The organism is Sphingomonas abaci, assembly GCF_014199625.1.
GTDB classification, from domain to species: Bacteria; Pseudomonadota; Alphaproteobacteria; order Sphingomonadales; family Sphingomonadaceae; genus Sphingomonas; species Sphingomonas abaci.
Map to the genome: position 1 here is coordinate 1 of NZ_JACHNY010000014.1, position 47,507 is coordinate 47,507.

At 64.0% G+C, this 47,507-nt stretch carries 49 protein-coding genes; 25 read left to right on the forward strand and 24 right to left on the reverse strand.

Going from position 1 to position 47,507, the window contains the following annotated elements:
- Positions 1 to 10: 10 nt before the first annotated feature.
- From GGQ96_RS21555 to GGQ96_RS19045, 5 genes are read right to left on the reverse strand one after another with little or no spacing between them, the layout of a single operon-like run.
- A complete protein-coding gene (locus GGQ96_RS21555; protein ID WP_246360734.1) occupies positions 11 to 1,999 on the reverse strand; it encodes a hypothetical protein in 1,989 nt (662 codons plus the stop codon).
- Positions 1,948 to 3,516, reverse strand: a complete 1,569-nt coding sequence (locus GGQ96_RS21560) for a DEAD/DEAH box helicase (protein ID WP_246360735.1) — start codon at positions 3,514 to 3,516, stop codon at positions 1,948 to 1,950. The genes GGQ96_RS21555 and GGQ96_RS21560 overlap by 52 nt, the downstream gene beginning before the upstream one ends.
- Positions 3,517 to 3,520: 4 nt before the next feature.
- A complete protein-coding gene (locus GGQ96_RS19035) occupies positions 3,521 to 4,474 on the reverse strand; it encodes a hypothetical protein (protein WP_043061473.1) in 954 nt (317 codons plus the stop codon).
- Between the two features lie 8 nt (positions 4,475 to 4,482).
- Complete coding sequence (locus tag GGQ96_RS19040) at positions 4,483 to 4,872, reverse strand: type II toxin-antitoxin system VapC family toxin (protein WP_043061472.1); 390 nt, start codon at positions 4,870 to 4,872, stop codon at positions 4,483 to 4,485.
- Positions 4,869 to 5,111, reverse strand: coding sequence for an AbrB/MazE/SpoVT family DNA-binding domain-containing protein (locus GGQ96_RS19045; RefSeq protein ID WP_043061471.1), 243 nt, complete (start codon positions 5,109 to 5,111; stop codon positions 4,869 to 4,871). The genes GGQ96_RS19040 and GGQ96_RS19045 overlap by 4 nt, the downstream gene beginning before the upstream one ends.
- A gap of 179 nt (positions 5,112 to 5,290) precedes the next feature.
- On the opposite strand from GGQ96_RS19045, the gene GGQ96_RS19050 reads away from it, so the two are divergent.
- From GGQ96_RS19050 to GGQ96_RS19060, 3 genes are all read left to right on the forward strand, one after another.
- Entirely contained in the window at positions 5,291 to 6,541 is a 1,251-nt protein-coding gene (locus GGQ96_RS19050; RefSeq protein ID WP_133178092.1) for a hypothetical protein, read from the forward strand.
- Positions 6,538 to 7,584: a site-specific integrase gene (locus tag GGQ96_RS19055; RefSeq protein ID WP_043061468.1), complete on the forward strand. Its 1,047-nt coding sequence runs from the start codon at positions 6,538 to 6,540 to the stop codon at positions 7,582 to 7,584. Before GGQ96_RS19050 ends, GGQ96_RS19055 begins: the two co-directional genes overlap by 4 nt.
- A 70-nt stretch (positions 7,585 to 7,654) precedes the next feature.
- On the forward strand, positions 7,655 to 9,670 hold the full coding sequence (locus tag GGQ96_RS19060) for a hypothetical protein (protein ID WP_184116962.1): 2,016 nt from the start codon (positions 7,655 to 7,657) through the stop codon (positions 9,668 to 9,670).
- 49 nt (positions 9,671 to 9,719) lie between these two features.
- On the opposite strand, the gene GGQ96_RS19065 is transcribed toward GGQ96_RS19060, so the two are convergent.
- The 4 genes from GGQ96_RS19065 to GGQ96_RS19080 all read right to left on the reverse strand — a co-directional run bounded on the left by GGQ96_RS19065 (position 9,720) and on the right by GGQ96_RS19080 (position 11,686).
- Positions 9,720 to 10,220, reverse strand: a complete 501-nt coding sequence (locus tag GGQ96_RS19065; RefSeq protein WP_061780449.1) for a hypothetical protein — start codon at positions 10,218 to 10,220, stop codon at positions 9,720 to 9,722.
- The gene (locus GGQ96_RS19070) at positions 10,213 to 11,031 is read right to left on the reverse strand and encodes a hypothetical protein (RefSeq protein ID WP_064312603.1); all 819 of its coding nucleotides are present in this window, start codon (positions 11,029 to 11,031) and stop codon (positions 10,213 to 10,215) included. Before GGQ96_RS19070 ends, GGQ96_RS19065 begins: the two co-directional genes overlap by 8 nt.
- Positions 11,032 to 11,034: 3 nt before the next feature.
- A complete protein-coding gene (locus tag GGQ96_RS19075) occupies positions 11,035 to 11,214 on the reverse strand; it encodes a hypothetical protein (protein WP_043061464.1) in 180 nt (59 codons plus the stop codon).
- A 79-nt stretch (positions 11,215 to 11,293) separates the two neighbouring features.
- On the reverse strand, positions 11,294 to 11,686 hold the full coding sequence (locus GGQ96_RS19080; protein WP_043061463.1) for a MerR family transcriptional regulator: 393 nt from the start codon (positions 11,684 to 11,686) through the stop codon (positions 11,294 to 11,296).
- A gap of 71 nt (positions 11,687 to 11,757) precedes the next feature.
- Here GGQ96_RS19080 and GGQ96_RS19085 point away from each other — a divergent pair, with 71 nt between their 5' ends.
- The 18 genes from GGQ96_RS19085 (at position 11,758) to GGQ96_RS19170 (ending at position 30,500) form a co-directional block, all read left to right on the forward strand.
- Positions 11,758 to 12,426 carry a cation efflux transmembrane domain-containing protein gene (locus GGQ96_RS19085; protein WP_043061493.1) on the forward strand — a complete coding sequence of 223 codons (669 nt, stop codon included), beginning with the start codon at positions 11,758 to 11,760 and terminating at the stop codon, positions 12,424 to 12,426.
- 32 nt (positions 12,427 to 12,458) lie between these two features.
- Positions 12,459 to 12,794 (forward strand): hypothetical protein, encoded by a 336-nt coding sequence (locus GGQ96_RS19090; protein WP_061780451.1) that lies wholly within the window; start codon positions 12,459 to 12,461, stop codon positions 12,792 to 12,794.
- Positions 12,795 to 12,851: 57 nt separating this feature from the next.
- Positions 12,852 to 14,129, forward strand: coding sequence for a TolC family protein (locus GGQ96_RS19095; RefSeq protein WP_043061461.1), 1,278 nt, complete (start codon positions 12,852 to 12,854; stop codon positions 14,127 to 14,129).
- On the forward strand, positions 14,129 to 15,292 hold the full coding sequence (locus GGQ96_RS19100; RefSeq protein WP_043061460.1) for an efflux RND transporter periplasmic adaptor subunit: 1,164 nt from the start codon (positions 14,129 to 14,131) through the stop codon (positions 15,290 to 15,292). The genes GGQ96_RS19095 and GGQ96_RS19100 overlap by 1 nt, the downstream gene beginning before the upstream one ends.
- A gap of 4 nt (positions 15,293 to 15,296) precedes the next feature.
- Positions 15,297 to 18,542: an efflux RND transporter permease subunit gene (locus GGQ96_RS19105; RefSeq protein WP_043061459.1), complete on the forward strand. Its 3,246-nt coding sequence runs from the start codon at positions 15,297 to 15,299 to the stop codon at positions 18,540 to 18,542.
- 57 nt (positions 18,543 to 18,599) lie between these two features.
- Positions 18,600 to 19,088: an SRPBCC family protein gene (locus tag GGQ96_RS19110; RefSeq protein WP_043061492.1), complete on the forward strand. Its 489-nt coding sequence runs from the start codon at positions 18,600 to 18,602 to the stop codon at positions 19,086 to 19,088.
- Positions 19,085 to 19,453, forward strand: a complete 369-nt coding sequence (locus tag GGQ96_RS19115) for a hypothetical protein (RefSeq protein ID WP_043061458.1) — start codon at positions 19,085 to 19,087, stop codon at positions 19,451 to 19,453. Before GGQ96_RS19110 ends, GGQ96_RS19115 begins: the two co-directional genes overlap by 4 nt.
- 67 nt (positions 19,454 to 19,520) lie before the next feature.
- Complete coding sequence (fliE, locus tag GGQ96_RS19120) at positions 19,521 to 19,862, forward strand: flagellar hook-basal body complex protein FliE (protein ID WP_043061491.1); 342 nt, start codon at positions 19,521 to 19,523, stop codon at positions 19,860 to 19,862.
- Between the two features lie 30 nt (positions 19,863 to 19,892).
- Entirely contained in the window at positions 19,893 to 20,780 is an 888-nt protein-coding gene (locus GGQ96_RS19125; protein ID WP_043061457.1) for a bestrophin family protein, read from the forward strand.
- Positions 20,777 to 21,166: a hypothetical protein gene (locus tag GGQ96_RS19130; RefSeq protein ID WP_241769377.1), complete on the forward strand. Its 390-nt coding sequence runs from the start codon at positions 20,777 to 20,779 to the stop codon at positions 21,164 to 21,166. Before GGQ96_RS19125 ends, GGQ96_RS19130 begins: the two co-directional genes overlap by 4 nt.
- Before the next feature lie 200 nt (positions 21,167 to 21,366).
- Complete coding sequence (locus tag GGQ96_RS19135) at positions 21,367 to 23,865, forward strand: heavy metal translocating P-type ATPase (protein WP_061780452.1); 2,499 nt, start codon at positions 21,367 to 21,369, stop codon at positions 23,863 to 23,865.
- Between the two features lie 117 nt (positions 23,866 to 23,982).
- Positions 23,983 to 24,603 carry a DedA family protein gene (locus GGQ96_RS19140; RefSeq protein ID WP_043061455.1) on the forward strand — a complete coding sequence of 207 codons (621 nt, stop codon included), beginning with the start codon at positions 23,983 to 23,985 and terminating at the stop codon, positions 24,601 to 24,603.
- 565 nt (positions 24,604 to 25,168) lie between these two features.
- The gene (locus GGQ96_RS19145) at positions 25,169 to 25,855 is read left to right on the forward strand and encodes a ZIP family metal transporter (RefSeq protein ID WP_043061453.1); all 687 of its coding nucleotides are present in this window, start codon (positions 25,169 to 25,171) and stop codon (positions 25,853 to 25,855) included.
- A gap of 55 nt (positions 25,856 to 25,910) precedes the next feature.
- Positions 25,911 to 26,294 carry a CopM family metallochaperone gene (copM, locus tag GGQ96_RS19150; protein WP_052814285.1) on the forward strand — a complete coding sequence of 128 codons (384 nt, stop codon included), beginning with the start codon at positions 25,911 to 25,913 and terminating at the stop codon, positions 26,292 to 26,294.
- Complete coding sequence (locus GGQ96_RS19155; RefSeq protein WP_043061452.1) at positions 26,291 to 27,250, forward strand: cation diffusion facilitator family transporter; 960 nt, start codon at positions 26,291 to 26,293, stop codon at positions 27,248 to 27,250. The genes copM (GGQ96_RS19150) and GGQ96_RS19155 overlap by 4 nt, the downstream gene beginning before the upstream one ends.
- A 71-nt stretch (positions 27,251 to 27,321) precedes the next feature.
- Positions 27,322 to 27,597: a TFIIB-type zinc ribbon-containing protein gene (locus tag GGQ96_RS21875; RefSeq protein WP_367890210.1), complete on the forward strand. Its 276-nt coding sequence runs from the start codon at positions 27,322 to 27,324 to the stop codon at positions 27,595 to 27,597.
- Positions 27,598 to 27,795: 198 nt separating this feature from the next.
- Positions 27,796 to 28,887, forward strand: a complete 1,092-nt coding sequence (locus tag GGQ96_RS19165; protein WP_043061451.1) for an inositol-3-phosphate synthase — start codon at positions 27,796 to 27,798, stop codon at positions 28,885 to 28,887.
- 41 nt (positions 28,888 to 28,928) lie between these two features.
- Positions 28,929 to 30,500 (forward strand): mechanosensitive ion channel family protein, encoded by a 1,572-nt coding sequence (locus GGQ96_RS19170; protein WP_052814284.1) that lies wholly within the window; start codon positions 28,929 to 28,931, stop codon positions 30,498 to 30,500.
- Positions 30,501 to 30,782: 282 nt separating this feature from the next.
- On the opposite strand, the gene GGQ96_RS19175 is transcribed toward GGQ96_RS19170, so the two are convergent.
- From GGQ96_RS19175 to GGQ96_RS19185, 3 genes are all read right to left on the reverse strand, one after another.
- On the reverse strand, positions 30,783 to 31,514 hold the full coding sequence (locus GGQ96_RS19175; RefSeq protein WP_043061449.1) for a hypothetical protein: 732 nt from the start codon (positions 31,512 to 31,514) through the stop codon (positions 30,783 to 30,785).
- A 2-nt stretch (positions 31,515 to 31,516) separates the two neighbouring features.
- The gene (locus GGQ96_RS19180; protein WP_156477765.1) at positions 31,517 to 31,963 is read right to left on the reverse strand and encodes a disulfide bond formation protein B; all 447 of its coding nucleotides are present in this window, start codon (positions 31,961 to 31,963) and stop codon (positions 31,517 to 31,519) included.
- A 1,468-nt stretch (positions 31,964 to 33,431) separates the two neighbouring features.
- On the reverse strand, positions 33,432 to 33,836 hold the full coding sequence (locus tag GGQ96_RS19185) for a MerR family transcriptional regulator (protein ID WP_184116963.1): 405 nt from the start codon (positions 33,834 to 33,836) through the stop codon (positions 33,432 to 33,434).
- A 60-nt stretch (positions 33,837 to 33,896) separates the two neighbouring features.
- Between GGQ96_RS19185 and GGQ96_RS19190 the strand changes: the two genes are divergently transcribed.
- Positions 33,897 to 34,664 (forward strand): glutaredoxin family protein, encoded by a 768-nt coding sequence (locus tag GGQ96_RS19190; protein ID WP_184116964.1) that lies wholly within the window; start codon positions 33,897 to 33,899, stop codon positions 34,662 to 34,664.
- Between the two features lie 50 nt (positions 34,665 to 34,714).
- On the opposite strand, the gene GGQ96_RS19195 is transcribed toward GGQ96_RS19190, so the two are convergent.
- The 9 genes from GGQ96_RS19195 to GGQ96_RS19235 form a co-directional block, all read right to left on the reverse strand.
- Positions 34,715 to 35,122 (reverse strand): DUF411 domain-containing protein, encoded by a 408-nt coding sequence (locus GGQ96_RS19195; protein WP_184116974.1) that lies wholly within the window; start codon positions 35,120 to 35,122, stop codon positions 34,715 to 34,717.
- Positions 35,123 to 35,213: 91 nt separating this feature from the next.
- The gene (locus GGQ96_RS19200; protein ID WP_184116965.1) at positions 35,214 to 35,594 is read right to left on the reverse strand and encodes a DUF305 domain-containing protein; all 381 of its coding nucleotides are present in this window, start codon (positions 35,592 to 35,594) and stop codon (positions 35,214 to 35,216) included.
- 75 nt (positions 35,595 to 35,669) lie between these two features.
- Positions 35,670 to 36,272 carry a DUF305 domain-containing protein gene (locus GGQ96_RS19205; RefSeq protein ID WP_221240068.1) on the reverse strand — a complete coding sequence of 201 codons (603 nt, stop codon included), beginning with the start codon at positions 36,270 to 36,272 and terminating at the stop codon, positions 35,670 to 35,672.
- A gap of 33 nt (positions 36,273 to 36,305) precedes the next feature.
- Positions 36,306 to 37,052, reverse strand: coding sequence for a PepSY domain-containing protein (locus GGQ96_RS19210; RefSeq protein WP_246360736.1), 747 nt, complete (start codon positions 37,050 to 37,052; stop codon positions 36,306 to 36,308).
- Positions 37,043 to 38,269: a copper resistance protein B gene (locus tag GGQ96_RS19215; protein ID WP_184116966.1), complete on the reverse strand. Its 1,227-nt coding sequence runs from the start codon at positions 38,267 to 38,269 to the stop codon at positions 37,043 to 37,045. The genes GGQ96_RS19210 and GGQ96_RS19215 overlap by 10 nt, the downstream gene beginning before the upstream one ends.
- A complete protein-coding gene (locus GGQ96_RS19220) occupies positions 38,266 to 40,242 on the reverse strand; it encodes a copper resistance system multicopper oxidase (protein ID WP_184116967.1) in 1,977 nt (658 codons plus the stop codon). Before GGQ96_RS19220 ends, GGQ96_RS19215 begins: the two co-directional genes overlap by 4 nt.
- Before the next feature lie 67 nt (positions 40,243 to 40,309).
- Positions 40,310 to 40,879, reverse strand: coding sequence for a sigma-70 family RNA polymerase sigma factor (locus GGQ96_RS19225; RefSeq protein ID WP_184116968.1), 570 nt, complete (start codon positions 40,877 to 40,879; stop codon positions 40,310 to 40,312).
- A complete protein-coding gene (locus GGQ96_RS19230) occupies positions 40,876 to 41,316 on the reverse strand; it encodes a periplasmic heavy metal sensor (RefSeq protein WP_184116969.1) in 441 nt (146 codons plus the stop codon). Before GGQ96_RS19230 ends, GGQ96_RS19225 begins: the two co-directional genes overlap by 4 nt.
- A complete protein-coding gene (locus tag GGQ96_RS19235) occupies positions 41,313 to 41,585 on the reverse strand; it encodes a hypothetical protein (protein WP_184116970.1) in 273 nt (90 codons plus the stop codon). Before GGQ96_RS19235 ends, GGQ96_RS19230 begins: the two co-directional genes overlap by 4 nt.
- Positions 41,586 to 41,704: 119 nt before the next feature.
- Between GGQ96_RS19235 and copC the strand changes: the two genes are divergently transcribed.
- Positions 41,705 to 42,076 carry a copper homeostasis periplasmic binding protein CopC gene (gene copC, locus GGQ96_RS19240; RefSeq protein ID WP_184116971.1) on the forward strand — a complete coding sequence of 124 codons (372 nt, stop codon included), beginning with the start codon at positions 41,705 to 41,707 and terminating at the stop codon, positions 42,074 to 42,076.
- A 1-nt stretch (position 42,077) separates the two neighbouring features.
- A complete protein-coding gene (gene copD, locus GGQ96_RS19245) occupies positions 42,078 to 43,007 on the forward strand; it encodes a copper homeostasis membrane protein CopD (protein WP_184116972.1) in 930 nt (309 codons plus the stop codon).
- A gap of 231 nt (positions 43,008 to 43,238) precedes the next feature.
- Here copD and GGQ96_RS19250 read toward each other — a convergent pair whose 3' ends face one another.
- From GGQ96_RS19250 to GGQ96_RS19260, 3 genes are all read right to left on the reverse strand, one after another.
- A complete protein-coding gene (locus GGQ96_RS19250; protein WP_343059135.1) occupies positions 43,239 to 44,669 on the reverse strand; it encodes a YncE family protein in 1,431 nt (476 codons plus the stop codon).
- Positions 44,666 to 45,034 (reverse strand): CopM family metallochaperone, encoded by a 369-nt coding sequence (gene copM / locus GGQ96_RS19255; protein WP_343059136.1) that lies wholly within the window; start codon positions 45,032 to 45,034, stop codon positions 44,666 to 44,668. The genes GGQ96_RS19250 and copM (GGQ96_RS19255) overlap by 4 nt, the downstream gene beginning before the upstream one ends.
- Positions 45,035 to 45,130: 96 nt before the next feature.
- The gene (locus GGQ96_RS19260) at positions 45,131 to 46,222 is read right to left on the reverse strand and encodes a YeiH family protein (protein ID WP_343059138.1); all 1,092 of its coding nucleotides are present in this window, start codon (positions 46,220 to 46,222) and stop codon (positions 45,131 to 45,133) included.
- A gap of 109 nt (positions 46,223 to 46,331) precedes the next feature.
- On the opposite strand from GGQ96_RS19260, the gene GGQ96_RS19265 reads away from it, so the two are divergent.
- Complete coding sequence (locus GGQ96_RS19265; RefSeq protein ID WP_184116973.1) at positions 46,332 to 47,204, forward strand: LysR family transcriptional regulator; 873 nt, start codon at positions 46,332 to 46,334, stop codon at positions 47,202 to 47,204.
- The last annotated feature ends 303 nt before the right edge of the window (positions 47,205 to 47,507 follow it).

The window sequence follows — 47,507 nt, forward strand, 5'->3', positions numbered from 1 at the left end:
CGCGCGCACCTCAGGTGAAAACTTGTTCGTCGTCTTGCTCGTCATAGCCCCTTCCTCTCAGGAGTTGGGGCCTCCGACAAACCCGGCGCGGTTCAAACTGCGCAGTCGGCTTGTCCTCGGTGGCCTTCCTGGCGAGTGACCTCTGCCACTCGAGGAAGCGCTGCGGATCGATGAACGCGTCCGGTTCGGGGGCTGGTTCAGCAGATGTCAGCCAGCGATTAAAGTCGGCGCGGCGGTTCGCGCCTTCATCCCGTGTCTTCGCCAAACCCTGAGATAGACAGAAGGCGATGAATGGATCGTGCGTACCCCAGCGTAGGAGTTCCCGTGCCCAAAAGCCGAACCACGGAAGACCGGTCGTAGCCTTCCAATCACTCAAGCTAGGGATGGCTAACGGATCGGCTGCCCCCAGCGACCAAGCCTGCGCAACGACGGCTCCCAACGCCATACCAAGACGGTATTCGAGGTTGTCGGCGACGAAACGCTGCCAAGATCGCAGTTGATCGGGGGCAGGGGGTGTTACATCAGGTTCGTTGAGGCACCACCCAAGGACGTCATTCCAGCGGTCAAGCAGACGCTCATCGGTATCGGTCCGGCGGACGCGGAAACCGTAGCCGCGATCGTCCTTGATGAGATCGCCGATCCGCTCGAACACGTCGATCCGTTCTTCTGGACTAGCGGTCCCGTAGTTTACCGCCTTGCTGATTTCCGCAAGTATCGCGGTCGCTACTCCCTCGAACCGGCGACCAATCACCGGTGTGAAGCCAAATTGGTAGAGGCGAGTGCGTTCGGCACGGTCAGGGTAGAGCTGGGTGACTACGCCGGAACCGCGACGAATAAATGCTTGTTCAAGCCATGCTTCTTGGGCGGTTGCTGTTGCGCTGAACGTGCGCTCCCAAACGCTTTTCAGATGTGCCTCGATCTGCGCGCGCGACATTGCAGCAGTATCGCTTTGCTGAAGTTCCTCCACGGCCGCCAACGCCAAGCCATCAAGCTCATCCATGGCATCCGCAAGTCGGGCACGAGGGTCGGTCGCTCCAGTGCCGGCTGCTGCGCTGACGGTCGTGGGCGCCGTCGCCTCGAGCCAGTTGAGGAAGTCGTCTGGCGATACCTGCAGCAGCCGATGCGCGCGATCCCAGATCAGTTCCAGCAGCATCGCCAGGGGGCTGGGCACACTATCGGCATCACGCTCTTCTATTACAAGCGCATCACGCAGCTGGTCGTATTCCGTACTCAAGGTTGCCAGCTGACGACGCTGTATGGGGCGGCTCGCAGTGGCAGTGGTTGAAATTTGGCGGGGCAGAGCGACCAGGGTCAGTCCTTCAATCCCTCGCGATGCACCAGGTCGCCCAGCGCGTCCGGCAAGATTGCGAAACTCCGCCGTACTAAGCGGAGCGATGATCTGCTCCTCCTCGACTGGATCCCACGATGTGCGCTTCAGTGAGGTCAAAAATATGAGATCGAACGGAAGATTCACACCCTCCGTCAATGTCGCCGTCGCGACCGTTATCGGGCAAATACGCTGATCGATCATCTCCACCATCAACCGACGGAGACGCTGCGGCATCTGACCGTGGCTGGTGGCAATTCCCCGTTCCAACAGGAAAAGCTCGAAGCTATCGGCTCCACAATAGTCCTGACAAGCGGCTCGCGCCTCGTCAAAGCGCTCACCACGGCGGCCCCGGGGCGGCGTAAAATTGACGATCGCCTGCCAAGCTGGCAGCTCAAGCGCTTCTTTGTACCAGCGCATCGTTTGTTCGGGCTCTTGCGCGACCGAGATCAGGATGCGCTGATCCTCCTCTACGAGATGCAGGGCGGTCCACAAAACGCTCAACGTGTTGAAGCGATTGAGGCTGTTGCGCCACTGCGAGCGAAGCTGAGGCATCGGTGCAACGCGGAGGGGAAGATACACCGGGTCTTCCTCGCCCCGGAGGTAAAGCGGGCGGCCGTTCATGAGGTCGAGCAGGATACGACCTGATGCGTTCGTTGCGGTCTCCAGCACCCCGATAACCTGGCGGGTGCTGCGATAGCGGACGCCAACGGCCTGAGCATCCCCGCGGCCTTCGATCCAGCGCGCAACGGGCTGTGCGGCCCCCCCCCTGCAACGGCGGTGAGCGCGATGCGTACGACCTCCGGCTGTCGCGCGACGATACGCGAAACCAGCGTCTCGAGCCGGATGGCCCGATTGCTATGCTCCGCGAAGCTTACGCGGGTGGACTCGTCAGCGTCGGGTACGACCTGATGGGCTTCGTCAATAATGAGGAGTTTGATGCGCGCTATGAGGATGGGCCCGAGATAGCGCATCAACGCGTCAGCCTTCTCGACCGTAGCGATAAGCACCACCGGACGGTCGGTCGTCAGCCAGGCATCCGTGATGCCCCAGTCGGCGCCACCATACAGACCCGTAATCAGGCACTCTCGACCAAGCTCCGAGGTCAGTTTCGCCTCGACCTCGTTCGCCAGCGCGCGAGAGGGAACGATATAAAGCGCCAACGGTCCGATCGCTGCGGGCTCCGCACGCAGGAGCAATTCTTTGACGATCGCCATGTTGGCCACCAACGTCTTGCCTGATCCGGTCGGCGTGCAAAGCGCGAAGGAGTCGTCGCGTAGTAGCCGTTCCAGTCCCTGCAGCTGCGATGTCCAAAGGATACCGCGCCCGCGACTGAATTGGTCACGCGCGTAATCGGTGAGCTTGGAAAGCCGCTCTGGCCGGAGCACAGCTAATGCGCGCAGGGGTTTGTAGATGGAGGCGGCAACGAAGCGATCGGCCACATCCCGGATCAGGGAAAGAACGAGCGCTGCATCGTCGCTGAAGGTCCGAGCTGCCATCTCGTCGAGCGCGCGCAACTTGGCCATTGCGCGATCCAGGCGTGGATCGTCACCGCGGCGGAGGCAGTCGGCGATGAGGCCGACAGTGCGAACTAATTCGATGGTGAAGTACCAGGTGACGCGATCGCCATCCTCGCCGGCTTCGTCGGATTCGAGGAGCGCGGTTGCGAGCAACGTTCCCTGGTCAGGCTGGGTGAGATGTGGGTGCTCGCTCCAGAAATTAGCGGCGCGCGCGATGACATCGTCGAAGTCGGCGCGCAGGAAGGCAGCGAGCAGGCTGACCCCATCCTGATCGGACGGCACCTGGGCGAGCAAGCCGGCTGCCATCGCCGGCAAACCGCCAAGTTGGTAGGCACCGGCCGCGAGCAATTCGATTGGTACGATCGTGCGCAGGCCGTCATCTGCCCGCGCCAACCACTCAAGCAGTTCGCCCGTGCGGCGATAGCAGTCGATAGCGCCAGGGCACGTCGGCCCATCCACTGTGCGGAAAATGTGCGCCGCATGAAGAAGACGGCGCGCGTCACTCAGCTGACTCTCAGACTCACGCGCCGACCAATGGATCGTGGGAACCTGCCAGGTCGTCTGCAAGCAACGCACGAAGGCGCGAGCCTGTGGGCGGGATAACGCGTTTTCGATGGCCAGCGAAGTGCGAACTTGCTCTGCGACGGCACGCCGCATCTCTTCGGACATGGCGTCAGGGCTTCCACATAGAGGTATACAGCCCGTCGATCAGCGCCTCACCGCCTTCAAGGATCAACTCGACAACCTGCAAGTCATGCGGGGCGGTGTAGTCTGCCGGCGGCTTCTTCCACGGGATCAGCACATTCAGTTTCTTGCGGGTCGCTGCGGCGTTGCCGGCGATCACAACGAGGTTCGTCCGAGCAAGCGTGGGTACGGTCGCGGTGATCGCGGCGTCCATGGACGCAATGGCGGTCGCATGATTCACGGGATCCCGCAGCTCCAGCAGGCGCTGCAGCTGACGCAAGCCCTTCGGAACGACGCTATCCCGATTCACCTCAAACCAAATGCCACGACCGTTGTGGACATTCTTGCCCGTAGTCGGATCTTTCAGGTTCTTCTCGCCATGGAGGAGGGCGGCGACGGCCGAGTTGGTAAGGGAGGCGCGCCACTTTGCTTCCCCGACGATGACCCGGACCACGTTCCCGGCCGCGTCGAGCCGTACCCCGACGAAGTCGGAACCGAAGCGACCGAATACCTGGCGCTTGCGGGATGGATCGTAGCGAAGGTCCCACAGATAGCTCTCCACATCGGCATGGAAGCGGAAAAGGAAGATCGGGACCGACCACTGATGCTCGCCGACGAGTTCCTCTGCATAGGCCTGGGTTACCAAGCCGGCGACTACTTCGCCAAATAGGCCACGCCGGGCGACGGCCGGCAGGCAGTCTGGATAGCAGGCATGGGCTCCCGCCGCCCCAGCGTCCGGGTGAAGGTCGATGCCGACCTGCTTATGAAAATGTTCGCGCGCGTCGAGATGAGCTGACTCAAAATACGGGCGAAGAGCGTCGATCAGACTCTTGTCGATTGGCTTGATCTGTTCGAGCAGGAGGTGACCGTAGCGATCTTCGATCGTCCCGTTGGCATCGAGCCACGCCTCAAGTGCGGCAGATGGGGGCGGTTCGGTGTGCACCTCACAACCTACCGGATAGTCACGATCTTCACGGCCACGTCGCCTGCTATGTCGCGCCACGCTTTGTCGGCGGTGTACGCCGCGACGCCGAGGCGTTTGGCCAAAGCGAGGCAGAAGCGATCGCCCAGCGACAACCCGGCCGATGAGGTGGCAGCGCGCAGGTTACCGGCATCCCAGGCGAGCGCATCATCCGCCGCGACGACGGTATAGGGCAGGGCCGCCAGCATCGCCCGCACGTCGTCAAGCGGCGCGCCTAGATGAACAAAGTGGCTGATGACCTCCGCCTGATTGATCGCGCACACTGAGGCATCCGCAATCACGCTGCCGACCTTGCTGGCACCGCGCTCGCCTTTCAACAGTGCGAGGATCGCCGAGACATCGAGAACGACATGGGTCATTCGCCGCTGTCCTCGCGCCGTACGGCAAGAAAGTCATCGACCGACGCGCCGGGCTGTTGTGCGTAGCGCTTGGCGATTGCTTGCGCCTTTGCCACCGCCTGCTCCACGGTGCGCAGGATAACTCCGTCCGGCGTTTCTTCGACAAGGACCGCACCGCCATCCTCAAGCCCTAGGCGCTTTCGAATGCCCACCGGCAGGCTCATACGACCATTTGGTGTGATGTTAACTTGTAGCGTCATATGGCAAAGCCCGCGTGTGGTGGCATTAGGAGTTATATATGCCACCATGATAGCGAAGAGGCGAGGGGGTAAACGCAAGCCGCCATCGATCCCGACAGCCACAATAGTTACTAGCGATAAGCCTGATTCCTGCTAGCAAGGTGGCAGGCAAAATTATGGGTCGGAACGGAGCCGAAACAGTGATCATCGACGTGCCGACGCCGGATGAATTTCACGATGCCGGCGTCAATCAGCTCTACCTGGCATGGAAGATCACCATGGACGCGCACGACGCGTGGTCCATCGGAGTTGGTGCCAGTGGGGATGCGGAGGCGACCGACGACTATTGGCGAAGTGTGCAGCCTGCACTGTCGAACGCCTACAGCCTTATCCAGCAAGCGATGGAGCTCGGCCTCAAGGGCCGGATCGCGCGCGTGTCGCCATACCTCCTCCTTGGCGATCCAGCCGACTGGAGCCCGAAGGCGGCGAAGGGGGCAACATCGTTTGGCGAGCTGCCGAGCCTCGAGGCGTCAAAGCTCGTAGCCGTGCACAACAGCGTTGCGGACCCGCCGCTGGACCCGGCGTTCAACACCTTCTGGACCGCGGTTCGCAAAGACCGCAACCGCATCATGCATTCGGCGCCGCGCGTAACCTTCACTGCGGGTGAGGTCACCCGTACCATCCTAATGGCGGCAAACGCGCTTTTTGCGGAGACATCATGGGTTGACCGGTTGTTTGCGATGGAGGGGGAGAGCAAGTTCGCCATCTTCGGCCTGGATGACCACGTCTACAGCGCCGTTGTCGGCCAGGTGGCCTGTGCCATCGAATTCCTCACACCCGCGGAGGCGATCGACCTTTTCGGCTTCAATCCCAGGCAGCATGCCTATCTCTGTCCTGCCTGCTTTGAGGCCACGCCGTACGATTATGCGGTGGATCTCCCAAAGCTAGCCCAGTTTGCCGCCAAGGTGCCCGGCGAGACCGAGCTAAGCTGCGTCGTCTGCCAGACGACGACTGACGTTAGCAGAGACGAGTGTGTGTATCCGGAATGTGTCGGTAACGTCATCGCCATGGAGCGGTGCCTGACCTGCTACCAGCTGCAGGACGAGCATCTGAAGATCGACGGCCCACCAAACGATGGCCAGGGGGATACTGTCTATGGCTACGACTTCATCTTTGGCCGGCCCCGCGAACGATCGGGGCGAACTTTTCTGAAGCACTATCAACGCGAAGACAGCGATGACGGTGCCATCGCCTTTGGGAAGCGAGCGCTGACGACACCTCACCTCGCAAGCTGGACCAGCGTCTCGATCTACGAGCACCAGTCCGGTATCTTTCCCTTTGGTGACAAGGCTCGAGTGCGCCCGCTTGGTCATTGGCTACGTCAGGAGGGCACGCTGTCATGGCACAAGGACGTGACTCTCTATGATCCTGTGCATGACGGTCCAGTATGATCGGCGATGATGCCGCGGAGCGCCGCGCGCTTCTCGCGATCGGGCCGATCGATCTGTCGCCAGCGTCAATCGATCTCGCACCGGATCTTAACCAGAGCGACCGCGCCCGGGTCGACCATTTCCTGGCGCGCGCATCGGCGGATGCGACCTTGCGTGCCTATCGGTCCGACTGGCGACTGTTCACGACCTGGTGCGACACACGCGGCTACGCCTCACTCCCGGCTTCACCCATTGTCACGGCTGCGTTCCTAAGCGAGCTTGCCAGAGACGGTAGCACCCATTCGAATGGGCGACCGTTATCCAAGTCGTCCATCGGTCGGCGGCTGGCCGCGATCGTCTTTGCCCACCGCGCCGCTGAGCTCGAACCGCCAACCGTACAAGCCGGCGCGGCCGCGCTGGATCGCGTGATGCGGGGTATCCGTAACGCCAAACGCAGCGATCGCCCGGCGAAGAAGCGGCCGGCCGACAGCGACGTGCTGCGTGACATGGTGCGCCATATCACCGGCTCCGCCCTCATCGACTACCGGGATCGCGCGCTGCTGAGCATCGGCATGATGGGGGCGTTCCGCCGCTCTGAGCTGGTCGCGATTGACATCGCCGATGTGGCCGAAGATCCACGCGGGCTGCTGGTCACGATTCCGTTTTCGAAGGGCGATCAGGAGGGCAAGGGGCAGAGCGTCGCGGTCCTCGATGGTCGTCGCATGGAGCCTGTGCGCCATTACCGCGCCTGGTTGGAGGTCGCGGGCATCACCGAGGGGCCCGTGTTCCGCCGTCTCACACCGCACGGCCGCCTCACCGAAAAGCCAGTTAGTCCGCAAACAGTGGCGCTGGTGGTCAAGGCGCGCGCAGCCGCAGCCGGCTATGATCCGGCACTTTTCTCAGGCCATTCACTGCGCGCCGGCTTCCTGACCGAGGCGGGTCGCCATGGTGCCAATTTGTTTAAGATGAAAGAGCACAGCCGCCATAAGTCGCTCGAGATGCTCAGCGAGTATGTTCGCGATCAGGAGGCGTTCCGCAATCACGCCGGCGAAGGCTTTGCGTAATGAGCAGGCGCGGAAGGGATGGGTTGGCGTTGGCGAGGATGTCGCATAGGCATAAGGGCGAGGGGACGCTGTGAAGACCGACACATCCGATGACTTCCAGTTCAGCCTGGCAGGCCGCGTGCGCAACCTTGGTTTCGCGCCCTCTCCGTTGAACGCGCTGTTCCCGTTGTTCGAGGCAATCGCCAACGCGTTCCATGCCATCGAGGCGCGCTGGGATCGTGAGGCGACGGCGAAGGGCGTCATCACGGTGACGATCCTACGCAGCAGCTCGGACGACGAAAACCCACCGGTCGCTGGCTTCCTGATTGAAGACAACGGGATCGGGTTGAACACCGACAATTGGCGCGCGTTCCGCACCGCAGATACCGCCAGCAAGATCAGCCGCGGCGGTAAGGGGGTGGGTCGCCTTTCCTGGCTGAAGGTGTTTCAGAACACGCACGTCAACAGCAGCTTCAGCGAAGGCGGCTCAACGCTGCACCGGTCGTTCGACTTCGCTGTCGCCCAGAACGACGCCAGTCCGCTGATTGGCCATGAGTTGCGGCTTGCGGGTGCGACCCCGACCATCGGCACGAAAGTGCGGCTGGAGCCTTACGTGCAATCCTACAGTGCGCATTGTCCTCGCAAGGTCGACACGATAGCCGCGCACATCATTGGTCATTTCCTGCGCAACTTCGCCAGCTATGAAGTGCCATCCTTCACGCTTGTTGATCGTGCCGAGCGGATCAGCCTGCTCGATTTTTACAGCAGCAACGTCGAGTCCGACACGCCCGAGACATTGAAAGTCGTCCTCGAGCCCGGGGAAGAACCGATCGACGTTGATATGTACCACATCCTGCTCAACAAGGGATTGCGCCTGCACGACGGCGGCAAGCACTGGAACCTGTATGTGGGCGATGGCCGCGTTGTTCGCGACGAGAAAATCGATAATCAGCTTGGGCTTGGTTACATCGGTGAAAATAGCGACTCCGTCTATATCGGCTTGGTGTCAGGCGACTACCTGAACGGCCACGTTAATCAGGAGCGCACCAACTTCACGTTCCGCGAAGATGACTATCGCAGCCTGCATCAGGCGGCGGTCGACGCTGCCAAGCGACACCTAGCGCCCTATATCGAACAGGTTCGCACCAAACAGGCCGGTATTACCTCGCGCGTCGTACGTGAGAACCCGCAGTTTCTGGCCGTCGCCAGCAATATCCCGGCTTTCGTCGAGGAGCATCTATCGCTCAACGCCAAGTCGGAGGAGGATATTTATATCGAGCTGGCGCGCCAGCGTCGACGCAAGCAACGCGAGACGAAGCGCGAGATAAAGGCACTATCCGCCGGCAATGCCAGTGAGGTCGTCGACCGGGTGCAGAAGGTTGCCAGTGCGATCAACTCGGACAAGAAAGCGTCGCTCGCCGAATATGTCGTTAAGCGGAAGGAGATCCTCGATCTCCTCGACAGTTCGCTGGCGTACGTCGATCCGGAGAAGCGAGACTACTTGCGTGAGGAGATCGTCCATGACCTCATCATACCGATCCGCTCGGATGGCGAAGCGCTCGACTATGAAGACCATAACCTATGGATTCTGGATGATCGACTAGCCTTCTATTCCTATTTGAAGTCCGACAAGCCCTTCACAACGTTTCTCACCGACAGCGACAGTACCCGCGAACCGGACGTCGCCGTTGTTTTCGATCGATCGCTGGCGTTCGACCGTGAAGGTACTGACGAACCGATTATCATTGTCGAATTCAAGCGACCCGGCCGACCCAACTACAGTCATAGCGACAACCCGGTCACGCAGGTGCTTGAATATGTAAACATCATGCGGAACGGCGGAGCGTTCAAGGATCGCACCGGCAGGTTCCGCAAACCTATTCCTCCCAGCACCAGATTTATCTGCTTCGTCGTCGCTGATTTTACGCCAAAGCTGGTCGAGGTTGTATCAATGTCGATTGCTCAGAATAAAAGTGCGGATGGCGAGGGGTACTTTGGCTTTTCGCCCATCCACAATGCCGTCGTTGAGGTTCTGCCTTACAACAAGCTGCTTCATGATGCCCGGCTGAGAAACGAGGCCTTCTTTGCCAAGCTCGGGCTGAACTAGTTACTCGGAATCACGAATTTGCGCGGATGACATAGCTGCGATTCCTATGTCAGCTAGGGAGGGCATCAGGTGGCACTACCGTCTCTGGTGGCGTATAAAGCTGGTCCCTAGTCGCGCGAACCACGTCGTTTACATATTCCGGCCATGGGCCGGCACCTGGTGGCATCGCAGCTTCTTCCTGTCGGTCCCGCAGGCGATTGCGGATCGTGCGGGCGGTGGTGCGGGTCGCCTCGTTGTCATCGTGCCAGGCGCCCCAGCGAACCCGCCAGTTAACGTATCGTGGCGCGAAAACCAGGAAGATCAAGGCCCCCACGCCGACGCCGTGTTCGCCAAGCAGCAGGATGGGAAGCGTGGCAATGGCGAATGCCTGAATCAGCGCCCAACAGGAACGATGACGGCGAAAGCCGTTCTGAACCAGCGTCGTCGGCCACCACGGACCTGCGACTGCCCATGCCGCGAGCGCGACCAACAGGCCGGTCAACACCATGCTGACGACGAAACCGATCCACAGCAGCGCCTTGGGAGCAATGAAGGTCAAGAAATCACCCATGCTGGCGCTGCGTGTCGAGGTCGCGCAGCTCGCGCAACAGATCGGTGGCCGGCGTCGAGACCACGATATCGTGGATGACCTTCTGGTCGAGGCTGATCACGTCTCCGACCGGACGTTCCGCGTAGCGAACCAGCGCAGGCTCGCTGGACGGCGTCCAACGTCGCGACGTGCCGGGCTTGAGTTCGAAAAGAAAGCGAGCAGGGGAGGCCAGGCTGATGCTCTGCGTTTGGCCATCGCTGCTCTGGCGGATGTCGGCGACCACGCCGCGATAGCCGACCCCAAGTCCGTCATGCTGGAGATCGGTCAGCACATAGGCGATCGGGCGATGACCGTGCTGCGTAGGCTTGATGATATGCGTGTAGGCCCAGCCGTGCCCGCCAAAGTCCCACCCTTCCGTAGCGACATCGAGTGCATCGTCGGCCATCAGCATGACGACTGCCAGCGTCGAGAAAATCGGTGCGCAAATGCCCCACACCAGATCACTAGCGCTCAACGCGGCTGCCTTTGGCCCACCCTGCGCGACGATCAGCAACGTGCCGATCGGATTGACCGCGGGCGTCCGGTAATCTGCGGGCAAGAAGCGGCTGACGTCGATCAGAAGCGTTTGCACCAGCCCGATAGCAAGCCCGGTCAGCAGGTGCGCGATCAGGGAAACGGCGACCCCGATCGCCAGCACGCTCAATGCGTTAACCGGCAGATCCGGGCGCGCAACGGCGTACCGGCGGGCGCGGGTATTCCAGAGCAGGATTGCGAAGAAGCCAGGAAGGAGGATTGCAACGCCTGTGACAACGGCCAGCGTCAGTGAGAACAAGGCTCAGGCCTCGACCAATTTCCGCTTACCGGTCGCCTGGTCAATGACCATCTTAGGGCGCTTGCCCGCAGCCTTCATAGCCTTGAGCTCCCGCTCGAGGCGTAACATGTCATCGTAACCGCCAAGCTGCCACGCGATCGAGGCGGTCTCTTGCTGTTCGCGAGGGGTCAGAACAGTGGCCATGTGGACAACATAGGGACGCGATCGCGCCGCGTCTATGGGGCACGGTCCTATACCAGCATCTGACGGCCTGAAGGCTTAGTCAGCCAGCGTTCGAAAGTGCGTCGATGATCCGACAATCGGCGATCGTTGTCGCGTCGCAGGTCGCTCCCCATTGCACGATCTCGGTTCTCAGCGCGGCGAGATCGGCGAGCTTGCGATCGATCTCATGGATGTGAACCGCGGCGATCGCATCGACCTCCGCGCAGGAGCCGCGCGGATCGTCTGCTAACCGCAGAAGGTCACGCACCTGGTCGAGGGTGAAGCCAAGATCGCGCGAGCGCTTGATGAACGACAGGCGATCCAGGTGGGAGCCGTTGTAAACGCGGTAGTTCCCTCCGCTGCGGATCGGCGCCCCGATCAATCCTTCCGCTTCGTAGAAGCGTACCGTCTCGACCTTCAACCCGGTCAATCTTGCTATTTCACCGATCTTCATCACAGACCCTTGACCCTCTAGTGGGATGAGGGTTCATATAGGGGGTCCGACCCAACGAATCGAGCACGATGATGGCGGACGCCTGTTGTTCAGCAAAGCGCGACACGATCGCGGAACTTGGCCGTAAGGCCGAGCAGCGACGCGCGCTGATCGTCGTCATGGTCATCAACCTATCGATGTTCGCCATCGAGTTCGGTGGTGGGCTGCTGGCCCGCTCGTCGGCGCTGATGGCGGACTCTGTCGACATGTTCGGCGATGCCGTGGTCTATGGGCTGAGCCTCTATGCACTCAATCGTGGCGCACGTTGGGAGGCGGGAGCGGCGATCGCCAAGGGCGGCCTCATCCTGGTATTCGGCATCGCCGTCCTCGTCGAAATCGCCGGTAAGATCGCCAACGGCGTGCCGCCGTCTTCGACGCTGATGCTCGGCTTCGGCGGGGCGGCGCTGGCAGCGAACCTCACGTGTCTGGCGCTGTTGTGGCGTTTCCGCGCTGCGAACGTGAACATGGCGAGCACCTTCGAGTGTTCGCGCAACGATGTCGCATCAAACATCGGAGTGCTCATCGCAGCGAGCCTCGTCCACCTCACAGGTGCCGCATGGCCCGACATCGTGGTCGGAGGCGTCATTGCGATTATCTTCCTCCGCTCCGCGTGGCGGGTGTTCGCGGATGCTATCCCCGCATGGCGTTTTGCTGACAGGTCCAGTGCCTACAATCGCCCTCATCGCGGAGAGAACGCATGACATCGGGTCGTCATGGTGATAGGCGCGTTCCCATGCTGGCCCGCGCCTGGTCCTTGCTGCTCCTCCTGCTGGCGTCGTCGCTCGTGATGACGGCGACCGTCCACGCGCGCGAAGTGCCGGGGCAGGCGACGACGATCGAATGCACAGGCGTCGTCCATGTAGATGGTGATGCCGATCAGTCGCAGGGTGATGCCGACAAGGCGATCCCGCATCATCATGGAACCTGTCACGGACAGGCTCTGAGCATTCCGCAGGCTGACGCCATCCCGGTCACCTTCAATATCGAGGGCGCTCGTCCCAAACCCGGTTTCGACGCCGTGCGGGCGCTGAGTTCCGTCGATCCGGCGTTGCGGCCGCCAAACGCCTGACGGATGCTGCCGGCCGGGATGACCCGGCCTGACGACATTCGTTAGGATTCCTCGACAATGCAGAAATTGTGCGCAGCCTTGCTGGCTGCGGCGTCGTGCGCCTCGGTGGCCCACGCGCAAGCCGGGCCGCCTGCGCCTATCACGCAGGCTGGACCGATCTATTCGCTCGACCAGGCGGTCGTCGCTGCCGGCGGCTCGGCGCCTTCGACCTCGGCCGCTACCGCTGCCATCGAAGCCGCACGTGCGGGCCGGACCGTTGCGGGATTGCGCCCCAACCCGGTCTTCCAAGGACAGATTGAGAATATAACGGGCTCCGGACCCTATCGGGGCGTGCGCGCCGCAGAGACTACGGTCGGGTTCGCCATTCCGATCGAACTGGGTGGCAAGCGCAGCGCCCGGGTCGGAGTTGCCAACGCCCAACTCTCACGCGCCGAGATCCAGGCGGCCATCATAGCCGCGGACGTGCGGTTGCAGGTGACGCAGCTCTACGTCGAAGCGGTCGCAGCCGAGCGGCGGGTGACGACGGCGCGGGATCAGGCGCGGATAGCGGGCGACGCACTCCGCGCGGCAAGTGTTCGCGTGCAGGCCGGACGGGCGTCGCCGCTCGAACAACAGCGCGCCGACGTCGCGCGGATCAACGCCGAGGCCAACGTCGAGCGTCAGCTCCGACTTTCCGACGCGGCCCGGGCGAATCTGGCGCGACGCATTGGTCAGCCGATCGATGGCCGTCTCGACGAGACGTTGCTCGATCGATTGCCCGACGCGGCGGCCTATGGGCCGGCGGCACCGGTACGAACGGTCGGAACGCTGGCGCTGGCCGCAGCCGATGCCGACTTCAGCATCGCGGATGCGGGCGTAAGGCTCGCGCGCGCCAATCGGGTGCCGGACATCAACGTCGGTCCGGCGCTGCGCAGGCTGGAAGCGACGAACGACACCGCGGCCGTCTTCACGGTCTCGATACCGATCCCGGTGTTCAACAACGGCCGCGCGGCGATCGCACAGGCGACTGCACAGCGTACCCAGGCGGACGCTCTTCGCCGGGTGACGGCGCTCGACATCGAGCAAGCCATCACTGACGCGCAGGCTCAGGCGGCGAACGCGGCGACGACTGCGCGTGCGGCGTCCGGACCGGCTTTGGCGGCCGCGCAGGAAGCGGCTCGGATCGCGCGCATCGGATATCGCGAAGGCAAGTTCGGGCAACTCGAACTGCTCGACGCCGAACGCACCCTCGCCGAGACGCGCGTCGCCGCGATCGACGCGCTCGCCAACTACCAGAATGCACGCGCGCAAGTGGAGCGGCTGACCGCCCCTGCGCCCGTTGGGGGAAACCAGTGATGAAAAGCTATTATCTCGTGGGCGCAGCGACGGCCGCCCTCCTGCTGTCGGCATGCGGCGGTGGAAGCGACGCCGGAAACGAAGCCGCTGCGAACGAGGCATCGAACAGCGCGTCGGCGAACGCCGGGGCGGAAGCACCGGCGCAGAAGGATGCCGTGACGCTCACGCGGGAGCAGATCGCCGCAGCCGGAGTCCAGATCGGCCGTCCGATCGTCGGAGGTGCGGGAACGATCGAGCTTCCTGCAATCATCGAAGGCGATCCGCAGGGCACACAGGTCGTGTCAGCTGCCATCGCCGGTCGGGTGGTCGCGCTCACGCGCAATCTCGGGCAGACCGTCGGCCGAGGTCAAACGATCGCCGTGATCGAAAGCCGGGAGGCCGCACAGATCAAGGGCGAGGTGCAGGCCGCACGTGCACGGCTGCAGCTCGCGAACTCCAATCTCGCGCGCGAACAGCGCTTGTTCTCGCAGAAGGTCTCGCCCGAGCAGGACCTGATCGCGGCGCGCACCGCAGCGACGGAGGCGCGCATCGCGCTGACCCAGGCGCAGAGCACCGTTTCGGCAGCCGGCGTCGGCGGGGCGGGACTGAACCGGCTGGGAATCGCCGCACCGATCTCGGGCCAGGTGATCGCACGGCCCGTGACCCTCGGTCAGACCGTGACGGCCGATGCCGAGCTCTATCGCATCGCCAATCTCGGCCAGGTGTCGCTGGCTTTGAACCTCAAGCCGGAGGATGCCGGCCGCGTCCGTCCCGGCAACGTCGTGACGGTCAAGGCCGCGGGCCGGCAGGCGACGGCGCGGATCACCTTCGTGTCGCCAGCGCTCGATCCCCAGACCCGCCTCGTGCCGTCGATCGCGACGCTCGACAATCGTGGTGGCACTTGGCGCGTCGGCGAACCCGTGACCGCTTCGGTCGAACTGACGGGCAGCGGCGGCAGCGGTGCGATCCGTGTGCCGACCACGGCGGTGCAGACCGACGAGGGCAAATCGGTCGTCTTCGTACGAACTCCGAACGGCTTCCAGGCGACCCAGGTGCAGCTCGGCGACGCATCCGGTGACACGGTGATCGTCCGCTCCGGCCTGACCGGCCGTGAGCAGATCGCCACCACCGGCAGCTTCACGCTCAAGGCCGAACTCGGCAAGAGCGAAGCGGTAGAGGATTGAGATCATGATCGCCCGCATCGTCACATGGGCGGTCGAGAAGCGTTGGCTCGTCCTGCTGCTCGCCGTCATCGCCGCAACCATCGGCGCCTTCTCCCTCTACCGGCTGCCGATCGACGCGGTGCCGGACATCACCAACAATCAGGTGCAGATCAACGTTCGCGCGCCAGCGCTGTCGCCCGAGCTGGTCGAGAAGCAGGTGTCGTTCCCGATCGAGACGGCGCTCGCCGGCACCCCGGGCCTCGAATACACCCGCTCGCTGAGCCGCAACGGCTTCGCCCAGATCACGGCCGTCTTCTCCGACGCGACCGACATCTACTTCGCCCGCCAGCAGGTCGGCGAACGGCTGCAGGGCGTGGCCGAGAACCTGCCCGACGGCGTGAACCCCGAAATGGGACCGATCGCGACCGGTCTGGGCGAGGTGTACATGTACACCGTCCGCCTGCAGCACCGCGCCGACGACAAGCACAAGCCCGGCGAGCCGGGCCAGCAGCCCGACGGCAGCTACATCACCCCCGAGGGCGATCGGCTGACGAGCGAGGAGGACAAGGCGACCTATCTGCGTACCGCGCAGGACTGGATCGTCACCCCGCTACTGAAGAACACGCCCGGCCTGGCTGGTGTCGACTCGATCGGAGGCTATGCCAAGCAGTTCCTGGTCGTCCCCGATGTCCAGAAGCTCGCTTCACTCGGCATCACGCTGACCGAACTGGGTAACGCTCTCGAGCGGAACAATACCAGTGTCGGAGGCGGCTTCGTCAACCGCAACGGTGAGGGACTGGCGGTAAGGTCGGACGCTCTGGTCCGCAACACCGGCGAGTTGGCCCGGACCGTCGTGGCGACCCGCAACGGTGTGCCCGTGACGCTCGATCAGGTCGCGACCGTTCGCACCGGACAGGCGATCCGGATGGGTTCCGCGTCCGAGAACGGCACCGAGGTCGTGGTGGGCACCGCGATCATGCGGATCGGTGAGAACAGCCGCTCGGTCGCGACCGCGGTCGCGGACAAGCTGAAGACGATCAACGCCTCGCTTCCGCCGGACGTGGTGGTGCAGCCGGTGCTCAACCGCACCGAGCTGGTTAACTCCACCATCCGGACGGTGGCGCGCAACCTCGGCGAAGGCGCGGTCCTCGTCATCGTCGTCCTGTTTCTCCTGCTCGGAAACTTCCGCGCGGCGCTCATCGCAGCGCTCGTCATTCCGATCACGATGACGCTAACCGGATTCGGGATGCTCAAGGCAGGCGTCTCTGCCAACCTCATGAGCCTCGGCGCGCTTGACTTCGGCCTGATCGTCGATGGTGCGGTCATCATCGTCGAGAATGCGTTGCGCAGGCTCGCGGAGCGCCAACATCACGAAGGCCGACGGCTCACCGTCAAGGAGCGGCTCGCGAGCGTGGCGGCTGCCGCGCGCGAGATGATCCGGCCTTCGGTATACGGACAGGCGATCATTATACTCGTCTACGTACCGCTGCTCACGCTCACCGGCGTCGAGGGCAAGACGTTCGTGCCGATGGCGCTCACCGTCATCATCGCGCTCGCCTTCGCGTTCGTGCTGTCGCTCACCTTCGTGCCTGCGATGATTGCCATCTGGCTGTCGAAGAAGGTCGATGAGGAGGACGGCCGCATCGTCACCTGGCTCAAGAAGCGCTATGAGCCGGGGCTCAATCGGGCCATGAGGCGTCCCACGATCACGATCGGGGCGGCCGTCGGCAGCCTCGTCCTGGCGGTCTTAGCGTTCGGAACGCTGGGGCAGGTGTTCCTGCCGCAGCTCGACGAGGGTGACCTGCTCATCCAGTCGCTGCGCATCCCGGCGACGTCGGTCCAGCAGAGCCAGGCGATGCAGGTGCCGATCGAACGCATGATGTCGAAGCAGCCCGAGGTGCAGTTCGTCTATTCGAAGACGGGCACCGCCGAGCTCGCATCGGACCCGATGCCGCCCAATGCCACGGACATGTTCGTCATCCTGAAACCGCGCGACGCCTGGCCCGACCCCAAGTTGGCGAAGGAGGATCTGGTCAAGCGCATCGAGGGCAATCTCGCGAAGTTCCCGGGCAACGCCTACGAGATCACCCAGCCGATCCAGATGCGCTTCAACGAGCTGATCGCAGGCGTTCGCGGCGACATCGCCGTCAAGGTCTTCGGCGACGATTTCTCCGCCATGAACCGGACGGCGGAGCAGGTCGCGTCAATCCTGCGCAAGACGCAAGGCGCGGCCGACGTGAAGGTCGAGCAGACGACGGGTCTCCCGATGCTCGACATCCGCGTCAACCGCGATGCGATGGCACGCCTCGGCGTCACCGCTCAGGATGTGCAGGACACCGTCACCGCCACCCTCGGTGGCCGCACCTCCGGGCAGATCTTCGAGGGAGACCGCCGCTTCCCGGTTGTCATCCGCCTCTCGGAGGCGCAGCGTTCGGATCTGGGGCTGCTGCAGCAGGTCCAGGTTCCGGTCGCCGGCGGGTCCTTCGTTCCCCTTTCCAGCGTCGCCGACATCGGAGTCGTGGACGGGCCGAACCAGATCAGCCGCGAAAACGGCAAGCGCCGGGTGGTCGTGCAGGCCAACGTGCGTGGTCGCGACGTCGGAAGCGTTGTGGCCGACGCACAGGCTGCCATCGGCAGCCAGGTGCGCCTGCCACCGGGCAGCTATCTCGAATGGGGTGGACAGTTCGAGAACCTCCAGTCGGCCAGCGCAAGGCTGAAGCTGGTCATCCCGGCCTGCTTCGTCCTGATCCTGTTCCTCCTCTATGGCGCCCTGGGATCGGTGCGTGATGCCGCGATCGTGTTCACCGGCGTGCCCTTCGCGCTGGTGGGCGGCGTGCTGCTTCTCTTCGTGCGCGGCATGGACTTCTCGATCTCCGCCGCGGTGGGCTTCATCGCGCTGTCCGGCATCGCGGTCCTCAACGGCCTCGTCATGGTCAGCTCCATCCAGGACCTGATCCGTTCGGGCATGGACCGCGCCGAGGCGGCGCATGTTGGTGCGATGCAGCGCCTGCGTCCGGTCGCCATGACGGCGCTGGTGGCATCGCTCGGCTTCGTACCGATGGCGCTCGGACATGGTGCCGGTGCCGAGGTGCAGAAGCCGTTGGCGACGGTCGTCATCGGCGGGCTGATCTCGGCGACGCTGCTGACGCTCTTCGTGCTTCCCACCCTCTACGCGCGGTTCGGGCAGAAGGCGATCGAGCTGCCGGAGCACTACAACGAAGAGCACGAAGGCGATGATCACGGTCAGACCTTCGGGAAGACCATGGCCTGACGAACGAGGAGGGCGGCACCGTCGTGCCGCCCTCCCATATCGATGATGGGGATACCCATGCCGGAGATCACGATTTCCCGAGTTTTCCATGGCCCGCCGCTGCGGATCTGGTCCGCGCTGATAGAGCCCGAGCACCGTCAAGCCTGGAGGCCGATGATCCAGCTCGACGATGCCAGCCAGGTTGGCGAAACCCAGTGCACGTTCGCCTTTCCGGGCTGGTCACGCTCCGTCCGTTCACCCGCCGAGGTCGACCACCTGGACAAGCCCCGGGCTTTCGCCTGGTCGTGCGGCATTCCTCACGTGTTCATGATCGAGGAGCGCTTCGAACTCCAGGGCGACGACGGCGGCACCACGGTGTCGCACAGCTGCGCCCTCCGGGGCCTGCTCTCGCTCCCGATCGCCGCGATGGTTCTGCGTCGTCTGCGCGTACTGATGATCGAGGCCGACGACCGACTTGCGGCCTACCTTCACTGGCGCGCCGGACAGGCGGTCCGCGGAGCCGACCGGCGCCGCATAGCGCAGCACTATCGGAGGAAGGTACGATGATTGGCATCAAGATCGTCGCGATGGTCGGCTTCGTGGTCCTGACCGGCTGCTCGAAGCCCGCGCCCAGCGACCCGCCCACCCAGCAGGAGGTTCATTCCGCCGACAGCGGGGTGTCGAGCGGGCAACTCGGCCGTCACCGCTATCGCTGCGACGACGGAAGCAGGCTGCTGATCGACTACAAGGACGATGGACTGCGGCTCGACCTGCGCGACGGGAACGATGCTCCTCCCCGGATCCTCAGCGCGCCCACGCAGAGGCTGCAATATGTCGGCGACGGCATCACGGCGACATTCTCCGGAACGCAGCTGACGATCGTCGAGGGCACGAGCCGAACCCGGACCTGCGTCCAGGAGGGCAGCAAGTGACCCGATCGTATCAACGGTGCGGTTCGGCCGGAACACGTCCGCGCAGACGTCAGCGGAGGGCGTGACGATGTCCGATCCGACCATCTCGAACGTCATGGCGATCCGCGCAGACGTGATCGCGCGCAGTCGAGCGCTTCGCGAAGCGCAGCCGAACGTCGCGCCCGGCGCGGCGCCGGGCACCCCCTCGTCCAGTTTCGCACAGACGCTCGATGGCGTCGTAGCGAAGGTCAACGAGACGCAGCAGCGGGAAGACGTCGCTACCGAGGCCTACGAGCGCGGCGAGACGAACGACATCGCGACCGTCGCGCTGATCCAGAACCGTGCAAGTGTCGCGTTCGAAGCGACGCTTCAGGTCCGCAACAAGCTTCTGTCCGCATACAAAGACATCATGAACATGCCGCTCGGCTGATGCCGAAGCATGCTGGAGCAATGAACATTTATGATTGTGGGCGCCACGCCACGATTTCGGCAGATCATGTTTGAGGTATGGAAGCCGCTGACGATCCTCTTCGTATGGGACGTTGCGGTCACCGCCTTCCACTTCATGACGCCGATCAAGGAGCCGCCGCTTCCGACTGCGTTGTTCGGCACCGCGATCGCGCTGTTCATGGGCTTTCGGACCAACGCCGCATATGCGCGCTGGTGGGAGGCGCGGACTTTATGGGGCGCGCTCATCAACGCGTCGCGATCTTTGTCGCGCGTCGCGCGGAGCCTTTCGGAAGGGAAGGACGATGCGGAGGGTCTCCACCAGGATGTGGTCCGTCGGCAGATCGCCTTCGCCCATGCGATACGATGCCAACTCCGCCGCGAACCCGCCTACGACGAGATCAGGCGGATCGCGGGCGAAACGCTTGCCGAAATGGTCGTTAAGAAGACGAACCCGGCCAATGCGATCCTGAACAGCATCTCTCTGCTGTTCGCCAGTGCCCTCGCGAACCGCAGGATCGACACCATTCAGCAGGCGATGGTCGAGCGCGTGCTGGTCGACATCGCCAACGCCCAAGGCGGTATGGAGCGGATCAAGAACACCCCGCTGCCGAATGGCTTCCGTTTCTTCCCGAACCTGTTCACCCGCCTGTTCTGCCTACTCTTGCCCATCGCGCTGGTCGAATCGCTCGGGCTCTGGACGCCGATAGGCTCGACGTTGATCGGCCTCGTCTTCCTCGCCGTGCTGAGCATCGGCGAAGATCTCACCGATCCCTTCGCCAACACCGTCCACGATGTGCCGCTCACCGCCATGTGCCGCACGATCGAGATCGATCTGCTCGAGTCCGCCGGCCTCGAGGCGCCAGCACCGCTCAAACCGGTGCATGGAGTCCTGTGGTGAGCAGCGAGCGAGCTAAACGGACGGCTGTGCCTCGTGGCAGGCTCTCCCTGCTCGCGCTCGCCGCACTGGGCCTCACGGCTTGCGGGCCAGCGCCAGACGACACGGAAGGCGTTCTTCACAACGCGGAGACGATGCCGGACTTGGTTGGGCAACGTGTCGTCTACTGCGACGACGGATCGCGCGCCGACGTCGACTACCTCCGCGATGGTCTGCGTATGGCGGTCACCTGGCTGCCGCGCGGCAGGACGGAGATCCTGCGCGCGCGGGGCACCGGTGACGAGTTCCGCAACGGCAGCACGAGGGCGGTGATCGCGGGTGGATCGATCGCCTTCACCCGCTCCGACGGCAAGGTGCGCGTCTGCCACCGCACCAAGGGGGAGAACTGAGCGATGCGCCCTCTTGCACGCACTTCGTTGTCGGCGTCCGCGGTGATCCTCGGCACGATCATCATCACCAGAAGCGGGCTGAAGCTGCGGCTGGTTTCGTGTTCTCGGCACCTCGCCGCGAGCGTCGTCTTCCTCGCCGCCGCACGCGAGATGCGACGCGATGCCCGCATACGATCGAAGATCACAGTTGGGAGGCCGTCATGAACGACAAGCTCGAACTCGACATTCCGGTGCTGCTGCCCGACCTGCCCGATGCCGCCGACGCCTGCCTGGAGCGCCTCGTCTCCACCCTGGCGACGCGCGACGGCGTCGAGAAGGCCCACGTCATCGCTGTCGACGGTGACGCCCCTGCGGCACTGTGCATCCATTTCGACGCCGCCAAGCTGCCGCTGCCGCGGCTGCGCGAGATGGTACGTGCGGCAGGCGCCGAAATCACCGAACGCTACGGCCATTCCGTTTGGGAGGTTACGGGGATCACGCACGAACGTCGGGCACGCACGATCGGCGACACGCTCTGCGCGATGCCCGGCGTTGTCCAGGCGAGCGCGACCACCAGCGGAACGATCCGCGTCGAATACGATCGGCAGCGGACCGGCGAGGACGAGATCCGTGCGACGCTTCGCAAGCTCAAGGTGGGTCTCGGCGAACGGATCGCAGCCGACGATCATGCCGGACACGATCATGGGAAGGGCGCCCGGACGAAGGAGGAGCAGCATGGCCCAGGCGACGGCCACGACCATTCGCACGCCGAGTTCCTAGGGCCCAACACCGAGTTGATCTTCGCTCTCGCCTGCGGTGCGCTGCTGGGGATAGGGTACGGCGTCGAGAAGCTGATGCCTGACGCGGCGCAATGGCTGCCGACCGCCTGCTTCGTCGCGGCCTATCTCTTCGGCGGCTTCTTCACGCTGCGCGAGGCGATCGACAACCTGCGACTCCGCAGGTTCGAGATCGACACTCTGATGCTGGTCGCCGCAGCCGGTGCCGCAGCCCTTGGCGCCTGGGCGGAAGGCGCGCTGCTGCTCTTCCTCTTCAGTCTCGGTCACGCGCTCGAGCATTATGCGATGGGTCGCGCCAAGAAGGCCATCGAGGCGCTGGCCAAGCTCGCGCCGGAGATCGCGACCGTTCGGCGGGACGGCCAGAAAAGCGAGATACCCGTCGAACAGCTGGTGATCGGCGATGTCGCGATCGTTAGGCCGAACGAACGCCTGCCTGCAGACGGCTTCATCATCAAGGGCTCCAGCGCGATCGACCAGGCTCCCGTCACCGGCGAGAGCATCCCGGTCGACAAGATCCCCGTCGCCGATGCCGCGATCGCTCGTGCCAAGCCGGACGCGGTGGGTCCGGAAAGCCGGGTGTTCGCCGGTACGATCAACGGCGGGAGCGCGATCGAGATCGAGGTGACGCGTCGCTCAAACGAGAGCGCACTCGCCAAGGTCGTGAAGATGGTCAGCGAGGCGGAAACGCAGAAATCGCCGACGCAGCGGTTCACCGATCGCTTCGAGCGGGTGTTCGTGCCTGCCGTCCTCGTGCTCGCCCTTCTACTCCTGTTCGCCTGGGTCGTCGTCGACGAGCCCTTCCGCGACAGCTTCTACCGGGCGATGGCTGTGCTGGTGGCGGCAAGCCCCTGCGCGCTGGCGATCGCGACGCCGAGTGCAGTGCTTTCCGGCGTCGCGCGAGCGGCGCGAGGCGGTGTCCTGGTCAAGGGCGGCGCGCCGCTGGAAAATCTCGGATCTTTAAAGGCGATCGCCTTCGACAAGACTGGCACGCTGACCGAAGGACGGCCACGCATCACCGATGTCGTGGTGGTCGATGCTGCCGACGAGAACGAGCTGCTGGCACTCGCCGTCGCGGTCGAGGCGCTCAGCGACCACCCGCTTGCGCAGGCGATCGTCAAGGACGGCCGTGAACGACTCGGCGCACGCGGACTACCCGAAGCCGGAGACCTCAAGAGCCTCACCGGCCGCGGCGTCACCGCAACCGTCGGAGACGAGACGGTATGGATCGGGAAGGCCGAGATGTTCGGCAAGGAAGGCATTCCGGTATTGGGTCAAGGGGCAACGAGTGCCGTCGCCGCGCTGCGCGAGAGCGGCCGGACCACGATGGTCGTGCGCAAGGGCGACCGGGATCTCGGCGCCATCGGTCTCATGGACACGCCGCGCGAGGCCGCGAGGACCGCGTTGCGCCGTCTGCACGACATGGGTGTGTCACGGATGATCATGATCTCCGGCGACCATCAGAAGGTCGCCGAGGCGATCGCCCGGGACGTCGGGATCGATGAAGCCTGGGGCGATCTGATGCCCGAGGACAAGGTGGCCGCAATCAAGAAGCTGGCAGGCGAGGACAAGGTCGCGATGGTCGGCGATGGAGTCAACGATGCACCTGCCATGGCGAGTGCGACCGTCGGGATCGCGATGGGCGCGGCCGGGTCGGACGTGGCTCTGGAAACCGCGGACGTGGCGCTGATGGCCGACGATCTGGCCCATTTGCCGTTCGCGGTGGGTCTCAGCCGTCACACCCGTGGGATCATTCGCCAGAACGTCTTCGTCAGCCTCGGCGTCGTCGGCTTCCTCGTACCGGCGACCATCCTGGGGCTCGGGATCGGACCCGCGGTAGCGGTGCACGAGGGATCGACCTTGCTGGTCGTCGTCAACGCCTTGAGGCTGCTAGCCTACCGCGATCCGACCGGTAGGGCAGGATGACGGTGGAAGCCGTGAGAACGCCCACGTCTGAAAAGGCAGTTGCGTGCAGCAGCCTGGGGATGTTGCTCGAGCATCGTCTTCGGCTGCGCCCGCGACGCTCGGGGATCTGAAATCACAATGTTCGACATCATACTGGATGTACTTTCCTCCTTCAAAGGTTTCGGCGTTTTTCTGCTGATGCTTTTGGAGAACGTCTTTCCGCCGATCCCGTCGGAGGTGATCCTGCCGCTCTGCGGCTATGTCGCCACGCGAGGTGAAATCGGCGTGCCAGCCGTCATCGTCGCCGGCACGCTCGGATCGGGTGTCGGTGCGCTCCTGTGGTACTATGCCGGTCGCTGGGTCGGCGTCGATCGCCTGAAGCGCTTCGCCGCCTCGCACGGCCGCTGGCTGACACTGACCCCAAGCGAGATCGATCGGGTCGACCGCTGGTTCGATCGGCGCGGGCGCTGGGCGGTGCTGTTCGGACGCATGATCCCGGGCATCCGCACGCTGATATCCGTGCCGGCCGGCGTCAGCGGAATGCCGCTCGTACCGTTTCTCGTTGCGACGTTCGCAGGATCCGCAATCTGGACGAGCGTCCTGGTGGTGGCCGGCTTCCGATTGGGCACCCGGTATCGGCAGGTGGCCGACCTCATCGAGCCCACCAGCAACGCCGTGATCGTTGCCGCCTTCATCTGGTACGCCTGGAGGGTCGCAACGTTCGATCCATCGAGGGGGGGCACTGATGGCCCTCAGTAATCTTCGCGCGCGTCGATCCATTCGGGTCCAGGCCTGCTCGGATCGCACCCGGATCCGTTCTTCGGCGGGCGCCTTGCGTGGCCGTGCGATCGCCCTGCCTGTCCTGCGGACCATCACAGGGCAGAAGCGTTGCCTGACCACCCGATGAAGACGCTTCAGCTTTTCGCCGCTCTTCTTCCGGCCGGCCTGTGGCTCCTGGCCGCCAACCTGCTTGTACGCACGACGCGCCTTGGCAGAACCTACAGTCTGATCTCCACCCCGCATGTGCTCGTGCTGATCCGATGGATCGGAATGTTCCATCGCATCGGATTCGCGACATGGAGGCGCCGCGGAGGGAAGTGGCACTGGTCCTCACAACCAGGGCCGATCGCATGATCGTGAGGATCCGAAGGTCGGCATACCGACCGGCATCGACCGCATCGAGGGAGCGACGATACGCTGCGAAGACGCCGAAGCGCCGCGGCGGTCGGAGCACGATCCGACTTCGGACGATTGGTGATGGAAGGCTGTCCCGACCGACCGGGCGAAGCCGATCGCGCGGACATTCGCGTTTGGGAGTACTGCCATGCTGGCACTGAGCTACACCATCATCCCGACCATCGCGGTCATTCTGGGCGCAATTGCCGCGGTCGTGCGACGTCCCGGTGCCGCCTTTACCAGCGCCATGCAGCATCTCGCGGCCGGCGTCGTGTTCGCCGCGGCGGCGACAGAGATCCTTCCGCAGGTCAAGCACGAGGCGAGCCCGACCGCGACGTTGATCGGCGGGGCCGCCGGTGTGGCGGTCATGCTCGCGCTCAAGGGCTTCGAGGAACGCTTCGAAGGTCCCGCCGCGCTGCTGGGCGCGATCGGGATCGACCTGCTCATCGATGGCCTCGTGTTGGGACTGGCATTCGTCGCCGGCGCCAAGGCGGGCATCCTGCTGACGGTCGCGCTGACGCTCGAGGTGCTGTTCCTCGGCGTGACGCTCACGACGGAACTCGGTGAGACCATGCGCTCCAGGCTGCGGGTCGTCCTGACGGTCGCAGGCCTCGCCCTTCTGCTTCCGATCGGATCGCTGGCCGCGCTGCCGGTGGCCACACTGTCACCCGTGGTGATCGCCGGCTTTCTGAGCTTCGGCCTCATGGCGCTCCTCTATCTGGTTACCGAGGAGCTGCTGGTCGAGGCGCACGAGAAGCCGGACAGCCCACTCATCAGCGCCTTCTTCTTCATCGGCTTCCTCGCGCTGCTCGCGCTCGAGGAGATCGCCGGATGAACCGCCTCGATCCCAATCGGCGCCCTGCGCCCACCCATCCGAAAGGAGAGACGACATGCCCACGATGAAGAAAATGCTGGCGGTCGCGGCCGTCGCCGCGACCGCGTCGGTGAGCGCGCAACCGGTCGCACAGACCATGCCGCACGGACGGCACCTGCGACCGGCCGCACCGACAGGTTCTCCCGCGACGCGGGCGTATCGCGCAGCCAACGCCAAGATGCACGGCGTCATGGACATCCGGTTCACCGGGGATGCCGATGTCGACTTCATGCGTGCGATGATCCCGCACCACGAGGGCGCGATCGCGATGGCGGAGGTCGAGCTGAGATACGGCCGCGATCCCGAAGTGCGGAAGCTCGCACGGGAGGTGGTCATGGCGCAGCGGGCTGAGATCTCGCGGATGCGCATCTGGCTCGCGAAGCGGGAGGCCGGCAAGTGAGCGCCGGTCACGACCACGGCGCCGGAGCGCACGATGCTGGCGCAGGGCACGATCACAGCCATGGCGCGGGCGGTCACAACCATGCGGCCGGCGCCAACGCCAAGATGCTGAGCTGGGCGCTCGCGCTGACCTTCACCTACTTCATCGCGGAGGTGATCGGCGGCTTCGTCTTCAACAGCCTGGCGCTCCTCTCGGACGCCGCTCACATGATGACCGACGTGATGGCGCTGGTGATCGCGCTGCTGGCTATCAAGCTGGGCCAGAAGCCGGCCGACGACAAGCGGACGTTCGGGTATCGTCGTTTCGAAATCCTCGCTGCGGCCTTCAATGCCGTGCTGCTGTTCGGCGTAGCGATCTACGTCTTCGTCGAGGCGATCAAGCGCTTCAGCACCCCACAGGAGGTTCAATCCTGGGGCATGCTGATCGTCGCGACGATCGGCCTCGTCGTGAACATCGTGTCGATGCGGTTGCTGATGGCGGGTAAGGAAGGCAGCTTCAACGTCAAGGGCGCCTATCTGGAGGTCTGGGCCGACATGATTGGCTCCGTCGGCGTCATCGCCGGCGCTCTCACCATCCGCTTCACGGGTTGGACCTGGGTCGACCCAATCGTAGCGGTCGGCATCGGCCTGTGGGTCCTGCCGCGTACGTGGATCCTGCTGCGCGACACCAGCAACGTCCTACTAGAAGGCGTTCCGGGCGGCCTCAAGCTCAGCGAGGTTCGCACCGCCATCGCCGGCGTGCGCGGCGTCGCCGACCTTCATGACCTGCATGTCTGGTCGATGAGCAACGACGAGGTGAACTGTACGGTCCACCTCGTACTCGATCGCGGTGCCGACGTCGATGGGACGCGCTCGGCCGTTCAAGCGCTTCTGCGAGACCGATACGAGATCGGACACAGCACGATCCAGACTGAGGTCTCGGGACGCGATTGCGCCGAACAGGGCATCCATCCTTGAGCCTCTCGGGCGAACCTCAAGGGCAGGCCATGAACGACATCCCATCGTCATCGCAGCGCCGTGACGGCGTTATGCTGGCTCCCGGATGTCAGCTCGGACTGCTGATCGCCGACCGCCGAGGGGGCGAGCTCTACTATCGCCCCCGATGCCGAGGCGTCTGGTTTGACCCGAGCAGACTCGACAAGGTCATCGCGCGAAATCCGCCTACGCTGGCATTGATGGTCCGCGGGACAGCCCGCATCCCAGCAGCGCCCGCTTCCCTGCCCGGGGGCCTGAAACCAGACCGAAGAGCACGCCCGGCATTCGCGGCGCTGGCCGCCATGAGCGAAGTCGACGAGGGGGCGTGATCGACGGCCTCTTCAACCACTGAAAAGCAAGGCGACGAAGAGCCGTCGCTTGCAAGCAGCATTCAAGCCGACGTGATCAATGGCGCCGCCAATCCAGGCGGTGTCCTGGGCATGATCAGAGCGATGTCTGCGCAGGCGTCACGCATGGATGCTCACCATCGATAAAGCCGAGCAACGGCTGCATACCGGAGTAAATTCGTGAAACTCATCAACATCGCCATCGTCGGCATCGGCAACTGCGCGAGCTCGCTCGTCCAGGGGCTGGAGCATTATCGCGGAGGCACCAACGACGCGGCCGGCCTGATGCACTGGGAAGTCGGCGGCTATGAACCCTCCGACATCAAGGTCGTCGCCGCCTGGGACGTGGATACGCGCAAGGTCGGCAAGGACGTCGCCGAGGCGATCTTCGCCAAGCCCAATTGCACCGCGGTGTTCGCCGCCACCATCCCGTCGACCGGCACGGTGGTGAAGATGGGCGCGGTGCTGGACGGCGTCGCCGACCATATGAGCCAATATAAGGACGATCGCACCTTCGTGGTCGCCAACGACACGCAGCCGACCAAGGAAGAGGTCGTCGCCGAACTGAAGCGTTCGGGCACCGACGTGCTGATGAACTACCTGCCGGTCGGCAGCCAGGAGGCGACCGAATTCTACGCCGAATGCGCGCTGGAAGCCGGCGTCGCCTTCGTCAACAACATTCCGGTCTTCATCGCCTCCAACCCCGAATGGGCGAAGCGCTTCGAGGATGCCGGCGTCGCGATCATCGGCGACGACATCAAGGCACAGCTGGGTGCGACGATCGTCCACCGCGTGCTCACCGACCTGTTCGCCAAGCGCGGCGTCAAGCTCGACCGGACGTATCAGCTCAACACCGGCGGCAACACCGACTTCCTCAACATGTCGAACCACCGCCGCCTCGAATCCAAGAAGATCTCGAAGACCGAGGCGGTCCAGTCGGTCGCGGCCGAGCGGCTCGACGACGACAACGTCCATATCGGGCCGTCGGACTACGTGCCGTGGCAGAACGACAACAAGGTATGCTTCCTGCGCATGGAAGGCCAGCTGTTCGGCGGCGTGCCGATGAACCTGGAACTGCGCCTGTCGGTCGAGGATTCGCCCAACAGCGCCGGTGTCGCGATCGACATGATCCGTTGCGCCGCGATCGCCAAGGACCGCGGCATCGCCGGCGTGATCGACCCCGCATCCGCCTATTTCTGCAAGCATCCGCGCACCCAGATGACTGACGACCTCGCCCAGATCGCGGTCGAGAACTTCATCGCAGGCGCATGAGGCCATCGATGCTTCGTACATCACGCCTACACTTGATCGGCATGGTGCTCCTCGCGGGCGCCGTGCCGGGTCGGGCACAGTCGCAGGCCGCCCCGAAAGCCGGCGCGTCCGCGTCGTCCACAAAGCCCCCGACCGACATCTATGGCCGCGACACGCCGCGAGGCACCGTCTCGGGTCTTCTTTCCGCAATGGCCGAGCGCGATTACAGCCGGGCCGGCCGCTACTTCGAAGCCAAGGCGGACGTTCGCCGTCTGACGGAGGAGCTTCAGTCCGTATTGGATCAGAGCGGTGCGATCGATCCGTTCGTTTCGCTGTCCAACGACCCGCAGGGAAATCTGGAGGACGGTCTCGGGTCCAACATCGAACGGGTAGGAAGCCTCTCGAGAACGGGTGACGTACCCATACTCCTTACCCGTGGCGGAACGGCAACGGCCGGCAACGTCTGGCGTGTGGCGCTGAAGACCAGCATCGCCGCACGGCGGCTGCACGAGCATAGGAACACCGGCAAAGGCGGGCAACCGATCGAAATCGGGGGCGCGGCGGTCGGGGACTGGTCGACCCTGCTCGGCCTCGCGTCGCTCGTCTTCCTTGGCTTCTACGTGGTCAGCGCCGGGATCCTCTTCGTGATGAGGCGCACGATCCACGATCACGAAAGGAGCAGGACCTATCGTGTGGCTCAGGCGGCGATGCCGCCGGTAAGCCTGTTCGGGGCGACCCTGCTGTTCCAGCTATGGGCGGGATCGCTGCCGGTCTCCATCATCGCACGTCAAATCCTGCTGCGGTACCTGGGTGTTTTCGCCTGGATCGCGCTGGCGTGGTTCTTCGCCCGCATGATCGATGCGGTGGCACAGCTCAGCATCAATCGGCTCAAGGGACTGGAACGACGGCAAGCGGTGTCCGTGATCAGTCTCGTCCGTCGCGCTGCGAAGCTCGTCCTGCTGTTCATCGCGGTCGTGGCCGTCCTCGACACGTTCGGGATCGACGTCACGACGGGGGTCGCCGCATTGGGCATCGGCGGCATCGCCTTGGCTCTCGGGGCGCAGAAGACGGTCGAGAACCTGGTCGGAAGCGTGACGTTGATCGCAGACAAACCCGTGCAGGTCGGCGACTTCTGCAAGGTCGGTGACGTGGTAGGCACGGTGGAGGACGTCGGCATACGTTCCACTCGCATCCGCACCTTGGAGCGGACCGTGGTGACCATTCCAAACGGAGATTTCTCGGCGCGACAGATTGAAAACTTCGCTCGACGGGACTCCTTCCTATTCAATCCGATCATCAGGTTGGAGCACGGGATCAGGTCCGACAAGCTGCCCGCGACCCTCCACATGATGACGGAAATCCTGGAGGCGAACGAACATATCATCAAGCCGGGCGCGCGGGCGCGCCTGAAGGACATCAATCTGAGCTCCGTAGACATAGAAATCTTCTCCTACATCAGGGCGCAGGACTTCGACGAGAGCTTGATCATCCGACAGGATTTGCTCTTGAAGATCCATGCCAGCTTGGAGAAGGCTAAGGTTCCGATAGCCTACGCCACGCAGACCGTTCACCTGAAGCATGTGGATACCGACTCGGACGACGTGCCTGCGGAAGTCTCGCCGATTATAACCTGAACCTGGGACTTGCGCAGGGTGCGGGAGCGTGTTCGTCGAAGAAAGGTGCATCTAATGCGATGATGCAGGTCTTACCTGCGCTGCATCATCAGAAGCCACAGGTCCTCTCATACATGCGATGGCGTTCGATCCGGCTCATGCCAGTGGAACTATTCTTTAGCGGATTTGCATATTTCCCCTGCCGATCCGCAATTGAGGTTTGGACATGGCGGATCCTCATCAATAGCTCGTCAATCGACGGAGGCGCTGCGCGCTTCGGTTTCCCACGCGCAGCGCCTTGGCTCACGGCAACCTGACGGTCGCCAGTCCCGAGTTGCCCGTTCGGCCGTTCACGGCGTTGACGTAGATCTTCGCCTTCCCGGCTCGCGGTAGGGCGATGCGCCCACTGAACGTCCCAGGCGCCGCGGTGAACGCAAGCGGCGCGCTCGCCAGTTCGTGGCGCCCGCTCCAGATGCTCGCAGTGACGGCGTAATCGGCGGATGGCCAAGGTCCATCGGGAGTTATCGGGCAGCCGCACATCAGCTCGACCTTGGCCGTGATCAAAACCGATCGGCCCTGCGTCGATATGGTGGGCGTGATCGCGAGCCCCGGAAGCTCGACAAGCCAGCCATTGCCTGCCGTCACCGGCACGCCTGGGACGATCCAGCGCTGCGATCTCACGCTGATCCTGGATCGAGGACGACCTATGGGGCCCTCCACCTCAAGGTCAACGAGCGTCGGCTCGCCGAGATCGAGAGTGACCTTGTAGGATGCGGCATCGGCAAGCGCGATCGAAGGGCTGCGTCGAGACGCCTCCATGATCCGCTCCGTGTCGCCCGTCCCGCCCCTTGTGACGCCGCGTGCGAGCACCCTGCCCGATTTCACCTCGCGCAGCGTGATGGATGCTCCTCCCGTGTGATCGCCGACGAACTTCCCGTCCTGGCTGATTACCCGCACGACGATCTGCGTCGGCTCGGCCGCCGCGGGCGCGACCATCAAGAGCCATGCGATGCATGCCACCGTCGACTTCAGCATGATCAGGCCCTCTCCGTCCGAAGCGTCTGCCTCGCCGAGACCTCGAAGATGATCCCGAGCTGAAAGGACATGATCACGATGGCGCACGACGAGAGGATCGTCGAGTCGAACCAGATCGGATCATGAAGCTTGAACGTCCCTTTGAACATCGCGAGCCAGCCGCCATTGAAGTTCTGCATCATGCCGACGCCCAACCCGAGCGTGGCAACAGCGACTGCGGCATACCGGAGGAAGAACCGATTGCCGTACGGGAGAAGCAGAATCAGTATCCCCAGGATACCGATCGCCGAACGTTGGACTCGACAGAACGGACAGGCGTAGGTCGCCTGTGTGAGATCCAACGTCCAAGTGGCGACGCTGATCAGGATCGATACAAGCCCTGCCAGGAGCAGGAAGCGTTTGGTGCTGATGGCTGCGAGCGTTGTCTCGCTGTGACGTTGGCTGAGCATGAAGGTATGTTCCTCGCTTAGGTCGAGTCTGGTCGCGCGCCATCCGCGGACCGGAGGCGTCATGCGACCTTTCGAATCTTCCATCGGTCATGGAATTATGGTTGGAGGCGGCGGACGCAGAGGATGCCGCCTGACCGATGCCTAGCGGGTCGAGGGTGGTCCCCGTAGTGGAGGACGAAGACGTGGAGGAGCCGGCACAGTGCTTCGTACGGCGTGGAAGATCGACGTCTTGATGATGAAAGCGAGGGCGGCAGTCAGTAGGACCGGATCGACCGCCGAGCAGATCGAGGTGTCCGTGGCGGAGACCGAGCACGGTGACGCAGGGCGGATGGATTCGGAGCCGTCGCGCGTGTCCGTCGACGCACCCGGAACCTGAACGAGGGTCACCAGCGGACCAGAGCTCGTGCAAACCGCCATGACCACGTGGTTGCCCGTCCTCTGCGGCATGAAGCCGCTCGGGACGACGAGTCTTGCTGCGATCGCGAGCACCGCGAACCATATCGCCAGATGGCGCGAACATGGTTGTTGGAGCATACCCATGATGACGGGGTACATGACGTTCAACGCCGTGTCATGCAGGTTGTGGGCTTTCGACCGGAGAGTTGGTGCTTGATGCCGCGAGCGTGTTCACACCGACGACCAGCGGCGCGACACGTACGTCTCGCCCCATCCATCCGGGGAGCGGCCAAACTTTCAAATGTCCGGGATCCACAGGTAGTCCGATGGTGTGCCCTTCGCGAGGAACACGGGCCCGCCGGCACCGTGGCCGTTCGGTGCGGTAGCCCCAGCGCCCGCCTTGAAACGCATCGACGCCGCTACCGCGTGGATCGCGGCGCGAGGTTCGGCTTCCGCGACCAACGGTGTGCCACGTGACACACCGCGGGCTACTGGCGAGAAAGAAATCGATCCCGTCTTACGGGTCGACGATGATCGGGCGCTTCGGATCTATGGATCGGTGCGTATGGTCTTTTATAGCTAGCTCATCGCATGCAAAACGCACCAAAATTGAGAGTGGTACCTTTGAACCTGTAGCACACGGAAAGTGTACTGAGACCCGGTAGTGCTATACGGGTATACCCAAAAGGTACCGAGGTCCGGTCAGCCAAAGGAAGCAGTCTACGGGCAGGGGGATCGCCAGCTGGACCTTTCGGCAAAGACCTATCGTGGCCATCCTGCCTTTCCCGAAACTCCATGGCCGAAGGGCAATTTTGGGAAAATGGTTTTGGGAACGGATTTTTGGAAAGCGCCGTACCTGAGGCGAAAGGAAGCTCACCGGTCGACGCTGGCCAATCTCCTGCGCTTCGTTTGCGGGAAAGCCGTGAGGGCCGCTTCCACGATCGTGATATCCGCCTACTTCGCCGAAGATTTGGTCCGGGGTTCTGACACCCCCGGAACCCACCGAAACGGAGCGAATGGATGCGGTGTCACAACCGGACGGTTTTGACACCTTCGTGCTATCCATGCGGTATCAAAAGTCGAACGCTGTTAGGATAGGGCAGGGGCCTTCCGACCCAGTGCCGCACTCCTGCGCCAAGCGCTGAAGCGATGCACGAACACGGCTAAGTTCCTCGATCTGGGCATCCAAAGCCGCGATCCGCGCACTGGCAAGCTCACGGGCGCGAGCGCGATCATCGGTGGCGTCGAGCGCTACCAGCTCGCCGATCTGCTCCAGCGTGAAGCCCGCTGCCTGAGCCGATCTGATGAAACGCAGACGACGCACATCGTCCGCACCGTAGCGGCGAAACCCGCCGGCTGACCCGGAGCCCTCGGGCCGATCCTGCGTGCCGAGAAGTCCTCGGCGTTGATAGTAGCGGACCGTCTCGACTCCGACGCCCCCCTCGCGCGCAAAACCGGCAATCGTGAGGGATACCATGCTTGACTCCGTACTATACTACAGACCCCATATAGGGGTCGCGAGAACACGGAGAAGACGATGGCAAGCGCGGCCCCTACGAGAGCGACGATCTATCGGATGGTGATGCCGGAGCACACCTGCCCTTATGGCCTGAAGGCAAAGGATCTCCTGCGTCGACAGGGCTATGAAGTCGAGGATCACTGGCTGCGCACGCGGGAGGAAACCGACGCGTTCAAGGCGAAGCACGGGGTCAAGACGACGCCGCAGACCTTCATCGGGGGCGAGCGGATTGGGGGTTATGACGACCTGCGCCGCTTCTTCGGCAAGACTGTCCGCGATCCCAAGGCCGTCACCTACCGCCCGGTGATCGCGGTGTTCGCTATGACGGCGCTGATGGCGCTCGCTGCCAATTACGCCGCGTTCGGCACGCCCGTCACGGTGCGCGCGGGAGAGTGGTTCATCGCCTTCTCGATGTGCGTGCTTGCGATGCTCAAGCTTCAGAACGTCGAGAGCTTTTCGAGCATGTTCCTCAACTACGACCTGCTCGCCAAGCGCTGGGTGCCCTATTCCTACATCTACCCCTACGCAGAAGGTCTGGCGGGGGTTCTGATGGCGGCGGGCGCGTTAACCTGGCTCTCGGTGCCGGTCGCCCTCGTCATCGGCGCGATCGGTGCGGTGTCGGTCATCAAGGCCGTCTACGTCGACAAGCGCGAGCTGAAGTGCGCCTGCGTCGGCGGAGAAAGCAACGTGCCGCTCGGCTTCCTGTCGCTTACAGAGAACGTAATGATGGTCGCGATGGCGATCTGGATGATCGCCGCGCCGGTAGCGCTCTCAATGGCGCATTGAATCATCGGTCCGATGGCGGGTGGGAGCAGTTTACCGTTCCCGCCCGCTACCTAGCCGTGCCGGGCATAGATGCGACGACCGCCCGGGCCGAACGCGATCACGGAGAAGGGCTGAGCCTTCATGCCCGCTACCTCCATGCCGGGCGACCCGAGCGGCATCCCGCCGACTGCCAGCCCGCTCACGCCTCTGGGACGCTGCGCCAGAACGCGCTTCATGTCGGCGATCGGAACATGGCCCTCGAAGGCCATGCCGTCGACGATGGCGGTATGACAGGAAGCCTGATCCGCCGGGACGCCGACGCGACGCTGCAAAGCGCCGCGATCGGCATCGTCGATGATCCGCACCTTGCGGCCGAACTGCTGGCGGACCTGCTCGGCCCACTTCTCGCAGCAACCACACCCCGGATCGCGGTGCATGGCGATGTCGGCTGCGGCCATCGCGGTCGCGGGAAGCCCCATCAACAAGGCGGCAATCGCGGCACGAAAAGGTCGGTTCATCATCGGCTCCTCGATAGCTGCCCTACGTCGCCCAAAGGCGAGGGCGGGTCGGTTACTGCGGGTTCTTGCCCATTTTGCGCAGCATGGCGTTCAACGTCGCGATCTCGCGATTTTGGCTGTCGATCGTCTTCTGCGCCTCACGACGGATTTCCGCATTCCGGGTGCTGCGGAGCGCCGTCTGCGACATCGTGACCGCGCCGCGGTGATGCTCGATCATCTGACGAATCCACGTCTCCCCGGCATCGGCGCCCTTCGCCGCCATCATCCGCTCATGCATCTTCATCATGTCGGGGCCGTAGGGGTTGGCTGCGCTCGGCTGCATCATGCCCGAATGATCCATCCCCTGATGGTTCATCCCCTGGTGCCCGGCCTGCTGCGCCAACGCCGGGGTAGCGGCGAGCAGGGCGGCGGTCATGGTCGCGATCGTCTTCATGTCTGATTTCTCCTCGTCACCCGCCCATGCGAATAGGTACGTGCGCCGGCACGCCACCCCTCAATCAACGGCCACCTATCGGATCGGCTGCAAGGTGTTGATGCCGGTGCTCTGATCCGTCTCGGGGGGTGGGGGCGGCACCTGCCGGTCGCGATAGGAAGGCAGGTCCGGCGCATTAGGGGGCGTGGGGTTCGCTTCCAGTCGGGCGATCATCCGCTTCATCTGCGTGATCTCGCGAACCTGGGCGTCGATGATGCCATCGGCGAGCTTACGCACTTCCGGGTCTTTGATATGCGCCCGTTCGCTCGTCATGATCGCGATCGAGTGGTGCGGGATCATCGCCTTCATGTAGGCAACGTCCCCGACCGTCTCCTGGCTGCGGACAAGCCACAGCGCGCCGGCGAACACGATGACGGCGCCTGCCACGATGCCGAGATTGGCGCGGCGGTTCGGGTACATGCCCCACATGAAAGTGAGCATGATGATCGCCATCACCGCGCCCATGACGATCGCCATCCACGTTCGGGTCTGGCTGTACTCGACATGGCTCAACGCATAGGTGTTCAGGTACATCAACCCGAACATCACGACGGTCGATGTCGCGATCATGGCGGCGAACCGCCCGTAGCTCATGCCCATTCCGCCACTTGGGCCGGATCGGTGCTGGTCGTGGTCCATCGTCCGTTCTCCTCTGGCACCCCCCACAACAGACTACGCGGCGGTTCGGGCTGTCCCTTGCGCTTTTCTTCGACGGCGCCGGGGCCAGCGCATGAAAAGCAGGATCGCGCCCGCGACGCCGAACACGAGGCCGCCTGCGGCGAAGGCCATAAGCCAAGGCGTGTTGAACCGTTCGTGCTCGGTCCAATCCATGATGTGGAGGCCCCAGAAGAAGTCGTAGAGCCGCCACGTTCCGGTGCGCACCGAGGTCAGCCGGCCAGTTTCGGCCGCCACGTAGATGCGCGTCGCATCGTCATCAGAGAACGACGCCCGCCATGCGGGAAGGGCACCCCGGTATTCCGTGCTCGCGCGCTCCACCCGTTCGATCGTCGGAACTGCGGTTCCGCCGCGATAGGCCCTGCTGGCGATAATTGCCGCAGTCTTCGCGTCGATCGGCGGGAGCGGCGCGGCGGTCCGGGCGTCCAGCAACCGGATTTTGCCATCGGCAAGCTGCGCCTCAACGACGGGTCGGCCGAGCAGCATCCGGTGCTGAAGCTGGCGGACAGGCGCGCCGGCCTTCGCGAGCAAGGCGGCAACGGGCGCGAATGTCTTGTCGACCAACAGCGCCGGTTCGGCATTGCGATCGATCCGGTGATCGCCGTGTACCATATCGATCGGCAAGAGGCTCATAATGAGTCCGCTGGTGAACCATACGATCACCTGTGCCCCGATCAGGAGAGCAAGCCAGCGATGGACCTTGCTCGCTCCGATATGAAGACGCAGCCGCGGACTCAGAACCAGGTCCTCACGCCCGCGACGAAGCTGAACCCGCCCGTGTCACCGCCCCGTGCCCGCGTATAGCGCGCTGTGTCGCCGAACTGCCGTTCCCACGACACGCCGATGTAGGGCGCAAACTCGCGCCGGCCTTCGTACCGAAGCCTCAAGCCTGCCTCCAGATCGGTCAGCCCCGATCCGGTGCCCGTTTCCGGCACATCCTGCGCAGAAAAATTGGCTTCGACCCTCGGCTGAAGCGTGAAATAGTTGGTGATGCGCTGATCGTAATAGCCTTCAGCACGACCCAGCACCTCGCCCTTGTTCGACAGGAACAGCGCGCCTTCTACCTCAAACCAGTAAGGTGCCAGCCCCTCGATACCCACCGTCGCATAGGTTCGGGAGGGGTTGGGCTTGATGTCATAACGGACGCCCGCCTGGAGGTTCCAATAGGGGTCGAGCGCATGGCTGTAGAGCGCCTGGACTTCGGCGCTGTCGAGCGACTTGCCGAAGCTACCTTCGCCCTCCGACTTCAGCCACAGGCGATCAATGTCGCCTCCGACCCACGCCTCGCCATCCCAACGATACCCATCGCTACCCTTGCGAGCCTGGTACTCGGCCAAATTGAAGAGCACCTGATAGTAGGTCATCCCGCCATGCTCGCGACGCAAATCGTCCTCGCGAGAGGTAGCCATCGCCTTTGCTCCCCAGAAACGATCGGCAAGATGATCGCCGGAGGGCGCGGGAGCGGGCTTGTTGCCGGGGGGCAGGTCGGTCCCGACCTTGGCGCCGCCCTGATCGCCACCCATGGCCATACCGGGCATCGCCATGCCCGGCATCGCGCCCATGTCGTGGCCGGCGTGCGGGTCCTGCGCCGTACCTGCCGGGGCACTCATGCCGGGCATGGCGGACATGTCGTGGCCCGCGTGCGGGTTTGAGGCAGGGGCGGACTGCTGGCCGCCCATGTCCATCCCCTGCATCCCGCCCATATCGTGACCGGCATGCGGGTCGGTCGCCGGAGCCTGGGCAGGCGCACGTCGAGACGCCACCTTCCTGATGGGTGCCTTGCGCTTGGACACCGGCTTTGCGGTCGCCTTTCGCGCGGGTTTGGGGGTGGCGTTGGCGGCGGGCTTAGCCGGCATGGTCATGCCGGGCATGTTATGCATGGAATGATCCATGCTCTGGCCGAAGGCAGGTCCGGCGATGATCGCTGATGCCAAACCGGCAAGGAGGATCGACCGGCTCATACTGCGGCCTCCCCGGCCTTGCGGACCTGGACGACGCGCATCATGCCCGCGTGCATGTGGTAGAGCATGTGGCAGTGGAACGCCCAATCGCCTTCCTCGCCTGTCACGTCCCAACTGACGGTGCCGCCTGGTTGAACCAGCACGGTATGTTTCCGGGGCGCATAGGCGCCTTTCCCCGTCACCAGTTCGAAGAAGTGACCGTGAATATGGATCGGGTGGCCCATCATCGTGTCGTTGATGAGGGTGACGCGTACCCGCTCGCCATGCAGCAGCGTGATCGGATCGGGGTTCTCCGACAGCTTCTCGCCGTCGAAACCCCACATATACCGCTCCATGTTGCCGGTGAGGTGGAGCTTGATCTCGCGCTCTGGTGCCCGCGTATCGGGGTTGCGATCGAGCGCCATCAGATCGCGATAGGTCAGCACGCGGTGGCCGACATTCTCCAGTCCCTGACCCGGATCGCCGGTGCGGTCGACCGGCATAGCCGAGATGGTCTGAACGCCCGGCCCCTTCTTTACCTCCGGTGCCTTCGAGAAGTCGCGCATGTTCATGTTACCCATGTCCATGCCGGCCATCGACTGATCGCCTGCCATGCCGGCCATCGCGCCCGACCCGTGATCCATCCCGGCCATCGTGCCGCTCTGACCCTGCGGCATCGTCATCCCCGCCATCCCTCCGGCAGCGGCAGCGGCCGTGCCGTGGTTCATCTGGGAATGGTCCATGCCCTGCATCGAGCCGGCGCCGGCACCATGGTTCATCACGCTATGGTCTATGCCCGCCATCGAGCCGCTCTGCGCGCCTGTCGCGCCGTTCCCCATGCCCTGCATGGCGCCGTGATCCATGGTGCCCATGTCGTGGCCGCCCATGCCCATGTCCTTCATGGTCGCGAGCGGACGCTTGCGTAAGGGAGGAACCTCGGCCGCCATGCCCTCGCGGGGCGCGAGCGTCGCGCGCGCCATGCCCGAGCGATCGACACTTTCGCCCACCAACGTATAGGCGCGCATGTCGGGAGGCGAGACGATCGCGTCATAGGTTTCGGCAGGTCCGAACTGAAACTCGTCGATCTGGACCGGCCGCACGTTCAGGCCATCCGCCGCGACGATCGTCATCGGCAAACCAGGAATGCGGACGTTGAAGGTCGTCATGGACGATGCGTTGATGAAGCGGAGCCGCACCCGCTCGCCGGGCTTGAACAGCGCGGTCCAGTTGTCGTGTGGGCCATGGCCGTTGACCAGATAGGTGTAGGTCGATCCGGTCACGTCGGCGACGTCGGCCGGGTCCATCCGCATCTTGCCCCACATCAGCCGCTCTTTCAGCGGCTGATCCTTGCCCGCGAGCAACCCGGCCAGGGTCTGGCGCTGGCGATTGAAATAGCCCGACTCCTTCTTGAGCCTGTCGAACAGGTAATGCGAATGCTGGAAGCTGTGATCGGACAGCACGATGACGTGCTCGCGATCGAACTGCACCGGGTCCGGGTCCTTGGGATCGATCAGGATCGGACCATAGTGACCGTCCTGTTCCTGGAATCCCGAATGGCTGTGATACCAGTAGGTGCCGCTCTGGATGATCGGAAATTCGTAGGTGAAGGTCGAGCGCGCCGGAATGCCGGGAAAGCTGATGCCAGGAACACCGTCCATCTGAAACGGCACCAGCAGGCCATGCCAGTGGATCGAGGTTTCCTCGTCCAGGTCGTTGACGACATGAAGGCGCACGTTCTGGCCTTCGCGCAGGCGGATCAGCGGTGCCGGCACGGTGCCGTTGATGCCGATCGCGTTGCTTTCCCGCCCGTCGATCATCATCATCTGATGCGCGACCTTCAGCGTGATGTCCTCGCCCGAGACGGTCGGCAACGGCTTGGCGATACCAGCGGAGACGGGTTGCGCCCACGCTGGCATATAGGCCGACAGGGCAAGACCGCCTCCCGCCATAGTGGCACCGCGCAGGACTTGGCGGCGATCGAGAACGCGCGACATCGAAGCTCCTCAAGGGTTGGGCCGCGATCGGCCCTAACCCTCTCTACGCGTCTCGCCCGATCATCCCTTAGCCGGCGTTCAACTTTTCCATGAGGCGCGCACGCGCACGATAAAGCCGGGTTTCGACCGCTTTCTGGCTGATGCCCAGCACCTCGGCCGTCTCGGCCTGGCTCAACCCTTCGATCGTTCGAAGCACCAGCGGCTCCTTCAGATTGGCCGGCAAGGTCGAGATAGCGCGCGTCACCCGATCCAGCTCCTGGCGATCGGCTGCGCTGTCATCGATCGCCACGGTGTTGTCGGGAAGGGCGTCGGCCTGATCCTCGGCCGCGAAGCCGAAGGACAGAAAACGGCGAACGGCCCGCTTCCTCGCCCAATCCCGGCATTTGTTGATCGCGATCGTCGACAGCCACGCCTTCATCGCCCGCTGCGCGTCGTAGCGCGGCAATGCCTGATGCGCGGCGACGAAGGTTTCCTGCACCAGATCGAGCGCCTCGTCGGGCTCACCGACACAGGCGCGCGCGAGCCGGAAAACCGGCTGACGGTAACGGCGCATGATTTCCGCAAAGGCCGCCTGACGGCCGGCGATGCTGAGCGTCGCCAGTTCGCCGTCAGACAATGCGGTCCAGTCGAAGCTCACCCCTGGCCGTCGGTGAGCGCCTTCACCACCGCGGCATCGAATTGGGAGGTCTGATCGGGTCGCAGCAACCGTCGCATGGCGAAGATATGCGCGAGCGTCGCCTTTTGCAGCTCGCCCATCGCCGCATGGCTCTGGTCCACCGCGGCTGCGACCTTGGGGCCGTTGCCGTGTTCGGTTTCGATCGCTTCGGCGAGCCGGGTGTTGGCAGCACGCATCTCCAGTTCGAGCGCACGACGCTGCATCGCGAAGCGATCTTCCAGCACCTTCAGCCGTGCCTGCTGGCCGGCATCCAGCGTCAGCTTGTGGTGCAACACGTCATGCAATGCTGCGCCCGGCTGCTGGGGCTGCGGCAACAGCGCCCGCCCGACGAACACGCCTCCGATCGCGGCCAGAAAGGCGAGCACGATACCGAGAATGATGCGGGTCATCGAGCTCATTGCTCACCCAGGAGCAAGGAGGAAGGCGCAAGCGGCGACGCTCCGCCAAGCGGGGCCAGGGGAACGGTCGGGCGGGCAGCGGCGGGCAGCTCGGCTCCCACGATGCCGATTGCGAGCGCCGCTGCCGTCACCACGCCAAGGCCGATGCCGGTCTGCCGCACGACGGGCCGCGAGCCGATCCGTGCAAATACCTGGGCCTCGATGCCATCCAGCTCAGCCGGGGCAGGTGTGCCTGCCAGCCTCGCCAATGCTCTGTCCAATTCGTCCATGCTTTCCACTCCGCCCCATTAGCATTTCATACGCAGGATTGCCCGACATCCCTCATCGGGCGGGTGAGGGGTGCGCGACCGCGGCGCGTAGATAGGGCACGAACCCACGGAGTAACCCCATGCGTCGCATCTTCCTTCCTACTGCCATTGCCCTTCTCGGCGTCGCCGGCGCAGCGCAGGCTCATCCAAAGCTGATGACAGCCTCGCCGGCCGCGAACGCGACCGTCGCCAAGCCGGCCCGTGTCGAACTGCGTTTCAGCGAAAAGCTGATGCCGAAGTTTTCCGGCGCAGATCTCATGATGATCGGACATAGCGGGGCGTCGCATGCGCCGATGAAGGTCACGGCGACGGCAGCCGTTGCCGGTGACGGCAACACGCTTGTCCTGACGCCCAAGGCGCCGCTCGCCCTGGGCCGCTACACGGTCACATGGCATGTCGTGTCGAGGGACACGCACCGCGTCGCAGGCAACTACGCCTTCGCGGTAAAGTGAGGTGGAAACCGACTGGCCGGTGATCGCTGCCCGCTTCGCGCTCTATCTGGCGCTGGGCGGACTGTTCGGCCTGTCGGCATTCGGCCTCTACGGCCTCAAGGCAGGCGAGCGCGCCAGTGCGTTCGCGTTGCGCCTCTGGCTCGTCGGGCTCGGGCTGCTAGGCCTTCTGCTCTCCGCCATCGCACTCGCGCTACTCGCCGCGGCGATGGCAGGCACGCCGCTCTGGCCGATCGATCGCGAGGCGATCGGGATGCTGCTGTCAGGGTCGACCATAGGCACGGCATGGAAAGCACGCGTGATCGCGCTGATTGTGGCGTCGGTCGCCGCCTTGATGGCGGCCGGACGTACGCCCCTCCTTGGCGTCGTGGTGATCGCCAGCGCTATCGCGGTCGCGACGCTCGCCTGGACCGGGCATGGTGCAATGGACGAGGGCGCGAAAGGCTGGACGCACCTCCTTGCCGACATCCTCCACCTGCTCGCAGCCGGCGCATGGGTCGGGGCACTGCTTGGCCTTATCCTGCTTGTAGCTCGTCCTGACCGCCGGGCCGATACGGCTCATCTGACGCTTACGCATCGCGCACTGCACGGGTTCGGCCTGATCGGTACGATCGTGGTCGGCACCCTTATCGTTACCGGCCTCGTCAATACATGGCTGCTAGTCGGCTTAGGCAACCTTCCGAAGCTCGCCGCGTCCCTTTACGGCCAGCTTCTGCTTGCCAAGCTCGTCCTGTTCGGCGCGATGCTGGTGCTGGCATCGCTCAATCGCTACCGTCTGACGCCCGCATTGAAGCACGCGATGCCGGGTGGCGATCAACGCGGCGCACTCAGCGCCTTACGTCGCAGCCTCGGCATCGAGGCGCTCTGTGCCATTACGATCCTCGCGCTCGTCGCATGGCTCGGAACGCTCGAACCACCCATGTCGGCGATGTGAAGAATGGGGCGGCCGATCACGGCCGGGTTAGAAATTGCAAACCGCTGTGCCGCCCTCGGTGTCAACCGAACGGTTTTGACACCTAGGCTTGAGGGCTTCGCTTTCTCACTTCTGCAATAGCCACGGGTTTTGGGAAGCCGGCGGCATTCCCATTTCTCGATCCCGGTGAAAATAGGCAGTTGGAACGAGCATCGGGGGACGTTTCCGATGCTCGTTTCAAACAGACATCCGTTACTGCTTGACCTGTCGTTGCACCACACTGCCGACAGCGTCCGGCTGACCAGACGCGATCACGAGATAGCGGCGCGACCCTGCGGGGGCAGCCTGCGTGACGATCTGCCGCAGCGGTCCGACCGCATTGACGATCGCACCGCCGGCGGGGTTGGTCATGAACTTGGCCAGCGGTTCGACCGGGCCGGTGCCATCGGAAATGGAAGACAGCCCCAGCACGAACGGCATCTTTGGCGGAAGGCCTGCAACGGCGGCTTGCAGGATCTGCACCTGCCCCTGATCGAACAACGTCACCTGGCTTCGTCCGGTACCAGAGAGGACTAGCTGAACCTTTTCGCCCGCCTTGGCGAGCGGTTGAAGACCGGCCATGCCGTCGCCTGACGGTACCGCGCCGGGGACATAGGCGACGCCTTGCGAGCCTTGCCCGATCGGGATGGTGGCGATGACCTTGTTCGTCGCGGTGTCGATCGCGGCCACCGCATCGGCATTTTCCAGACCGACATAGATGCGGCTGCCGTCGCCCGAGGGCCACAGCCCGTGCGGCAGCGCGCCGACCGGGATCGTCGCGACCTGGGCGAAATTGTCGGTGCGGAATACCTTTACGACATTCTCGGTGCCGACCGTTACATAGGCGAACTGCCCGCGTCGCGTCTTCGCAATGTTGACGTGGTTGGTGATCGCGCCCGTCGCGAAGCTCTTCAGCACTGCGAATGGAGGCTTGGCGTCGAACACCATGACCTTGCCGATGTCCTTCAGCGTCAGCCATACCTGCTTGCCATCGGGCGTTGCGGCGATGTCGGGGCAAAAGGGGCTTTCCTGCTTCACCCTGCCGACGATCTGCTTCGACGCTGTGTCGATCACCACGGTTTCGGGCGAGAAGCTGGAGCAGACATAGCCGTACTTTCCGTCCGGCGAGAAGATCGTCATGCCGGGACCGTTGGGGACGGGAATGCGCCCTGTCTCCTTGTAGGTCGTGCCATCGAGGACAGCGATATAGTCCTCGCCGCGCACGCTGACCCAGACCTCCCGGCCATCGGGTCGAAAGAAGGCCTCGTGCGGGCTGCGGCCGACATAGGTGGTGTGCCGTACGCTGTTGGTGGCGGTGTCGATGAAGCTGACCGCATTCGATCCAATCGACACGACGGCGAGCGTCCGCCGGTCGGGTGAGAAGCCCATGCCGTGGACCAGCAACTGCCCGCGATACAGCGGGCTGAGGTTCATCGGTGTGGGATCGCCCATCTTGATGACGCCAAGCAGCCGGTTGGTCGACGGATCGATGACCGACACGGTGTTGGAAAACTGGTCCGAGGTATAGAACCGGTCGCTGGACGATACGGGCATGTCGGGCTGTGCGTTCGGCACCTGCTGCGCGGTCGCCGCGACGGGGGCCAGCATGGTGCCGGCAAGGGCTGCGAGGATCAGCTGCTTCACCGATGGGTTCCTTCCGGGTGATGGGACTGGGGAGCGGCGGGAGCGCCGCCCTTTTCGTTCAGGATGGCCTGCATCACGGCGATCTCCTGCCGCTGTTCGACGATGATGCCCTGCGCCAGGCGGCGCAGCCGCTCTTCCTTGCCGAAGCGGAGTTCCGCCTCGGCCATGTCGATCGCACCCTGATGGTGCGGGATCATCATCGCGGCGAAGTCGCGGTCGGGATCGCCGGTCGACGGGACCGCCATCGCCTGATGCATGCGCTGCATCGCACCGGCCATCGCGGTGGCGAAGTCGCTGGTCTGGGCCAGCGCCGCGCCGCTGAACAGAGCGGCAGCAGCGAGCGCTGTCTTGAGCGGGATTCTCACGATATCGGCAACTCCACACGGTCGGACACGGGAGGTCCACGCATCCGGCTCAACATAAACTCATATTTTTCGATTCGCTTCGGCCGCGATCGGCCGTCAGGCGATGTGCAATAGCGCCAGCAGAGACATGCTGATCGCGCCCAAGCCGAGCAGCGACAGCACCACGGCAGTCGTCACCTTGCCGCCCGCCTTGGCGACGGTGCGGACGTCCACGCCCAGTCCCAGCGCTGCCATCGACACCACGGTCAGCAAGGTGGCGATGCGGCCGATCGGCGGAATGGCAGCGGTCGGCACCAGCCCGAACGACCGGCAGGCGACCATTACGAGAAAGCCGACGATGAACCACGGGACCAGATGGGCGAGGTCGAACTTCTTTGGCGCTGCGGTGCCCGCCACGAACTCTTCCGCAGGCATCTGCTGCGGGGCAAGGCGTGGTGCGATCAGCGACAGGACGAGGCACACAGGCCCCAGCATCAGCACACGGACCAGCTTGACCAGCGTTCCCATCTGCACCGCCGCAGCCCCCAGCGGCGAGGCGGCCGCGATCACCTGTGGCACCGCGTACACGGTCAGCCCGGCCAGCGCCCCGAAGGCGATGCCACTCATGCCGAGCGCGATCCCGAGCAGTGGCAGGCCGAGCACGACGATGACACCCAGCACGGCGGTGAATGCGATGGAGGCGGCGACGTCATCGCTGTCTGCCCCGATCACTGGCGCGACCGCGGCGATGGCCGAATTGCCGCAGATCGAGTTGCCGCACGCGACCAGCAGCGCCATGCGCGTTGGCAGGCCGAGCAGACGACCTATGCCGAAGCTCAGCAGGATCGCACTGGCCACCACGCCGGCAATGCCGACAAGCAGGGGTACGCCAGCAGCCAGGATGGTGGCGGCGCTGACCGAGGCCCCGAGCAGGACGACCGCAACTTCCAATAGATATTTGGCGCTGAACGCGATGCCTTCATGCCAGCTGTCGCCGGGCGTCCACAGGCTGCGGATCGCGGTGCCGATCAGGATGGCGAGCACCAGCGCCTCCAGCCACGCCTTGCCCGCGACGGCGCGCTCGCCGGCTTCCAGCGCATAGGCGGCGCCGGTCACGGCCAGGCATAGACCGATACCCGGCAGGAGGGCGAGCAGTCGGTCGGACCGGCCGATGGCTGCAACGGTGGTGGGTCGAGCAATGGTGGTCACGGGGATGTTCCTTCCGCTGCATCACTTATGCCGCGATCACCGATCGTTCCAACGCATCTATATTGTTATTCCGATCGCCAAACGTGATTGATTGAGATACAGGACCGGTATGACGCTGGAACAGCTTCGCATCTTCGTCGCCGTGGCCGAGCGGGAGCATATGACGGCGGCTGCCCGCGCGCTGAACGTCACTCAGTCCGCGGCTTCTTCGGCTATTGCTGCGCTGGAAGAGCGGCATGCGATCAAGCTGTTCCACCGGGTCGGGCGCGGTATCATGCTGACCGAGGCCGGACGACTGTTCCTCGCGGAAGCGCGCGGCGTTCTGGCGCAGGCGGAAACGGCTGAGACGGTGCTGCGCGATCTCGGGGGGCTGGCGCGCGGCACACTCCGGGTTGTCGCCAGCCAGACGATCGCCGCCTATTGGCTGCCGCCTTTTCTCGCGACCTTCCACGCGCGTCACCCGGCGATCGATATCGACCTGGCGATCGGCAACAGCGAACAGGTGGCTGCCGGCGTGCATGACGGCGCGGCAGACCTGGGAATCGTCGAAGGACGGATCGATGATCCGGCGCTGGCGCACTGGCCGGTTGGGGAAGATCGCCTACTGCTGGTAAGGGCCAAGCCGTTCGGAGATGCGGCGATCGACGCCGCCTGGCTGCGTCATGCGCGCTGGGTGCTCCGCGAACCAGGGTCCGGCACACGCTCGACCTTCGACAGCTACCTACGTCGCTTGGGCGTTGATCCCGCCAGGCTTGACGTGGCACTGACGATGCCCTCCAACGAAAGCGTTCGCACGGCTGTCGAGGCCGGGGCTGGCGTCGCTGTCCTGTCGGCACTGGTGGTCGAACCAGCCATCGCGGCAGGCACGCTGCATGTCGCCCCAATCGCGTTCGAGCCTCGCCCTTTCTTCGGGCTACGGCACAAGGAGCGCTATCGCACGAAAGCCGCGGATGCTTTGTTGGACGTGATCGCCTCGCGATAGGTCTTCTCGATTTTGAGGCGTTGACGGGTTTTGGGAAATAGATTTGCTTTCTGATATTCGATCCCAAATGGGAAGGCTGCGACCGTCCCGCGGGCCGTTCCAGACCGTCCGAAAACTCCGTCCTCCTGCTTCGAGGCATAAGATGCGTGCGCCATGGGGGCGCAATGAATTGCCGCGAACGGCATACGAAGGACACTTTGTTGCAGACGCAATGTTGATTTCCACTGAGAGCTGACCCGGCGAAGGCATAAATTTCCACCGAGAAGTGACCCGTGTCTCAACCTCACCCCGGCGTGCTGTCGG

Excerpts from the sequence above, each read along its gene's own strand:
- GGQ96_RS19205 (WP_221240068.1), bottom strand. The coding sequence starts at position 36,272 with ATGGACCACGACCAGCACCGATCCGGCCCAAGTGGCGGAATGGGCATG.
- GGQ96_RS19095 (WP_043061461.1), top strand. The coding sequence starts at position 12,852 with ATGCAGAAATTGTGCGCAGCCTTGCTGGCTGCGGCGTCGTGCGCCTCG.
- GGQ96_RS19055 (WP_043061468.1), top strand. The coding sequence starts at position 6,538 with ATGATCGGCGATGATGCCGCGGAGCGCCGCGCGCTTCTCGCGATCGGG.
- GGQ96_RS19185 (WP_184116963.1), bottom strand. The coding sequence starts at position 33,836 with ATGGTATCCCTCACGATTGCCGGTTTTGCGCGCGAGGGGGGCGTCGGA.
- GGQ96_RS19100 (WP_043061460.1), top strand. The coding sequence starts at position 14,129 with ATGAAAAGCTATTATCTCGTGGGCGCAGCGACGGCCGCCCTCCTGCTG.
- GGQ96_RS19200 (WP_184116965.1), bottom strand. The coding sequence starts at position 35,594 with ATGAAGACGATCGCGACCATGACCGCCGCCCTGCTCGCCGCTACCCCG.
- GGQ96_RS19140 (WP_043061455.1), top strand. The coding sequence starts at position 23,983 with ATGTTCGACATCATACTGGATGTACTTTCCTCCTTCAAAGGTTTCGGC.
- GGQ96_RS21875 (WP_367890210.1), top strand. The coding sequence starts at position 27,322 with ATGCTGGCTCCCGGATGTCAGCTCGGACTGCTGATCGCCGACCGCCGA.
- GGQ96_RS19110 (WP_043061492.1), top strand. The coding sequence starts at position 18,600 with ATGCCGGAGATCACGATTTCCCGAGTTTTCCATGGCCCGCCGCTGCGG.
- GGQ96_RS19125 (WP_043061457.1), top strand. The coding sequence starts at position 19,893 with ATGATTGTGGGCGCCACGCCACGATTTCGGCAGATCATGTTTGAGGTA.
- GGQ96_RS19230 (WP_184116969.1), bottom strand. The coding sequence starts at position 41,316 with ATGAGCTCGATGACCCGCATCATTCTCGGTATCGTGCTCGCCTTTCTG.
- GGQ96_RS19215 (WP_184116966.1), bottom strand. The coding sequence starts at position 38,269 with ATGAGCCGGTCGATCCTCCTTGCCGGTTTGGCATCAGCGATCATCGCC.
- fliE (WP_043061491.1), top strand. The coding sequence starts at position 19,521 with ATGTCCGATCCGACCATCTCGAACGTCATGGCGATCCGCGCAGACGTG.
- GGQ96_RS19220 (WP_184116967.1), bottom strand. The coding sequence starts at position 40,242 with ATGTCGCGCGTTCTCGATCGCCGCCAAGTCCTGCGCGGTGCCACTATG.
- GGQ96_RS19085 (WP_043061493.1), top strand. The coding sequence starts at position 11,758 with ATGGCGGACGCCTGTTGTTCAGCAAAGCGCGACACGATCGCGGAACTT.
- copM (WP_052814285.1), top strand. The coding sequence starts at position 25,911 with ATGCCCACGATGAAGAAAATGCTGGCGGTCGCGGCCGTCGCCGCGACC.
- GGQ96_RS19265 (WP_184116973.1), top strand. The coding sequence starts at position 46,332 with ATGACGCTGGAACAGCTTCGCATCTTCGTCGCCGTGGCCGAGCGGGAG.
- GGQ96_RS19235 (WP_184116970.1), bottom strand. The coding sequence starts at position 41,585 with ATGGACGAATTGGACAGAGCATTGGCGAGGCTGGCAGGCACACCTGCC.
- GGQ96_RS19190 (WP_184116964.1), top strand. The coding sequence starts at position 33,897 with ATGGCAAGCGCGGCCCCTACGAGAGCGACGATCTATCGGATGGTGATG.
- GGQ96_RS19065 (WP_061780449.1), bottom strand. The coding sequence starts at position 10,220 with ATGGGTGATTTCTTGACCTTCATTGCTCCCAAGGCGCTGCTGTGGATC.
- GGQ96_RS19145 (WP_043061453.1), top strand. The coding sequence starts at position 25,169 with ATGCTGGCACTGAGCTACACCATCATCCCGACCATCGCGGTCATTCTG.
- copC (WP_184116971.1), top strand. The coding sequence starts at position 41,705 with ATGCGTCGCATCTTCCTTCCTACTGCCATTGCCCTTCTCGGCGTCGCC.
- GGQ96_RS19045 (WP_043061471.1), bottom strand. The coding sequence starts at position 5,111 with ATGACGCTACAAGTTAACATCACACCAAATGGTCGTATGAGCCTGCCG.
- GGQ96_RS19180 (WP_156477765.1), bottom strand. The coding sequence starts at position 31,963 with ATGCTCAGCCAACGTCACAGCGAGACAACGCTCGCAGCCATCAGCACC.
- GGQ96_RS19175 (WP_043061449.1), bottom strand. The coding sequence starts at position 31,514 with ATGCTGAAGTCGACGGTGGCATGCATCGCATGGCTCTTGATGGTCGCG.
- GGQ96_RS21560 (WP_246360735.1), bottom strand. The coding sequence starts at position 3,516 with ATGTCCGAAGAGATGCGGCGTGCCGTCGCAGAGCAAGTTCGCACTTCG.
- GGQ96_RS19080 (WP_043061463.1), bottom strand. The coding sequence starts at position 11,686 with ATGAAGATCGGTGAAATAGCAAGATTGACCGGGTTGAAGGTCGAGACG.
- GGQ96_RS19040 (WP_043061472.1), bottom strand. The coding sequence starts at position 4,872 with ATGACCCATGTCGTTCTCGATGTCTCGGCGATCCTCGCACTGTTGAAA.
- GGQ96_RS19170 (WP_052814284.1), top strand. The coding sequence starts at position 28,929 with ATGGTGCTCCTCGCGGGCGCCGTGCCGGGTCGGGCACAGTCGCAGGCC.
- GGQ96_RS19105 (WP_043061459.1), top strand. The coding sequence starts at position 15,297 with ATGATCGCCCGCATCGTCACATGGGCGGTCGAGAAGCGTTGGCTCGTC.
- GGQ96_RS19090 (WP_061780451.1), top strand. The coding sequence starts at position 12,459 with ATGCTGGCCCGCGCCTGGTCCTTGCTGCTCCTCCTGCTGGCGTCGTCG.
- GGQ96_RS19075 (WP_043061464.1), bottom strand. The coding sequence starts at position 11,214 with ATGGCCACTGTTCTGACCCCTCGCGAACAGCAAGAGACCGCCTCGATC.
- GGQ96_RS19135 (WP_061780452.1), top strand. The coding sequence starts at position 21,367 with ATGAACGACAAGCTCGAACTCGACATTCCGGTGCTGCTGCCCGACCTG.
- GGQ96_RS19195 (WP_184116974.1), bottom strand. The coding sequence starts at position 35,122 with ATGGGGCTTCCCGCGACCGCGATGGCCGCAGCCGACATCGCCATGCAC.
- GGQ96_RS19115 (WP_043061458.1), top strand. The coding sequence starts at position 19,085 with ATGATTGGCATCAAGATCGTCGCGATGGTCGGCTTCGTGGTCCTGACC.